Here is a 55,838-nt window from a genome sequence, read left to right as displayed (position 1 = left end):
TGTGGGGTTCAGCCCTTCATGCTTGATTAGAGGTGGGAAACTACTCTGCGGCGGTGACGTAGGCGATGATGTCGTCGCCTTCGATTGCCGCAGCGTATCGTGGCAAGGCGGCGATAGCTGGACCATCGGTTACGGTTCCATCAGCGGGTGCAAATCGTGAGCCGTGGCAGGCGCAGTAGAAATCTTCTTTGCTGGATTTAGGGGTTACCGCGCAACCCTGATGCGTGCAAACGTTCGAGTACGCCAATACGGTCTTCTCATCCTTGCGGAAAAGCAGAATGCCGACATCCTTTCCGGACGGATCCTTGGCAGGTGCCAAGGCGCGTGATCCAACGGGCAGATCCTTCGTCTTCATGAGCGACTGTCCTTCGCCGGTTGGTTCCGGGATCGGCAATGCCTCGGGGGTGTCTGCTTCAGAACGTCCATCACCGCAGGCGGTCAGAAGAGCGGCGGAACCAAGTGCTGCCGAAGCGCACATGAATGTGCGGCGGGCTGGTCGGGCAATGTCAGTCATGATCCCATTCTGGCAGAGATCTCTGTGCAGGCGCTAAGTGCCAAACGCCCGTGCTTGGTGATCGCCGCGTTTGTGGAATGCAACCGGCAGAGGCGTTGTTCATTTACCATTCAGCTATCCGGCTATCGAACCTTATGCATATTCATGCATCAGCATCGAATTTACAGCGTGGGCCCTTGGGGGTCGGTCTCGTTGAATGTGGCTTGAGCCCTGGGTTCTGCCCATGGTTAGTAATCTAGGTGGGGTTTTTCCTGCGCGTGGAGCTTCGTCGCAATGCCGCCTTGCGGTTGGGTTGGAAGTGGCCGAATCTAGATCTTTTTCCTGCTGAGGCTTTCCTGTTTTTGTGCGCGCCGTTACGCGCGAATGAATACCGGCTGGTAATTGATGCAGGAGATGGATTAATTTGAATGGCTCGGTTCGAGCTTGGCGGGCTGTTCGGTTGACTCACTGCCTGGCGGCTGATAGTTCGGATATCTTTGCATTCATGCTAATATTTGGATAGCTAGTTGAAGCTAACATTTTCGGAGAATTCTTTAACTGTTCACCTGTCAGGCTTATTGACGCCGACCGAGATACTCCGCGCCGTGATCGCGTGTTGAGTTACAGGTAGCAGTTCTCCGATGGAAAACAGGCGGTATTCGCCAACGCGAATGTCACGCCTGTACTGACCCGAAGCGCCGTTAGGCGCACGTCTGGATAGCCGCAAGTGAGATGCAGGCGAGCCAGAGGTCTGGATTCACGTTGTGAAGCCAAATCACCAGTTTCTGGAATGAATCCAGAAGGTGGTGCTCCCAGTTACCAGGGATGAACGATACGAATGAGAAACGAACGAAACTTGAGTGTAGGGAAGTGATTCATGGGCCCAGGGGCTTGTGCGCGTCAGCTGAAATTTACCCCTAGCGATGACATCTCGCGGGAAGACGTGCAGGACAAGTCGTCGGTTGAGCTAATAGCTCCCGGCGCGGATCTCATCACTGTCTAAAAGAGGGAGGTGGCGCGTGGATAACGAAATCGTGCAATTCAGCGCCCTAACTGTTGTCTTGCTTTTGGTGCTCTTCTACGGAGGAACCTTTTTAATTTCTACCCGGATCGGGAAAAAGAAGGAAAACGCCGACGATTACATGACGGCGGGAAATAAAATCGGATTCGGCATTTCTGCTGCGAGTATGACCGCGACGTGGATTTGGGCTTCGTCGATGTATGCCTCGGCCACGTCAGGTTACACCTACGGAATCTCCGGCCCCATCCACTACGGTCTCTGGGGTGCGTTGATGATTCTGTTCATCTACCCATTCGGCAAGCGGATCCGCAAGGTCGCACCACGCGCGCACACCCTCGCCGAGGTCATGCACGCACGCCACGGCCGCTCCAGCCAGCTGATGCTGGCCGGATCCAATATTGTCGGTTCGGTCATCTCCCTGATGTCCAACTTCATTGCCGGCGGCGTATTGATCTCGATGCTCTCGCCCTTCAACTTCATCCAGGGCGTGCTGGCCGTCGCCGGTGGCGTTCTGCTCTACACCCTGTGGTCCGGGTTCCGTGCTTCGGTGCTGACCGACTTTGTCCAGGTCGTTGCGATGCTCGGCGCTGTGGCAATTATCGTTCCAGCCATCTTCTTTGCCGCAGGCTTCCCGGCCGCGTTCGAAACCGGCGCAAGCAACCTGACCCCGCAGCAGTCCAACTTCTTCTCCTCTGAAGCATTCCTGGGCCAAGGCGCACCATATATTGCCGCGGTACTGGCCTACGCAATCGGCAACCAGACCATTGCCCAGCGTCTGTTCGCAGTGCGCGAGGACCTGATCAAGCCGACGTTCATCACCGCAACCATCGGATACGGCGCCATGGTCATCGGCGTGGGCATGCTCGGTGTGCTGGCCCTGTACCTCGGATTCGAGCCATCCGGTGGCGACATGAACAACCTCATTCCTGAGATGGCAGCCAGCTACCTGCCCGGTGTTCTGCTGGCGCTGTTCTTCATCATGATTATTGGTGCGCTGTCGTCCACAGCCGACTCTGACTTGGCGGCACTGTCTTCGATCATGATGGCGGATGTCTACGGGCAGAACGTCGCCGGCAAGGACAAGGCCGATCCGAAGAAGATGCTGCTCTTTGGCCGTGCGACCATGGTTGTTGCCACGGCCTTGGCAGTCGCTTTCGCGAGCATGCAGCTGAATATCCTGGACCTGCTGGTCTTCGTTGGTGCCCTTTGGGGCGCACTGGTATTCCCGGTTTTGGCCAGCTTCTACTGGAATAAGGTCACGAACAAGGCCTTCACCGTCTCGGTACTGGTTGCCCTTGCGATCTTCATCCCGGTTCGCTTCGAACTGATCCCGATCAACGGCGTCACCGGATTCCTGATCGAGTTGCTCGCGGTGATTGGCATCGGCGTGGTCCTGGCATTGATGAGCTTCGGCTTCTTCGGCCTGCGCGTCGCCAAGATTGTCGGAGTCGTCGCGATGCTGGTCAGTGCTCCGTTCGCCTTCGGTTTCCTCCGCGATTACACCACCTTGAGCGCTTCGCTGGTAGCCTACTCGGTCAGTACCATCGTCTGCTACCTCATGTCCTTCAGATCCAAGATGGAATTCGACTTCGATGTGATCGCGATACGCACCGGTGACTTCGATGTAGTTGAGGCACAGACTGATACTGCAGAAGCCGGACGTGACGCACAGAGCCTGGGAGGCAAATAATGACGACGTTTTTCTTGAGCCTGTATGTGCTGGTATGGCCAGCGATCGTGGCAGGAGTGCTGTTCTTCATCAGCAGGGGTTTCATCCAGGAATGGCTGGAAGCCCGCCGCAACGGCGAGGACATCATCTAACTGCTAGCAGGCGCAGCTCCTCAGAACGCGCGAACCCCGTACAGCGGATCCAGCTGTACGGGGTTCGCGCATCTTCAAGACAGCAAGGAGCCGAGACCAGCTTCCCGATGGGGAAGAGTCTCGGCTCCTTGCCTGGTTCCAGCGCCCAGGGAAAAGCGATGCAACCAAAAACGGCCGGTTGGGTACTAGCCGTTGAACTTCTTGCCGTTGACGCGTGCGGAGGCGCCAACCTGGTCAAGATACGGGGTAATGCCGCCCAAGTGCATCGGCCAGCCGGCACCGGTGATCATGCACAGGTCAACGTCGGCGGCTTCGGCAACTACGCCTTCAGCCAGCAGCAGTCCGATTTCTTCAGCCAGCGCGTCCTGGACACGGGCCAGGATCTGTTCTCCGGTCGAGGGCTGATCGCCGAAGGACATCAGCTTTTCAGCTTCAGGGTTGAGCACCTGGTTGCCTGCCTCGTCCTTGACCCAGAGGGTTGTGATCTTTGCATCGATCAGCTTCTGCAGATTCTCCGAGATGGTGAAGCGATCGCCGAAAGCGGCGTTCAGCGACTCGTTGACGTGCTGCGCGACCGGCAGGCCCACCATGGCCAACAGGGTCAGCGGGGTCATCGGCAGGCCCATTGGGGCCAGTGCCGAGTCAGCTGTCTTCGCGTCGGTGCCCTCATCGAAAGCTGCCTGGACTTCGCTCATCAGGCGAAGCAATACGCGGTTGACCACGAACGCGGCGGAATCCTTGGTTTTCACCGCGGTCTTCTTCAGCTTCTTGCCCAGCACGAACGCGATGGACAGCGCGGAATCGCTGGTCCATTCGGTAGCGGCGATTTCCAGCAGCGGCATCACTGCGACCGGGTTGAAGAAGTGGAAGCCGACCAGGCGTTCTGGGTGCTCAAGGTCGCGCCCCATCTCGGTGACCGAGAGCGAGGACGTGTTGGTGGCCAGGATGCACTCGGGGGAGACCACTGCCTCTACCTCTGCGAAAACCTGCTTCTTCACGTTCAGCTCTTCGAAGACTGCCTCGATGACGAAATCGGCATCGGCGAATGCCTCCTTGGTGACCGAGCCGGTAACCAGGGCCTTGGTGCGGTTCACCGCATCCTGGCTCATCCGGCCCTTGGCGTGCAGCTTGTCGATCTCGCCGTGGATGTAGGCCAGTCCCTTGTCCACCCGTGATTGATCCAGATCGGTGATCACCACCGGCACGTTCAGCCGGCGGACAAACAGCAGGGCCAGCTGGCTGGCCATCAGGCCGGCGCCGACGACGCCCACCTTGGTGACCGGGCGGGCGAGCTTGGGATCCGGTGCGCCGGCAGGACGCTTGCCGCGCTTCTGGACCAGGTCCAGGAAGGCATACACGGTGTTCTGGAACTGCGGGGTGCGCATCAGCCCGGTCAATGCATCGACCTCAAGGGCGGCCGACTCCTGCTGCGAGATGGCCAGGCCCCGGCGGAAGACCTCAAGCACCTTGTACGGCGCGGGGGCCGCACCGGAGAGCTTTGCGTCGACGAACTTCTCGGCGGCATCGGCCGCCTCAAGCCAGCGGCGGGCAACTTCCGGATCGCTGGGGTCAACGGCGTTGGGGCGCTTGACCTCGGTGGTTCCGGAGATGACGCCGTCAGCGAAGGCAATTGAATGCTCGATGAAGTCGGCCGATTCGAATAGGGCATCGGCAACGCCCATCTTCGCGGCGGCCGGACCGGAGAGCGTACGGTTGTTGTTCAACGGGTTCTCGATCATGACCTTCAGCGCGTTCTCCGGGCCGATCAGGCGTGGCAGGCGGTAGACGCCGGCCCAACCCGGGATCAGGCCGAGGAAGCTTTCCGGCAAGCCCAGTGCGCCGGCGGTGGTGCTGACCGTGCGGTAGTTGCAGGCCAGTGCGATTTCCAGGCCGCCGCCGAGCGCCAGGCCGTTGATGAAGGCGAAGGTCGGGACGCCCAAATCGGCAAGCAGCTCATAGGTGTAATGGCCCAGCGAAGCCATGGCCGTGGCCTGGCTCGGTTCGCTCAGGCGGGTGACGGCCGACAGGTCGGCGCCGGCGATCAGGAAGAATGGCTTGCCGGTGATCGCCAGTGCGTGGATCTCGCCGTTCTTCGCGCGTTCTGCCTGGACTTCAAGCGCAGCGCGCAATTCCAGCAGCCCGTTGGGCCCGAGCGTAGTCGGCTTCTTGTGGTCCAACCCGTTGTCCAGGGTCAGCAGCGCCATGGTCTTGCCGCTGGGCAGTGCCACATCCTTCACGTAGGAGTGGGTGACGGTCTCGTCGTGCATCAGCTGCGCGACAGTCTGGAAATCTTTGCTCAATGCAGTCATTGTCTCTTCCTTATGCCTTGCTGCCGAAGTCCGCGTGGTTTGGATTTTCCCAGATTACTGTGCCGCCCATGCCCAGGCCGATGCACATCGTGGTGATGCCGTAGCGCACCGTGTGGTCCTCGGAGAACTGGCGGGCCAGCTGGGACATCAGGCGCACGCCGGAGGAGGCCAGCGGGTGGCCCACCGCGATGGCCCCGCCGTAGCGGTTCACCCGCTCATCGTCCTGGTCGATTCCGTAGTAGTCGAGGAAGGAGAGCACCTGGACGGCGAAGGCCTCGTTGATTTCGAACAGGCCGATGTCGTTGATGCCCAGGCCGGCCTTGGCCAGGGCTTTTTCGGTGGACGGAACCGGTCCGTAGCCCATCACATCCGGTTCCACACCGGAGAAGGCGAAGGAGACCATGCGCATCTTCGGTTCCAGGCCCAGTTCGCGCACTGCGGCGCCACTGGCCAGCAGGGCGGCGGTGGCGCCGTCGTTCAGGCCGGCTGCGTTGCCTGCCGTCACGCGTCCGTGGGCGCGGAACGGGGTGCGCAATTCGGCCAGCGATTCCATGGTGGTTCCCGGCCGCGGAGGCTCGTCAACCGTGTTCACGGCCCAGCCTTCGCCCGGGCGCTTGGCGGCCACGGGGATCAGGTCCGCCTGGATCTGCTGGTTCTCGTAGGCCTTGGCCAGCTTGGCCTGGGATGCGACGGCGTACCGGTCGGCGCGTTCCTTGGTGATCGCAGGGAAGCGGTCGTGCAGGTTCTCCGCGGTATTGCCCATGTTCAATGCCTGCGGGTCGACGATGCGCTCGGAGAGGAAACGCGGGTTCGGGTCGGCTCCGGCGCCCATGGGGTGGTTGCCCATGTGCTCCACGCCGCCGGCGACGACGACGTCGTAGGCGCCGAAGGCGATGCCGCCTGCGGTCGCGGTCACCGCTGTCATGGCGCCGGCGCACATGCGGTCGATGGCGAAGCCGGGCACGGACTGGGGGATACCGGAGAGTAGGCCGACGGTGCGGCCCAAGGTCAGGCCCTGGTCGCCGGTCTGCGTGGTTGCGGCGATGGAGATTTCGTCGATCTTCTCGGCGGGCACTTCAGGGTTGCGTTCCAGCAGGCCGCGTACGGCCTTGACGGCAAGGTCATCGGCGCGGGTACCGTGGTAGATTCCCTTGTCGCCGGCTTTGCCGAACGGGGTGCGTACCCCGTCGATGAAGACGACATCGCGGTCGTCGAGCGATGGGTGCGCGCTGTTGCGCACGGTCGAAGCGTTGGCAGTCACCGTCGGGCTCCTTGGGTTGGTTCATGCTGCCCGTGTAGTACAGGGCAGTGGCCAGCATCACTGTGACCTGAACCATACGTTACTCAGGAGTAACTTGAAGTGCAAGTTGCCGGTCCCCGCGAATCGGTGAACCTTCGGCGAATTACTCTGCGGATCCGCTCAGGCCTGCTTCAGTGCCGTGGCCAGCTTGTCCGAAAGCAGCGCACGCTGCCATGGGCGGGCGCCGAGGCCTTCCAGCTTGTCCGCCACGCTTGCCTCGCTGATCCGCACCGGTGCATTCCAGCACACTTCGCGCAGGTACTTGGGAGTCAGCAGATTCTCGCCGGGAATGTTCCACTGCTCGCTCACCTCATTGACTACCTGCTTGGCAGCTTCCAAGCGATTCGCGGCTTCAGGGTTCTTCTCTGCCCACGAGCGGGGGTGCGGCAGGCCCGTCTTGGGCGCCCGCAGATCGGGCAGGTCCCTGGTGCTGTTACCGCGCTGGATTGCGTCGACCCAGCGCGCCGCATCGCGCTTGGCATTGCGTGTGTGGAACCCCGGGATCTTCAGTAGCGCGGGAACGCTGGTGGCGCGCTGCTCCACGGCTGCCATGATGGCGCGGTCGGGAATCAACCGCCCCGGGGCCACGTCGCGGCTCTGGGCCAGGGATTCGCGCGAAAGCCACAGCTCGCGGGCTACAGCTAGGTTGCGCCGGCTCTTGAGCTTGTGGATGCCGGATAATTTCCGCCACGGCGTTTCTGCCGGGACGGGATCGGGCAACGTGCGTTCGTGCTCGAATTCCTGGCGGGCGAACTCCAGCTTGCCCTGCTCTTCGAGCACCTTGGTGATGGCGTGGCGCAGCTCTTCGAGGACTTCCACATCCAGTGCGGCGTAATTCAGCCACGATTCGGGTAGCGGGCGGGTGGACCAGTCCACGGCCGAATGCTCCTTGGCCAATTGCAGCCGCAGCAATTCGCCGACCATGGTGCCCAGGGAGACGCGGGGGAATCCTGCGAGGCGGCCAGCCATCTCGGTGTCGAACAGCGAGGTGGGCGACATGCCCAATTCATGCAGGCAGGGCAGATCCTGGGTGGCCGCATGCAGGATCCAGGGCTGCTGGTTGACGAACTCGCGCAGCGGGGTCAGGTCATCCAAGGTCTCCGGATCGATCAGCCACGTGCCCGAGCCTTCTCGGCGGATTTGCAGCAGGAAGGCGCGCTGGCCGTAGCGGAATCCGCTGGCCCTTTCGGTATCCACCGCCAAGTCGCCGGTGCCCGCTTCCAGGGCACGTACTGCACGGCGCAACGCCGGTGCAGTGTCGATGACTTCGGGGATCCCGTCGCGCGGTGCGGTCAGCGGTGTCAGAACCGGCGCGGCAGCCTCCGTGGCGGGAGCGGGTGATGCGGGAGCGGAAGATTCAGAATTCGGCATGGTGCTTCCATTCTAGGACTAATCAGCTCCACCGCATGGATAATTGCTAGCTCAGGCGGCGGTGGGGCAGCTGCTGCACGCCTTCGGGCAAGGGTGGCAGTCCGGCAAAAGTGCAGACCATATCGGCCCATGCGCTCAGGTGCGCGCCGAGATGATCCGAGTCAGGCGACCATGAAGCGCGCAGCTCGATATCGATGTGGTCTTGTTCCCCGGCAAGATTGCCGAAGGACTCGGAAATCACCCGGGTCGCGGTGCCCCCAGCTGAATGGTAGGCGGCATCACGCTCGCGCAGGGCTTCTTCGAGCCACGACCACGCGACTGAAGCCAGCATGGAATCCTGGCCCATTTCATGATCCAGCCGGGCGCGGATATAGGTGACGATGCGGAACTGGCCATTCCACAGTTCTTGGCCCGCCGGGTCGAAAAGGAGAATGAAGCGACCGGTGGCCAGCTGCTCGGCCGGTTGAAGGAACGGGGTGCGTCCGATTTCCCGCCCTTGGGGCCCGTGTCCGGGGGCAACGACATCCATCACATCGCCGCTGAGCGCCAGCGCGAAGGGGGCCAGCCTGCCGGGAGCCGGGATTTCAGTGAATTTCAGTTCCTTGCGCACCTTGGCATGCGACAACTCGTCAAGGGCCTTGGCAAAGGCCTTCGGAATGGCGGAAGCAGGGCGATCATTGGTCACAATTTGAGTCTAAGCGCGCCGTACCCGAGCATGGGTACGGCGCGCCGACCGGGGCTGCATGCTATGCCGCGGCGTAGGCTCCCATCAGCTCGCGCAGCTTGGCGATGAACTCGGCAACATCGTCCTCGGTGGTGTCGAAAGAGCACATCCAGCGCACCTGCCCGGCCGCGCGGTCCCAGTCGTAGAAGCGGAAGTGCTCGCGCAGCTGATCGCTGACTTCGGTTGGCAGCTGGGCGAAAACGCCGTTGGCCTGGGTGGGGTAGACCAGCTGGACACCATCGATTTCCTCGACCGCCTGCGAGAGCTTGGCGGCCATGGCATTGGAGTGGCTTGCCAGTTCGCGCCACAGGCCGGTGCCGTAGAGCTCGATCAGCTGGGCGGAGATGAAACGCATTTTTGAACCCAGCTGCATGTTCATCTTGCGCAGGTACTTCAGGTCCTGGGCCAGCTCGCTGCGCAGGGTCAAGATTCCCTCGCCGAGCAGGATGCCGTTCTTGGTGCCGCCGAGGGAGACGATGTCCACGCCGGCATTGGTGGTCAGCGCGCGCAGCTCGACGCCCAGGGATGCCGCGGCGTTGGAGAGGCGCGAGCCGTCCAGATGCACCTTCATGCCCAGCTTGTGCGCATGGTCGGTGATGGCCTTGATCTCCTCAGGCGTGTACAGCGTGCCCAGCTCGGTGGCCTGGGTGATCGATACGGCCAGCGGCTGCGCGCGGTGCTCGTCGCCCCAGCCCCATGCTTCTTGGTCGATCAGTTCCGGGGTGAGCTTGCCGTCCGGGGTGTCCACCTGCAGCAGCTTGAAGCCGCCGATGCGCTCGGGCGCACCGTTCTCGTCCACATTGATATGCGCCGACGACGCGCAAATGACCGCGCCCCAGCGCGGCAGCAGCGATTGCAGTGCGATGACGTTGGCACCGGTGCCGTTGAACACCGGGAAGATCTGGGCTTCGGGGCCAAAAGCATTGCGGGCGACGTTGCCCAGTTCCTCGGTGTACTGGTCTTCGCCGTAGGAAATCTGGTGGCCGCCATTGGCGCGGGCAATGGCGTCCATGATCCGCGGGTGCACGCCCGAGTAGTTATCCGAAGCGAATCCGCGAACCGACGCGTCGTGGGTAAAAGTCATGCTGTGGTGGTCCTTAGTGGTTCAAGGGGTGAAGTGGTGTGCGAGGCTCAGGACAGCGCCCGGGTGCGTGCCTTGGCTAGTCATCAGGCCTTGGGCAAGGCGATGCGGGCGCCGTTGAGCTCGCCGGCATCCTGCTCCAGCAGGTCCACGGCGGCTCGGGCGAGGAATTGCACCGGAGTATGCCCGGAAGGAGCTTCCTCCGGGGACTTGTCGCTCAATGCCTTGACGACCCAACTGACTGCGGCGGCATTTTCGGCCTGCTTGGCGAATAGGCGGGCGATCGCATTGACCCAATGCTCCGCGGCGGCCTTGACGGCTCCGTAGTTGGCATTGGACGGGGTCGGGTTCAGCACCGCTTCGGCGCTCACGATGGCCAAGCGTCCTGCGGGGGAAGAGACCAGATCATCGACGAACGCGCGGGAAGTGTTGCGCAGGGTGGTCAGCACGCTGTGGTGCAGGAACTCCCAGTCCTCGTCGCTTTGCCCGGTGATGGATTTGCCGCCGCGCCAGCCGCCGACCAGATGGATCAGCGCATCGATGCTGCCGTGCTCTTGATGGATCTGCAGCGCCAATTGCTTGACCGCGGCGAAGTCACCCAGATCGCATTCATAACGGGCATGGGCGAACGGCAGGCGCTCGTCGAGCCGATCTTGGTTGCTTCCTACCGCAAGCACCCGCGCTCCGGCATCAACCAGCGCGGTGGCGCTGGCAATGCCGGAGGCGGAAGTAGCGCCGGCAAGGAGCACTAGTTTGGATGTCTCGTTCAAGGAGATGCTTTCTCTGCTCACATTTTCCAGCCTAGAGGAAAGGCTAGATTTTCGTTGCCCCGGTCATTCCCTTGGTCGATTCGATGACGGTGGCCATCTTCTTGTTCAGTGCTTCGTAGAACATCGACAGCGGGAATTCGTCGTCCATGACCTGGTCGGTGATTTCGCGCAACGGTGCGGTCAGCGGCAGGGCGTCCGGGCCCTTGGCCCAGACCGAAGCGGGGTTCGGGGTGACGGTGGCCGAAACCAGTTCGTAGGCGGCGAGCCAGTGAGCCAGCTTCGGGCGGTCGATGGACTTCCAGTACAGTTCGTCGATCGCATCCCCCAAGGCTGCAACCACGTCGGGCACCTGATCCCAGTCAATGCTCAGCTTGGTATCGGTCCAGTGCAGCACATGGTGCTGGTGCATCCAGGCGAACAGCAGCTGGCCGCCGAGCCCGTCGTAGTTGCGAACGCGCGAGCCGGTGATGGCGAAGCGGAAGATGCGGTCGAAGATCACCGCGTACTGCACCAGCTTGGCCATTTTGGCGCTTTTCTCATCCGAGTCCGGATTCGCGGCGATCTTCATGCATTCGCGGAACGCGGTCAAATCGCAGCGCAATTCCTCCAGCGAGTACAGGAAGAAGGGCATGCGCTGCTTGATCATGAACGGATCGAACGGCAGGTCGCCACGCATGTGGGTGCGGTCGTGGATCAGGTCCCACATGATGAAAGTTTCTTCGGTCAGGTGCTGGTCTTTGAGCAGTTCTGCTGCGTCCTCAGGCAATTCGAGGTTGGTGATGCGGCTGGCTTCCTGCAGAACCTTGCGGAAGCGCGCTGCTTCACGATCCTGGAAGATTGCGCCCCAGGTGAATGAAGGGGTCTCGCGGATCGCTACGGACTCCGGGAAGAGCACGGCGGAATTGGTGTTGTAGCCCTCGGTGAAGTCGATGAAGCGCAGCGGCACGAACAGGGCGTTGGTGTAGTCCTTGGCTTCCAGGTCGGCGATGAACTCGGGCCACATGACCTGCACCAGTACAGCTTCGAGGTGGCGGTTGGTCGAGCCGTTCTGCGTGTACATCGGGAAGAGCACCAGATGCAGCAGGCCGTCGATACGCTGGGTCTGCGGCTGGAACTGCATCAGCGAATCGAGGAAGTCGGGCACGCCGAAGCCGGCATCGGCCCACTGGCGCAGATCCGCGACCAGCTGCTCAAGGTATTCGGCATCGTGCTCGAAGTGCGGGAGCAGGGACCGCACCGACTCAATGATGGACTCAACCAGTTCGGCGGCCTTCGGCGCGAAAGCGGTATCCGCCAAGGAACCGTCCTGCGCCTGCAGGCCTTGGAACTCGGTGGCGGCAGACTTCAGCTTCAGCCAAGCTTCCGAGTTTGCGATCTGCAGTACTTCTGCGTCGGTGGCCGGTACTGGCTTGGAGGAAATCTGAGTCATTTCATACACCTTCTTTTCATGTTTGGGGCAGCGTTCAAGTGCTTACCTTGAACGCTACGCTCAAACAACAGAAAAGGTGATGCTAAGACCTCAGTGCATAAGTAACTCTTGCCCTAAATGTGATCCACGCCTTGCCACCGTCAAAGGCATTAGCCCTGGGCCGGGCGCAGTGTCAGGCTCAAGGAGTTCATGCAGTAACGCAGATCAGTCGGGGTCTTGAATCCTTCGCCCTCGAAAACGTGGCCCATATGCGAATCGCAATTGGCGCAGCGCACCTCGACACGCTTCATGCCCAGGGATTCATCGCTGATGTAGCGCACCCGGTCTTCGGCCAAGGGGGCGAAGAAGGAGGGCCAGCCGCAGCCGGCATCGAACTTCGTGGTGCTGGCGAACAGTTCCGAACCGCAGGCGCGGCAAGAATACACGCCCTCGGTCGTGGTATCCCAGTACTCGCCGGTGAAGGGGCGCTCTGTCCCGGCTTGGCGCAATACATGGAATTCCTCGGGAGAGAGGATCTGCTGCCACTGCACATCGGTGCGCGTGGCCGCATCATCTGGTGACGTTGCTGATTGGTTTACCGATTCATCGCTCATGCAATGTAAAACGCTTGAGCAGGCTGGATGATTCCCGGGCCAGCTCATGGAAAGATGAAAACATGGCTCGGAACATCGTAGATACCTTGCAACCCCGCAGCGCAGTGCCGGCAACCCTGATTGGGGTTGGACTGGGACTGGGTGCCGGTTCCTTGGTTGCCGCCAGTGTCTCAGCGCTCGCCGGATACTTCGCCCGACGCGTAGTGACCCCGGAAGAACGCCGCACCGGCAACAGCATCATCCGTGAAGTCGTCACCGATGCCGAGGGCAAGCTCTGGCTGCATTTCACCAAGGATTCCGATACCAGCGAACCCGGGCCCTGCAGCTTCCTGACCGAATTCGATTCCTGCGCTCTGCGGCTTTCCGTGCCGGAACCGGTCCCGGGCAAACCCCGGCTGGTGGCGCGCAAGATCGAGAAGGTCTACCATGGCACCCTCCAAGGGGTGTGCCGCGGCAACCTGTCCGGTGCCATCTACGAGCATCCCTCCGACCTGGGCTTCGATGCCGAAGATGTCGTGGTGCCGTTGGAAGGGGGAGACGGGCCGGCCTGGCTGGTGCGCGGCTCCGCCAACGAGGACATCTGGGTAATTGGCGTGCACGGCCGCGGTGCCCGGCGCAATGAGACCATCCGTGCGCTGCCTGCCTTGGGCGAACTCGGGGTCACCACGTTGCTGATGAGCTACCGCAATGACGGCTTGGCTCCCGGCGCGCCAGATGGACGCTATGGCCTGGGTGATACCGAATGGCATGACGTGGAAGCGGGCATCCAATTCGCTCTGGACAACGGAGCGAAGCGGATCATCCTGATGGGCTGGTCCATGGGCGGCGCCATCAGCCTGCAAACCGCCGACCGAAGCAAACTCGCCCGCCATATCGATTCGCTCATTCTGGTTGGCCCGGTCATCAATTGGGTCGATGTGCTATCGCATCAGGCTCGGGCCAACAAGATCCCGCAATCCGTGGGCCTGTTCGGCCAGTGGCTGCTGTCCAACAAGGCGGGACGCTGGGTGACCGGACAAGCGGCGCCAGTCAATTTGCGCCGGCTGAATTGGGTGGAGCGTGCGGATGAATTGAAGCTGCCAACGCTGATCATGCACAGCCGCGATGACGAATTCGTGCCCAACGGCCCGAGCCTGAAGCTGGCGGCGCTGCGACCGGACCTGGTCACGCTCAAGACATTTTCCAACGCCGGGCACACCCGCGAACCGAATGTGGATCCGCAGGGCTTCGCGCAGGCGATTACTGGCTTCCTGGGCAAGCGCATGGCATTGCTGGAAACCCTATAGCCGCAGATAGCAAAGGGCCCTGCCCGCGAGATACGGACGATCAACTGATCGCCGGCTCGCAGGCAGGGCCCTTGGCTTGGCTAGCGCAACATCAGCTGGTGGCGATCGGCGCCCAAATGGCACCGGTCGCCTTCGCGGCATCCTGCGGAGCGATCTCCAGGCTGAAGCCGCGACGACCCCCGGAAATGAAGATCGTCTCGAACTGCTGGGCACTGGAATCAATGACGGTATCGGATTTCTGGCGCTGCCCGAACGGGGAAATCCCGCCTAGGACATAGCCGCTGCGCCGCTGCGCGGCAGCCTTGTCGGCCATCTGGGCTTTCTTCTTGCCCAACGCGATGCCGATCGCCTTCAGATCCAGCTTCGAATCCACGGGAACCACCGCCACGGCCAGGTCCTGGGTGGCGTTGGCTCCGGTGGAGACCATCAGGGTCTTGAAGACCCGGTCGCCGCTGGCGCCCAATTGCTCGGCCGCCTCGGCGCCGTAGCTTTCGGCTGAGTCGCTATGCGTGTAGCTGTGCGCCACATAGCCGATACCTGCTGCATCCAGCGCGGCGGTCGCCGGGGTGGACGCGGCCTGCTTCTTCTTGCCCACGTGCCTGGGGATCCTTCTCTGCTGCTAATTCGTTCTGCGCTGCGCTTGGGATTCGGCCCTAGGCGGCCAGCTGCTCTGAAATCTGGCGCTTGATGCGGCCGAGCATGGCCGTCATGCCGCGCATGCGCAACGGCGACAGCGCACGGGTCAGACCCAGCTGCTGGGGCATGTCATCGGGGACCGCGAGAATCTCCGCTGCTTTGGCGCCATCCAGGCCCGCGGCCAGCACCGAGGCGAAACCGCGGGTGGTGGGAGCTTCCGGTGGAGCGGAGAAGAACAGGCCTACCGGGTTATGGGCGTCGGCCGAGACCTCCACGACGAGGAACAGCGGGGACTGGCACTCGACGACCTGCTCGAAAAGCTCGGGATGGTCGGCCAGGCGTGCCGGCAGCTCGGGCAGCTCGCGTGAATACTCCAGCAGCAGCTCCAAGCGGTCAGCCTCGGGAACCTCGGAGAATTCCTCGACGATTTCGTTCAATGCCTCGGGCAGCTGGCTCATGCGCGGGCTCCACGCTGTGCAGGCACCTCGCCGGCAGCTTCGCCGCGGACGATCGGAACGCCTACCGCGTTGCCCCACTCGGTCCAGGAGCCGTCGTAGTTGCGCACGGTTTCGAAGCCCAGCAGGTGCTTGAGCACGAACCAGGTGTGGCTGGAGCGTTCGCCGATGCGGCAGTAGGCCACGACGTCGTCGCCCGGCTTCAGGCCAGCGCCATCAAGATAGATGGCCTCCAATTCCTCGCGCGAGCGGAAGGTGCCGTCCTCGGCCGCCGCCTTGGCCCAGGGCACCGATGCGGCGGTGGGGATATGCCCGCCGCGCAGGGCGCCCTCTTCCGGGTAATTCGGCATGTGGGTGCGTTCGCCGGTGTATTCCTCAGGCGAACGCACGTCGATCAGCGGGTTGCCCAGGTGGTTCAGGACCTCCGGGAGGAAGGCACGGATTTCCGAGTCGACGCGCTCGATCACCGGGTATTCGGTCGCGGTGACGGCAGGCTTCTCGGTGCTCAGCTCGCGGCCTTCGGCGATCCACTTGTCGCGGCCGCCATCCATCAGGCGCACGTCTTCGTGGCCGAACAGGGTGAATACCCACAGCGCGTAGGCTGCCCACCAGTTCGACTTGTCGCCGTAGATGACCACGGTCGAATCGCGGGCGATGCCCTTGGCGGCCATCAGCTTCGCGAATCCCTCGCCGTCGACGTAGTCGCGGGTGACCTCGTCGTTCAGCTCGGTGTGCCAGTCGATCTTCAGCGCACCTGGCACGTGGCCGGTGGAATACAGCAAGATGTCTTCATCCGATTCCAGTACTACGAGATTCTCGGCTCCGAGGTTGTCAGCCACCCATTGGGTGGAAACCAGGCGCTCAGGGTGAGCGTAGGCTGCATACTTCTCGTTGGACTCGACGGGCAACGGCATTCCTAATCACGATCCTTGCGGTGTCAGTTTTTGCCGCGCTGGACACAGCGGGCAACGGGCATTGCTTCTAGCCTAGTCCCCATCTGTGGCGAACACAGTGTGGGCTACGACATTTTCGGCAATGAATCGCCGCGTTCAAGGTAAACTGGCCGATGGGCAAGCCACGGCTTCCTAACCATTTCCTGAGCAATCAACTGAAGGACTCCCACAGCCAATGGCGACGATCACCCACCTGAGCGAGACCAAGCCGAATCTTTCAATCGAAGAACTGCTGGCCGGTTTCCACCCGTCCTACCGCTTTGGTGAAGTATCCTTCAATACCTATCGCCCGGATCCCAACCAGCCGTCGCAGGCCGAAGCGGTCACCAAGCTGAAGGCCTTCGCCGAATCGGTGGGCAAGAGCAACTCCGGCTCGTTCCTTTCGAAGCTGTTCGGCAAGAAGAAGGAAACCAAGAACGGCATCTACCTCGATGGCGGCTTCGGCGTGGGCAAGACCCACCTGCTCGCTTCGCTGTGGCATGCGGCTCCAGGCCGCAAGGCCTTCGGCACCTTCGTCGAGTACACCAACCTCGTCGGCGCGCTGTCCTTCCGCCAGACCGTTGAAGTGCTCAGCCAGTACTCGCTGGTATGCATCGATGAGTTCGAGCTGGACGATCCCGGCGACACCGTGCTGATGTCCCGCCTGATGCGCGAGCTGTCCGATGCCGGCGTGAAGCTGGCCGCCACCTCCAACACCCTGCCTGGCGCACTGGGCGAGGGGCGCTTTGCGGCAGTGGACTTCCAGCGCGAGATCAAGACCCTGTCCGAGCAGTTCGACGTGCACCGCGTCGAAGGCGAGGACTTCCGCCACCGCGGCCTGCCCGATGCCCCCGAGCCTCTGGAAGATGCGGACATCGAGGCCTTCGCCCAGGACCGCTACCCGGAAAAGACCCTGGCCGTTGACAACTTCGATGATCTGGTGGCCCACCTCTCGAAGGTGCACCCGTCGCGCTACCGCCAGCTGGTGGCCGAAACCGATGTGCTGGTCCTGCACAACGTGGACACCATCACCGACCAGGCCATTGCCCTGCGCTTCGTGGTTCTTGCCGACCGCCTGTATGACAAGGACGTGCCGATCGTGGCCTCGGGCAAGCCGTTCAGCGAGCTGTTCACCCCGGAAATGATGTCCGGAGGCTACCAGAAGAAATACTTCCGTGCCGTGTCCCGCCTGACTGCTTTGGCCCGCGAGGGCCAGGTCGGCGAACCAGCCATCTAGGCTGGAAAACCTGTTTCTGCCACTTCGTCGTCGAGCGTTGCGCTCGACGATGAAGTGCGTTAAAAGCCCTGCCACCAAGGCCCAGAAGGCACCGCCGATCCCGAAAAGCGTGAGATTTCCGGCAGCGACCAGCACCGTGGCCAGGGCACTCAGCCGCCACGCGCTATCAGCCATCGCCCCGAGCAGGGCATTGGCGAGCGTGGCCAGCAAAGCCAAGCCGGCCGCCGCCTGGAACAGCCCCTCGGGCGAGGCACTGGCCACCGAGACGATCAGCGCGCTCAAGGCCCCGAAGACCAGGTAGAACACGCCTGAACTCGCCGCGGCCCGCCAACGCAGCCGGGGATCAGCGCCGGCTTGCTCCCCGGCAGCCAAGGCCGCGGTGATGGCCGCCAGGTTAATTGCATGTCCGCCGAAGAACGCACCGCCTGCAGAGCCCACGCCGGTCACCAGCATGGTGGATCGCCATGGTGCGGTATATCAGAAGGAACTGAGTACAGCCACTCCCGGGATGTTCTGCGACGCCATGGTCACCACGAACAGCGGAACGCTGATGCTGGCAATCGCTTGCCAAGAGAATTCGGGGCTGACCCACTGCAGCTGCGGCAGCACCTCGATCGCATCCCACGCCGCGGTGCGGCTAATGTGCCAGAGGCCGAAACCCACTGCGGCCAACATGCTCAGGGCAACGGCAAATTTTGGAAGAATCCGAAGCCCGATGAAGAACACCAGCAGAATTCCCAGCGCGGGCAACGGGATGCTGGCCACTGCATTAAAAGGCTTAAGGCACAGCGGGATCAAGACACCCGCGAGCATGCCTTGGGCAATCGGCACCGGAATCCGGGTGAGCAGCCGGTGCAATGACGGCACCAACCCGGCCGACATGATCAGTATTCCTCCGACGATGAATGCCCCCACCGCCTGGTTGAACCCGAACTCCCCAGGCGCCAGCGCGGCGAGCATGGCTGCTCCGGGAGTGGATCAGGCGATGCTGATCGGCAGGCGATGGCGCAGGGACAGCCCAATGGTGCTCAATCCTACGGTGAGGGATAGGACGAGCAAGGCCGACGCAGCCTGTTCGCGCGAGGCGCCGACCGGGAACAATCCGGCCAGGACGACTGCGAAGGATGCAACGAACCCCACCATCGTGGTGATCAATCCTGCAAGGACGGATTGGGAAACGGCATCTCCGGGCGCGGGAGTTTGACGAATCATACGCTTTTTCTACAGGGTGGCACCGGCCGGTCGTAAACCAGAGTGTATTAATTCCACGATGTGACACTAGAGCGAAGGTTAATGCAAAGAAGGTACCGACCTCAGTCGGTACCTTCCATGGATGCTCGGGCAAGCCGAGGGGAGTACTGCGAGGGGATTAGCCCTCGTTGTTCTCGCCTTCGCCTCCACCAAGGCCGTTCAGGTAGTCGTTAGCGCCGTCCTGGACGCCATCTACCTGCTCTGCGAACTTGCCGCCGGTCTTATCATCGATAAAATCGCCAGCCTGCTCGATACCTTGGGATACCTGCTCTGGGTTCTCTTTAGCGAATTCCTCTGCCTTGCCACGCAGATCATCAAATCCTGCCATGCTGCACCTCCATTCGTCTGTGGGAACCCCTTTAGCTCCACAACTATTAACCACCTTAGATGCTCATGTCATCGCTTGGAAGCATAAAATGAAAATTTTCCAAACTATCTAGATATCTTGCTGGTGTCTGTCAAACAGTCCACAGGTTTATTGTTCAAGAGCCGGGCTGCTGGTGGAGGCCGGAAAGAGGATGGTTAAAGCAAAGATGGGAACCACGAAGAGTGATTCCCATCTTTATCATGAGCGGTCAACGAGGTTCGAACTCGCGACCTCAACCTTGGCAAGGTTGCGCTCTACCAGCTGAGCTATGACCGCATGTATTCAATTATTTGGAGCGGTCAACGAGGTTCGAACTCGCGACCTCAACCTTGGCAAGGTTGCGCTCTACCAGCTGAGCTATGACCGCATATATTCAATTATTAGATCCATGGTCTGGTGAACCATGAGTCCGTGCGCGATACTGGGATCGAACCAGTGACCTCTTCCGTGTCAGGGAAGCGCGCTACCGCTGCGCCAATCGCGCCGAAGATCCACAAGGAATCTCGACAGAATCCAAATTCAGAATTTGGATTCACAGAGCGGTCAACGAGGTTCGAACTCGCGACCTCAACCTTGGCAAGGTTGCGCTCTACCAGCTGAGCTATGACCGCATATATTCAATTATTAGATCCATGGTCAGGTGAACCATGAGTCCGTGCGCGATACTGGGATCGAACCAGTGACCTCTTCCGTGTCAGGGAAGCGCGCTACCGCTGCGCCAATCGCGCTAAAAAGATCAAGCAATCTTCATTGCGAGGTGGGGACGGGATTCGAACCCGCGTATACGGCTTTGCAGGCCGCTGCCTCGCCTCTCGGCCACCCCACCATACTGACCGAAGTCAGAATGACTAGTTTTACCTAGTCGGTGAATCTTTTTGCGAGCGGACAACGAGGTTCGAACTCGCGACCTCAACCTTGGCAAGGTTGCGCTCTACCAGCTGAGCTATGTCCGCAAAATTTGTTGTTTACTGAACGTTTCCGTTCGCTCCAACGAGTAAAAACTCTATACGAGTTTTCGAATCCCCACAAATCGAAACGATGAGATCTGGTTCACACGCCCGAAAATCCGCGGAACTACGCGGAAAATTCATTTTTCCGGTACGACTAGGAGCGAAGCATGCCGAACGCGTGCCATGATCGTGTGCATGACGTCACCAAAACTGGCTATTCAAACAGATCTCGGCCGCATGTACTGCCGACAGGTCGGCGGCGAAGCGATTGTCCCATCCATCACCACAGTCATCTCCATGGACAAGCTGGACCTTTCCGGTTGGGCCGGGTACATGGCGGCCAAGGCACTCTCGGACGATCACCGCCTGGTGCACGCAGTGGGGGACCCTCGCCAATTGCGTGCCCTGGTGCGAGATGCAGCCAGTGCTGCCGAGGCCTATCGGGACTCCGCGGCGGCCCGTGGCGATCGGGTGCATAACTACGCTGAGCAGCGAGCACTGCGGGCGCTGGATCTGGAACATGATTTGGAAGCAGCCCAAGCCGCGCTCGAAGCGAACAACGAGTTGGGGTTCGCGCGCCACTTTGACCAATGGTGGGATGACTACAATGTCCAACCCATTGCCGCAGAGGTGACGGTATGGAATCACAGCGTCGGCTACGCGGGCACCATTGACCTGGTCGCAAAGATCGGCGGCCGAACCTGCCTCGTGGACTACAAGACCAAAAACACCGATCGGGACGGCTTCGTCAAGCGCCCCGATGACAAGGTCATCATGCAGCTGGCGGCCGCTTGCAAGGCGGAGGAGCAAGTGGTGGATGCCGAGCGGGGCGCATGGAAAGAGTGGGGATACGGAACCGGCACGATGCTGCTCGCGGTGGCCCTGGGCGAGACCGGCTCGCGGACTTTCATGGCACCGCCGCCGGCGTTGCCCGACTACTGGTCAAAGTTCTATGCCTTGCGGAGGAACTGGGAAGCTGCATTCAAGATTGCCCAGTCGCGTGCCTCACTGGTCGAAATCACGCCGCCAGCTCAGTAAAGCCCTCCCTTCACCGCGTAGACTGGAACGGTTAGCTTTCGGCATTGCGAAACCTAATACCAATATCCACGGCAGGGAAGGTACCAGCGGATTATGGCGATTTTGGGAATTCGGATCATCGGAGACCCCGTTCTACGCACCCCAGCGCAGGAGGTGACCGACTTTGGCCCGGAGCTCCAGAAGCTCGTCGAAGACATGGACCAGACGATGGAAAACGTCACAGGTGCAGGACTCGCCGCACCTCAGGTTGGCGTGTCCCTGCGCGTCTTCACCTACCAAATTGGCGAAGAACGCGGACATATCGTGAATCCGGTGCTGGAGCTCAGCGACGATTACCAGGACGACCAGATAGAAGGCTGCCTGTCCATCCCGGGCATTGCAGCGCCGGTGCGCCGGCGGCGCCACGTCAAGGCGACTGGCTTCGACAAGTTCGGCAATCCGATGGAAATCGAAGGTTCCGACATGCTAGCCCGCTGCTTCCAGCACGAAACAGACCACCTGGACGGCATCCTGTTCCTGGATCGCCTGGAACCAGGAGAAAAGAAAGCGGCGTGGCGCACCTTGCGGGCCAACAACTACTCGCAGACCGCCAGCGCCACAGTGAAAAAACGTTCAGGGGCCCTCGGCTCCAGCTTTGGCGCAGGATTGGGGTTCTAGCTCATGCGTATTTTGTTCGCCGGCACGCCCCAGGTCGCTGTCACTTCCCTGGACTACCTGCACGAAGCCGGCTTTGAAATTGCCGCAGTGCTCACCCGTCCTGATGCTCCGTTGGGTCGCAAACGCGTATTGACTCCCTCGCCGGTAGCTGCCCGAGCCGAGGAACTTGGCCTGCCGATCATCAAGGCCGCCAAGATCACCGAAGAAACTACGGCTGAACTTGCGGCGTTGGACCTTGAAGCCGCGGCCATCGTCGCCTACGGGGGACTAGTGCCAGAAGCGGCCTTGGCCGTCCCAACCCATGGTTGGATCAACCTGCACTTCTCGCTGTTGCCGGACTGGCGGGGCGCAGCTCCGGTGCAGCATTCCATTATCAACGGCGACGACATCACCGGCGCAGTCACCTTCCAGCTGGAAACCGGCCTTGATACCGGACCAGTCTTCGGGCAAGTCACCGAGAGCATCGGTGAGCTGGACACCGCAGGCATCATGCTCGAACGGCTCAGCCGCTCCGGGTCGACGCTGCTGGTGCAGACCCTGCAGGCATTGGCTTCAGGCCAGGCGATCGCCGTTCCGCAGTCCGGATCGCACACCTACGCACCGAAGATTACCGACGTGGATGCGGAACTGGATTTCACCCGGACCGCCACTGAAATCCGCCGGCGCGCCCACGGAACCACTCCTGCCCCTGGTGCCTGGGTCAAGGTCGAGGACAAGCGTTTCAAGTTCGGCCCGCTGCGTGAGCACCGTGAGATCACCGACCTTGCACCGGGCGAAGTGCGCATCGAACCGGGCAAGCAACCACAGGTGTACATTGGCACCGCCACCTGGGCCCTGCAACCCACCGAAATCCAGCCTCCGGGCAAGAAAATGATGAACGCCAGCGACTGGGCACGAGGAGTGCTCACCCAGGGAACGGAAGTGAGCTTCGCATGAGCGGGCAGGAACCTCGCGGTGGACACCGCGATAACGTACGCCGCAACGAGCAGGGACGTACCCGCAACCGCGGCCAGTCCGGCCCGCGCAAGTATTCAGCCGCCGCACCCGGGCAGCGCAAGCGCGCGGCCGATCCGGCGCGCCTGGTAGCTTTCAAGACCCTGCGCGAAGTATCCAGTGCGGATGCCTACGCCAACCTGGTGCTGCCGAAGATGATCCGCGAATACCAGCTCGACCGCCGCGACGCGGGCTTCGCCACCGAACTGGCCTACGGGGCCCTGCGTGGCCAGGGCTTCTACGACGCGATCCTGGCCACCTTGGTCGACCGCCCGCTGGCCGAGCTGGATCCGGCGATCCTCGATGCGCTGCGTCTGGGCGCCCACCAGCTGCTGGCCATGCGCGTGCCCAAGCACGCAGCGTTGGATGAAACCGTGTCGCTGGCCCGTGCGCAAATTGGTGCCGGCCCATCTGGCCTGATCAACGCGGTGCTGCGCCGCGTGTCCGTCCAGGAAGCCGCTGCATGGACCGAACAGCTGGGCAACGCCGCCGCATCGGATTCCGAGCGCCTGGCCATTGAGCACTCGCACCCGGACTGGATTGTCCGCGCCCTGCGTGGCGCACTGATTGCCCATGGCCGCGACGCGAGTGAACTTGAAGCCCTGCTGGACGCGGACAACCTGGCCCCGGTGGTGAACCTCGTAGCCTTGCCCGGCCTGGGCGATCTGTCCGGAGCGCTGGAATCCGGCGCAGAGCCAGGCACCCTGCTCGCGGATTCTGCCACCTACAAGCATGGCGACGTCTCGCGTGTGCCTGGTGTCAAGGAAGGCACCGTGCGCGTCCAGGACGCCGGCAGCCAGGTCATGGCCCGCGCCCTGGCTGCTATCGAATTGCCCGAAGCAGGCGAAGACCGCTACTGGCTGGATATGTGCGCAGGTCCAGGCGGCAAGGCGGCACTGCTCGCGGCGATCGCCGTGCAGCGCGACGCCCGCCTGACCGCCAATGAGCCGACCCCGCACCGTGCCCGGCTGGTCGAGAACTCCTTGGATGCTGTGCCGCATGACTACTGGATGGTCACCGGCGAAGACGGACGCATCTTTGGCGACGAGGATTATGCGGGGGACTACGACCGCATCATGGTCGACGCGCCATGCTCCGGCCTGGGTGCACTGCGCCGCCGCCCGGAATCACGCTGGCGCAAGGCGCCGCGGGAGATACCCGAGCTGACCAAATTGCAAGGCGAGCTGCTCGACGCGGCCTTCAACGCCGTGCGGGTCGGAGGAGTCATCGGTTTCGTCACCTGTTCGCCGCATCAGGCGGAAACCCGCCTCGTGGTGGAAGACTTCCTGAAGCGCCACGAAAATGCTGCTCTGCTGGATACCAGCGCTGCCGTTTCCGCGGTGATGCATCAGGACGCCCCACCGGCAGGACACGCGCTGGCCGAGGGCAGCACCGTGCAATTGTGGCCCCATGTGCACGGCACCGATGCCATGTTCATGGCAATCCTGACCAAAAAAGCCTAGCCAAGCCCGAGTATTCCAAGGAGCATCCATGCCTAACGCGCGGATCAACCCGTCGATCCTGTCCGCAGATTTCGCGAACCTTGCCAGCGAGCTGGAACGCATCCACACCGCCGACGCGGTTCACGTGGATGTAATGGACAACCATTTCGTGCCCAACCTGACCCTCGGATTGCCGGTGGTTGATGCGCTGCACAAGGTCAGCAAGCTGCCCATTGACGTGCACCTGATGATCGAGAACGCGGATCGCTGGGCGCCGGAATACGCGCAGCTCGGCGTGGACTCGGTAACTTTCCATGCCGAGGCCTCGGCAGCCCCGATCCGCTTGGCCCGCGAACTGAGGTCGGCCGGCGCCAAAGCCTCCATGGCCCTGCGCCCGGCAACGCCGATCGAACCCTATCTGGATATGCTCGGCGAGCTGGACATGGTTCTGCTGATGACCGTGGAACCAGGTTTCGGCGGACAGAAGTTCCTGGATCTGGTCCTTCCGAAGATCAAGCGCGCCCGCGCAGCCATTGACGGCAGCGGCAAGCCCATTGCCCTGCAGGTCGACGGCGGCATTTCGCGCGACACGATCTTGCGTGCCGCCGAAGCCGGAGCGGATGTCTTCGTTGCCGGTTCCGCGGTGTACTCGGCAGAAGAGCCATCGGTGGAAATCGACGTATTACGCAATCTTGCGCTGGGTGGTCACTAAGACCCCGCGAAGTGTGCCAGAATGTTTTCAGTAAACACGAATACGTGCTCCGGGGTCGGTGAAAGTCCGAACCGGCGGTCATAGTCCGCGACCCGCAACCAAAGCCACAAGCTGAGGGAACGGTTGAACTGGTGGAATTCCAGTACCGACAGTTAAAGTCTGGATGGGAGAAGCACGAATTTGATATGCCTTTTGGTACTGACGGTAGCCCGCACAGGGGCTATCTTCTAAAGCAGAGCCACAGGCCCATCAAATGCACACCCCCGGAGCCGCCGCTTCGAGAAGGGTGGAATGATGGATTTCCTGCGGTGGCTCATTGAAGCTTTCAACTCACAAATTGCGATCGGCTCGTCGGCACTGCTGGTGCGCGAAGTCGTAGGCAATATCTTCGGCCTGGCCAGCGCCGTGGGCGGCATGCGCCGCAAAGTCTGGGCCTGGCCCATTGGCATAGTCGGCAACCTCCTGCTGCTGACAGTCTTCCTGGGCAGCATTTTCGATACCGGCTACACAGCCAATCTCTGGGGCCAAGCAGGCCGCCAAATCATGTTCATTGCCGTGTCAGTCTTCGGCTGGTACCGCTGGAAGCAGGCTAAGGACGGCACCGGCAGCGCGGTGACCCCGCAATGGGCGTCTGGCAAGACCCGACTGGGCCTGATTGCCGTGCTGATCCTCGGCACCGTCGCACTGACCCCTATCTTCCGCATGCTCGGATCCTATGAGCCGGTCTGGGCGGATGCCTGGACCTTCGTAGGCTCGTTGCTCGCGACCTACGGCATGGCCAAGGGCTGGGTGGAATTCTGGCTGATCTGGGTTGCCGTGGACGCAGTGGGCGTGCCCCTGCTGTTCTCCGCCGGATACTACGCCAGCGCCTTCATGTACCTGTTCTACGGCGCATTCACCCTGGTCGGCTTCTTCGTCTGGGCCAATTCCAAGCGCGGTGCCAAACCCCAGATCGAAACCGAAATGCTCGATCCGACTATTTCGCGCAAACGCTGAAAGGGGATAGCACCATGATCACGACCCAGCAGCTCGACGCGGCATTGCGCACTGCGCTGGAAACCGCCGGTCGCGGCCACCGCGGAGCCAACCCGCTGGTTGGCGCCTGCGTTTTGGATGCAGAAGGAAATATCATTGCCACCGGTTTCCATATCGGTGCCGGGCACCCGCACGCCGAGATCGACGCACTGCGCCGACTGGGCAAGATGCCTGCGGCCAAGGCCCGCGAGCTGACGATGGTAGTAACCCTCGAACCATGCAACCACACCGGCCGAACCGGTCCCTGCGCCCAGGGCATCGTGGAAGCCGGCATTGGCCACGTGTACTACGCTGTCCCCGACAACACCGCCGCCAGCGGAGGCGCCGACTACCTGCGCAGCCACGGAACCCAAGCCACCCAGCTGGCTGATTCCTCCGCCGCGAAGCAGCTGAACCACCGCTGGTTCATCGCCAAGGAGGAGGGCCGGCCGTTCATCACTGTCAAGATCGCGCAGTCGCTCGACGGTCGGATCAACGCACCGGACGGCACGAGCCAGTGGATCACGTCCACGGCGTCGCGCAATCACGCGCACGCCCTGCGCTCGCGAGTCGATGGCATCCTGGTCGGCACCAGCACCGCGATCATCGACAACCCGCGGTTGACCGCCCGAACCCCCGATGGCCAGTTGCATGAGCGCCAGCCCTTCCGGCTGGTCATGGGCGAGCGGGATCTGCCGGCTGATCTGGCGCTCACCCAGGGTGATGACTGGGCGCAGGTCCGCAGCCACGACGTGCACGAGGTTATCGCCCGGGCCAATGAGCTAGGCCTGGCCCATCTGCTTGTTGAAGGCGGCGCCACAGTCGCCTCGGCCTTCATCGCGGCCGATCTGGCCGACGAGATCTACTGCTACCAGGCGCCGCTGCTGATCGGCGCAGGCAGCTCATCGGTCAACATGCCGAACACGACCACCCTTGCCGATGCGCGGCGCTTCCGGCTGGATTCGGCCAGCAACGAGTCTTTGACCAGGCTGAGCGACGACATTGCCCTGCATCTGGAACCGCTGCCCCGCGACTGATCGCCGGCAATCCCAAAATTTTCAAGGAGTAAACATGTTCACCGGAATTGTCACCGGCCAAGGCATCATCGAAGGCATCGAGACCTTCACCGGCAAGGACCTGGCAGTATTGACACTGCGCGCCCCGGGCCACACCGACAACCTGGGCCTGGGCGGCTCACTGGCCGTCAACGGGGTCTGCCTGACCGCCACCGAGATGGAAGGGGAAAAGCTCAGCGTCGACGTCATGGGCGAAACCCTGCGCCGCACCACGATCGGCGCCTTGAAGACCGGCGACAAGGTCAACCTGGAACGCTGCACCCCGGCCGGCGGCAGGCTCGACGGACACGTGGTGCAGGGCCATGTGGATACCGTCGGCACGGTGCTGGCCCGCGAGGACCACGGCCAGTGGACCACCTTCCGCATCGGCATCGACGACGCGTACGCGCCGCTGACCGCTGAAAAGGGCTCCATTGCGCTGGACGGCATCTCGCTGACCATCACCGCGGTCTCCCCGGCGGCCGATGCAGGCAACCACTGGGTCGAGGTCGGCATCATCCCGATCACCCTTGCCGAAACCACCATGGGCACCCGACAAGTCGGCGACAAGATCAATATCGAGGTCGACGTGCTCGCCAAGTACGTGGCACGCCTGAACGAATTCGGAGGCCAGCAGTAATGGCTACGTCAACGCTTGATTCCATCCCAACCGCGCTGGCGGCCCTTGCCGCGGGTCGTGCAGTTGTCGTTGTCGACGACGAGGACCGCGAGAACGAAGGCGACATCATCTTCGCCGCCCAGCACGCCACGGCCGAGCTGATGGCCTTCACCATCCGCTACACTTCGGGCGTGATCTGCGTGCCGCTCAGCGCCCAACGTGCCGACGCGCTGCGCCTGGCACCCATGGTCGGCATCAACCAGGACGCCAAGGGAACCGCTTTCACCGTCACCTGCGATGCCGCCGAAGGCATCACCACAGGCATTTCAGCTGCCGATCGTGCATTGACCAGCCGCCTGCTGGCCGACCCGGCTACCCAGCCGGCCCAGCTCTCCCGCCCGGGCCACATCTTCCCGCTGCGCGCCGCCGCTGGGGGAGTGCTTGAACGCCGGGGCCACACCGAAGCGGCAGTTGACCTGTGCCAGGCCGCCGGGCTGGAACCGGTGGGCGTGATCGGCGAGATCACCAAGGACGACGGCGAAATGATGCGCCTTGATGACCTGCGGGTCTTCGCCGCTGAACACGGCCTGCCGTTGATCTCCATCGACGACCTGGCCCGCTGGCGCCGGGTCAACGACGAGATCGAGCTGACCGACCCGATCAAGCTGCCTACTGCGTTCGGGGAATTCACCGCCAGAGCAGCCACCGCAGAGAACCACGAGCACATCGTGCTCAGCCATGAAGGTCCCAACGGCGGCGAGCCGGGCAACCTGGTGCGCATCCATTCGGAGTGCCTCACCGGGGACATCTTCGGCTCCTACCGTTGCGACTGCGGCGAACAGTTGCATGCCTCGTTGGAAGCCATCGCCCGCGAAGGCGGCCACGTCATCTACATCCGCGGGCATGAAGGCCGTGGCATCGGGCTGGCCAACAAGCTGCGCGCCTACGCGTTGCAGGAAGGGGGCATGGACACCCTGGACGCCAACCTGCATTTGGGCTTCCCGGCCGACGCACGCGAGTACTTCGCCGTCGCCGCGATCCTCAAGGCCATGGGCCTGGACGAGATCCGCTTGCTGAGCAACAACCCTGACAAGCAGCAACAACTGAACGGCGCGGGAATCAAGGTGGCCGAGCTGGTCGGCCTGCAGATCGCGCCGCGCGAGCAGAACTCCGCCTACCTGCGCACCAAGCAGACCCGCTTCGGCCACCATCTGGACCTGCCCGATACCGACGATGGCCAGCAGCCCGACGCCTACCACGGCGCCTGAAAACGACGAATCCAGAAGAACCAAGGAGCATCAAGATGAGCAAGCATGGCGCACCAACGGATGTCAGCGAACAGCTGAAGACCCTGGCCAGTGACGAGAAGTTCTCCCAGCTGAAGGTGGCCATCGTGGCAGCCAGCTGGCATGAGGTGATCATGAACGGACTGATCGACGGAGCCCAGCGTGCCGCCAAGGACGCCGGTCTGGAATCCAGCACCACCCTGATTCGGGTACCGGGCACTTTCGAGTTGCCGGTCGCGGCTTCCACCCTCGCAGGGGACTACGACGCGGTCATCGCGCTGGGTGTGGTCATCCGCGGCGGAACCCCGCACTTCGACTACGTCTGCATGGCAGCCACCAATGGCTTAACCAATGTGAGTGTGGACACCAAAACTCCTATTGGTTTCGGCGTGCTCACCTGCGATAACGAAGAGCAGGCCCTGGACCGCGCTGGCTTGGAGAACTCCAGCGAGGACAAGGGCTACGAAGCATACTCGGCTGCCGTGATGACGGTCGCCGCACTGCCGTAGCAGCGGGGCGGCCCTGTCACAAAGGGCCACCAGAATACGGCACCGGAAAAGAAAACAGCTAGGATTGGTTCTGTGAAAACTTTTGACGAGCTCTTCAGCGAACTATCGCTCAAGGCACAATCCCGCCCGGAAGGCTCACGTACCGTCACCGAACTCGACTCTGGTGTCCACGGCATCGGCAAGAAGATTGTCGAGGAAGCCGCCGAAGTTTGGATGGCTGCGGAGTACGAAACCGATGAGGCCGCGGCGGAGGAAATCTCCCAATTGCTGTACCACCTGCAGGTTCTCATGATCGCCAAGGGAATGACCTTGGCCGACGTTTACAAGCATCTATAGCCGTCGCGCGACTGCGGCCTGATCCATTGCCGATCAGGCCCGCAGTCAACGCACGGCGGCAGAAACAACGGCCAACGAATTAATCCTTGGCGCTTGTTTATGGCTAATCGCCGCAGCGCCATTCATGACGAAACGAGTCAAAAATGCTCCGCGTAGCCCTACCCAACAAGGGTGCCTTGTCCGAAATCGCTTCCACCATGTTCAAGGAAGCCGGCTACCTCCAGCGCCGCGATTCCCGCGAACTGGTCCTGGTCGACGAGGACAACCAAGTTGAATTCTTCTATCTGCGTCCCCGCGACATTGCCGTCTATGTCGGCCGAGGAATCCTGGACGTAGGCATCACCGGCCGCGACCTGTACCTCGATGCAGACGTCGACGACGCTGTCGAAGAGCAGCTTTCGCTGGGCATCGGAAAGTCGACCTTCCGCTTCGCTGCCCCGGTTGGCGCGTTCAACGATGCCCAGCAGCTCAACGGCAAGCGCATTGCCACCAGCTACGACGTGCTGCTGCGCCACTACCTCGAGAAGTCCGGCATCGAAGCTTCGATCGTTCGCCTTGATGGCGCCATCGAGTCCTCTGTCCGCCTGGGCGTAGCAGATGCCATTGCCGACGTCGTAGAAACCGGCAACACCATCAAGGCCGCCGGCATGGAGATCTTCGGCGATCCGCTGCTGAACTCCGAAGCGGTCATGATCGGCCGGGTCGGGCACAAGCCATCCGGCCTGGATGTGCTGATCCGCCGCCTCAATGGCGTGCTCGTCGCACGCCAGTACGTCATGCTCGACTATGACGTACGCCGCGAGCTGGCTGACAAGGCCTGTGCACTGACCCCAGGCCTGGAATCGCCAACCGTGTCGGACCTTGCCAACTCCGAGTGGGTCGCAGTGCGCGCCATGGTCAAGAAATCGCAGACCAACAACATCATGGACGAGCTGTACGACGTTGGCGCGCGCGCCATCCTGGTCAGCCAGATCCACGCCTGCCGCATCTAACGAGACAAGGAAAATCCGCTGATGAGCGTTGCAATTCGTGTTATTCCTTGCCTTGATGTCGATGCCGGACGCGTCGTCAAGGGTGTCAACTTCGCGGGCCTTCGCGATGCTGGCGATCCAGTCGAGCTTGCCCGCCGCTACAACGACGCAGGCGCCGACGAGCTGACCTTCCTCGATGTCACCGCATCCAGTTCGGACCGTGAAACCACCTACGAAGTGGTCCGTCACACCGCAGAAGAAGTCTTCATCCCGCTGACCGTGGGCGGTGGCGTCCGCACTGCTGAAGACGTCGATCGGCTGCTACGCAATGGTGCCGACAAAGCCTCGATCAATACCGCGGCGGTGAACCGTCCCGAGGTCATCAACGAGATCACCCAGCGCTTCGGCTCCCAGGTGCTCGTGCTGTCCCTGGACGCGCGCCGCACCGATGATCCGTCGATCGCATCGGGCTACGAGGTCACTACCCATGGCGGTCGTACGGGCACCGGCATGTGCGCCGTAGCCTGGGCGAAGGAAGCTGCCGAACGAGGCGTGGGGGAGATCTTGCTGAACTCGATCGATGCTGACGGCACCAAGGATGGTTTCGATCTGGAAATGATCCGTGCGGTTCGCGCCGAGGTCTCGGTTCCGCTGATCGCTTCTGGCGGCGCGGGAAAGCCTGAGGACTTCCCTCCAGCGATTGAAGCCGGTGCTGACGCTGTCTTGGCAGCCTCGATTTTCCACTTCGGTCCAAAGGACATGATCGCCAAGGTTAAGCAAGCCATCCGCGAAGCTGGTTACCCAGTTCGCTAGGATCCAAGCATGAAGCCCAGCACCACATGGCGCTGGGCCTCATGCTGTACTTGGCTAATCGTTGGCAATGAGCTCCTTTTCAGTGCGCCAAACGTCGATTTCAATCGGTGTGCTTGCGACGGCGGCTTGACCGGGTATGGCCTGCCATGGGCCTCCATCGACGCTGAATTCTCCCCGGTAGAGAGTCGTTACTCCTACCTTGAACGTGCCAGTCTCGCTATAAGAATGACTCGTTGGGGTTTCATCTCTCAAAGTATGGTTCGGTGCAGGTTCGCCGGGAAAACTTAGATTTCGAGTGGTCCCGTCACCATAGTTCCAATTCCATTGAATCGGAATCGCCTTGATCTTTATGTTGGATCCCGACAAGTTCGAGTTAAATACTTGAGTCTCACGAGATGCCCAGAAATGAGAATGACCATTTCTTAGAGAGAAAGTGATTGGAGAGCTTTCTACCTTCGACCCCTTAATTGGGAATGATCGGAAAGCTTCGAGAGTGACTCGCGGTTCTTCTATAAAAGACCCATCTGGTAGGTCTTCAGGAATTGGATCTTCAGGGCATAGCGAGAATTGCCTAACGAGTTCGCCGTCAAGTGAAATTATCTGCCGTGTGATTGGACGCGAACCATCAGGGCAGGCGGGCCGATCGGGGTTTGAGTTGCATCCGGTTGTGTCACGATTCCCGGTGTGGCACTCGTAGAAATCCCTAATTTTAAAACGTGGTTTCGGTTTGCTGACGACTTCGTCCCTTTTAGGTGACGTTGGTGGGGTGTTCCACTCCTTAAAATCATCCGATTTTGGGGACTGGCATTCCGAATAGTTGTGCTCGGCATTTGTCTCAGTGAGCTCTGTTTGATCAAGTTGTTGGCATGTGCGCGTAAATACTGTCTCTGGCTGCAAGCTGAGGCCAGGCGAAGCGAGAAATGCATAGATTAGTATTTCGCATGCCAAGGTTCGAATAATCATTTGGAGGACTTTTCAATGTCAATTATGTAGACTTTCCAGCCGGAATCGTATGCCATTCCTAACCCAGCTACTTTCGAAGGGCGCTTATCTTTGCTCGATTCAAGCTCGTTGGGCTTGATATAGAAATCTGCTGATTCAACTTCAAAACGGACAGTAACGATGGCCTTGTCACTGGACGATTTATAGCTGTCAACGACTTCGTAAATGTGTTCCCCGCCAACCTGCCATTTGCCACTAATCTGAGCACGGCCCGCGGGGTCAATGAGTGATTTACCGCAGATTTCACATTCACGAGTCGTGGATTTTTTCAACGGCTCAGCATCATTGGTTTGTATGACGTAATTAATTAGTTCGAAGTAGTACTCCGCGAAGGCAGCGGCACCCTCTTCAGAATTCTTTTTGGCTGCAGCTGGCAGATTGGGGACAGGGACATTTTTAGCTGGGCCATTCGCCGATGCCGGTTCATATTTATCAGTTTCACTCGCCGAGGGGGAAACTGACTTAGGCGATGTCGCCGAGGGAGCTGCTTCGACAGTCGACGCTGAGCTGGTTGGTTCCTCAGCGTTCCCTGTGCTGCAGCCTGACAGTGCGAGTGCAACTGCAGCAACCGACGCGATAACTGCAACTTTCCGAGATTCCATCCGAACTCTCCATGATCATCGGGAATGGGAGGTTGTGCGCAATCCTATGCCGGTGTTTCAAGAAAGTGGAGAGTTTTCGATGAATCTGTGGAAAACTTGCCACAGCCTATTTCAGATTCTCTGTGAACTTCCGCCACTATTGATACTGCTCATACGTGCAGAGAGCAACCTCCTGGCCATCGGCTGCCGGCATGGCTTCAGCGCAGAACTGAGCAGTGTGACTGGTTTGAATGTATCCAAGCTCAAGTGTCGCGCGGCGTCGCTGAAGGTGGATCATCAAGCGAGACATCAGAGACCTTCCACCCGGTGTCGGTATACTCAAGTCCTATGGTGATCTCACCCAGATTCTTTTCTTCGAACGAATTGACTTCCTGATCTGGACGCAGCAGGTAGCCTTCGGACAAGGTGAGTTCTCCCATCAGGTAGGCCTTGTCGCTGTCGACCCGGACAATGTAGTTCACGTGCAGGAAATGGTAGCCCCCGATCTGGATGTCTTCTGGCCCCGTTCTCAAGTCATCTTGCTCTTGGAACCTCTTCCAGCATCGCTCTGCTTCGCATGTGCCGGTAACAATTGGCACGAAGTCGGCGGGGGTGCGATAAATGATTTCTTCATCGAGCAATTGGAAGAAGCGCCTTGCGGCTTCTCGCGCCCCATAATCCGTTTTTTCATGCAAGATGCTTGCCGAATCTGAAGGGCCCGGTTCGCTGGGTGGCGTCGTCTCCACTGTATTGGGATTAGCCGGCGATGCAGCCGAAGATGCGGGTTCGTCCGGTGCAATGGACATGAACAACGCCGATATCAAGGCGATCAGGACGAAAGCGGGGACTGCGGCAATGGCTGCACTAGAGCCGTGGCGAATAACCTTGTGCGCGTTCATGTTCAAGCTCCGAAGCCGTTGGATATCGATTGCTCGAAATCCTAGGCCTGTGCGAAACGAACATGGACGGCCCACTCACGAATGTGGATAACCGGGGGAGTGCTACAGCCCCGGCTTGAATCCCTTGACGATTTCCAATGCGGTTTCGCCGCCCTCGAACAAGACGAGGCTCTGGTCGATGCGGCCGAACGAATACATCATCAGCTCGGTAACCGGTCCGGTAATGGACACGGCGTTCGGCGCCTTCTTGGCAACATGGCGCTGTCCATCGGGACGCGTGAGAATAATGCCGATGGGCGCGTGGCGGAACAGCAGCCGGGACATGCGGGTCAGCGACTGCCAGAGCAGTTCTGTGTACTCCTTGTCCAGCACCCGCGGAGCCCATTGGCCGCGGGCCCGGCGAACATCCTCGGTATGGATGAAGAACTCCGAGAGGTTCGCCGACTGGTTGACCTTGTCGATGGCGAACGGCGAGAACGCGGGCGGACCCGAGCGGAAGCTGCGGACCAATTTCGCGTAGCCTTCCGGGGTCTGCGCCACGACCACCATCTGGTTCAGTTTCGCTTCAAGCTTCTTGGAAAGCGGCTTGAAGAACGTGCCGGCGGAAAGCAGCGAGCTTTCGCGCAACACAAGGTGCGCGGCGAGATGGCGGGTTTGCCAACCGTCGCAAAGGGTGTCGGCGGTAGGTCCTGCCGCAAGCAGGGTCTCGGCCAACGCAAGTCTGGAAGCCTGAACTAAGTGCATCACTTCTGAAACTAGCACGCTGCAACTGACTAATTGTGCAAGGCGAGAGTGGTGTCGCCCAGTCGGCATGGCGCGTCGACGAGCGGTACGTCACAGGTCTCAGGATTCCGCGGAAAACCAGTATGCTAATGGGGATGCCTACTTCTAACGACGGCTCGATTCCGAGCCCTGAATCCCACAGCCTCGACCCGGAGATCGCTTCTCGCCTCAAGCGCGATGCCAATGGCCTGTTTGCCGCCATCGCGCAGCAGTACGATTCCGGGAAGGTCTTGATGCTCGGCTGGATGGACGATGAAGCGCTGCACCGCACGCTGACCACCGGCCGGGTCACCTTCTATTCGCGTTCCCGCCAGGAGTACTGGCGCAAGGGCGACACCTCCGGCCACTACCAGTTCGTGAAGGCCGTGGCCCTCGACTGCGACGGCGACGCGCTGCTCGTCCAGGTCGACCAGGTGGGTGCCGCTTGCCACACCGGCACCGAATCCTGCTTCACCGATCGCGAATTGCCGGCCGTGGTGGGCCACCGTCCCGAGTAGGACTGACGACGCACCGGCACCCGCAGCAGGCGAGGGCCGAGAATTGAGCACTCAGCTGCGCGTTGCAGCACGGCTCGAAGAACACGTAGAAGAAGAACACTGATGAAAACCCTTGGCAAGATTTCCCCGTCCCGCGAGTCCTTCCGCGCCATGGCCGCGAACCGACGCGTCATCCCGGTAACCATCACCGTGCTGGCCGACTCGCTCACGCCGATCGGCCTGTACCGCACGCTGGCACAGGGGCGGCCCGGAACCTTCCTGATGGAGTCGGCGGCCCCGGGTGGCGTCTGGAGCCGTTATTCGTTCATTGGAGTGAACTCGCCGGCCACGCTGAGCACCCGCGGGGGAGAAGCCTACTGGCAGGGGCACGCTCCCGACGGCCTGCCCACCGGCGGGGCGGGCGTGGAGGTGCTGCGCGATACCGTGCGCGCGCTGAAGACCGAACCGGTTCCCGGCATGCCTCCCTTGACCGGCGGCATGGTCGGATTCATCGGCTGGGAATGCGTGCGCCACTGGGAGAAGCTGCCCAACCCTCCGGCGGACGACCTGAACCTGCCCGAACTGAGCATGAACCTGGTCGCCGACATGGCGGCCCATGATGCGGCCGAAGGCACGGTCACGCTGATCGCCAACGCCATCAACTTCAATGGCAGCGACGAGAACGTCGATGCGGCCTACGACAGCGCAGTCGCCCGCCTGCAGGCGATGCTCGACCAGCTCGCGGTGCCGGTGGATTCGGCCGCGGCGGTGCTCACCGGCACCGATGTGCCGCGCGAAACCCTGATGGACGCCGTCACCCATTCCTGGGATGAGAACGAATACCTGGCAGCGCTGGCCAAGTCCAAGACCGCGATCGTGGACGGAGAGGTCTTCCAGATCGTCGTTTCGCGCCGCTTCGAGCTGGAAACCCAGGCCGACGCGCTGGATGTCTACCGGGTGCTGCGCGCAACCAATCCCAGCCCCTACATGTACCTGTTCAACTTCGTCAACGAGGACGGCGAACGCTTCGAAATCGTCGGCTCCTCGCCAGAAGCGCTGGTCACGGTGAACGACTCGCACGTGGTCACGCACCCGATCGCCGGCTCCCGGCCGCGCGGGGCCAACTATGAGGACGACCAGCTGCATGAGAAGTCGCTGGTCAACGACGAGAAGGAACGCGCCGAGCACCTGATGCTCGTGGACCTCTCGCGCAACGACCTCTCGCGGGTCTGCAAGGCCGGCACCGTGGAAGTCACCCAGTTCATGGAGGTGGAGCGCTTCAGCCACATCATGCACCTGGTCTCCAACGTGGTCGGCAAGACCCGCGACGACGTGGACGCCTACGACGTGCTTGCCGCGACCTTCCCGGCCGGTACGCTCTCCGGAGCGCCGAAGCCCCGTGCCCTGCAGTTGCTCGACGAGTACGAGCCGTACCGCCGCGGCATCTACGGCGGCGTGGTCGGATACCTGGACTTCGCCGGCGACATGGACATGGCCATCGCCATCCGCTCCGCCCTGCTCAAGGGGGACCGCGCATACGTGCAGGCCGGCGGCGGCATCGTGAACGATTCGAAGTTCGCCGACGAGGCACTGGAAACTGTGAACAAGGCGGCCGCCCCGCTGCGCGCCGTCTGGGCCGCGCAGTCCATGCGTGCCGCCCACACCATCAACACCGAATCAGGTGAAGCGAAGTGAAGAAATTAACTAGCGCCCGCACCCTTGCCCTCTTCGGCCTGGCCGGCGCACTGATCGGCCTCTGGTCGGCCACCCGGACCTGGATCACCGTTGATGTGGCCTCCAGCTCCGTGCAGATCCCGCAGATTGTCGTTGACGGGGCGACCGCGGCCGCCTCGGTCACCGCGGTCTCCGTGGTGGTGCTGGCCGGTTCGCTGGCGCTGCTGATCGCCGGGAAGATCGCCCGCTACATCATCGCGGCGATCTGCCTGCTCGCCGGCGCCACGGTGATCACCGCCGGCATTGGCGCGCTGCGCGACCCGCAGGCCGTGGCCTCCACCGCCGTGGCCGAAGCCACCGGCTTGGCCCAGAACGCCGGCGAGTACACGCTCACCGCGTGGCCGGCGGTAGCGGTGATTGCCGGCGTGCTGATCGTGCTGCAGGCGGTGCTGGTGCTGGTCTTCGCCGGCCGCTGGCCCGCGAAGGCCAGCAAGTACGACCGGCAAGCGGCCAAGGCCAGCATGGAGCCTAAGGACCAGTCCTCCCGCAGCATCGCCAGCTGGGAGCAGCTTTCGCAGGGCGAAGACCCGACCGCTGGCGGGAAATAGCCCGGGCCGAGCGTGATTCGCACCACCGGCGCGCAACGAAGGCCCCTGGAATAGGAGGTTCTCGCGCGCAGGTGGCAGAATGGAACCTGAAGACCAACGTCCTTCGGCAGCAACGCCCTGCCGGGGCGCAGCATCACAACATGAGGAGACATCGAACATGTCGCAGAACACCGAGATCGATCCGGTTTACACCGAAGAGATTGGCCACGGCAACTCCATCGCAGCGTGGGCCTGCGTGCTGACCATGATTGTCGGTGCAATCGTGGCAGGCATCGCCTTCGCCTTCCTCGCCTGGTCCATCGTCTGGGTCGGTTGCGGCATCGTCGTAGTCGGCCTGTTGCTGGGCTGGATCCTGAAGGCAGCCGGTTTCGGCGTCGGTGGCGCTCGCAGTGGAGCATCGCACTAAATTGACTGTTCTTGATGACATCATCGCGGGCGTCCGGGAAGACCTGGGCGCCCGTCGCGCAATCACCAGCCTGGAAGCGATCAAGCAGGCAGCGGCGGCAGCCGCCCCTGCACGTGATGCGTTCGCCGCGCTGGGCGGCCACACCGATAAGGCCGCCCGCGACACCACGCTGCGTGTAATCTCCGAGGTAAAGCGCAAGTCCCCGTCCAAGGGTGCGCTGGCCGACATCCCGGAGCCCGCAGTTCTGGCCGCCGAGTACGAAGCCGGTGGCGCCTCGGTGATTTCCGTGCTGACCGAAGCGCGCCGCTTCGGCGGTTCGCTCCAGGATCTCGATGCGGTGCGCGCCGCCGTGCAGATCCCGGTTCTGCGCAAGGATTTCACCGTCGACGAGTACCAGATCTACGAAGCCCGCGCGCACGGCGCTGACCTCGTGTTGCTCATTGTTGCGGCGCTGAATGATGAATTGCTGGCATCTTTCCTAGAATTGACTCACCAGCTGGGAATGAACGCCCTGGTGGAAACCCACACCGAGGAAGAGATCGCCCGCGCCATCAAGGCCGGGGCGAAGATCATCGGCGTGAACGTGCGCAACCTGAAGACGCTGGACGTCGATCCGGCCACCTTCGGCAAGCTCGCACCGCTGCTGCCGTCCGAGGCGGTGATCGTCGCCGAATCCGGTGTGGAATCCACCGAGCAGGTTGCCCAGTACGGTGCTGCAGGCGCCGACGCGATCCTCGTGGGCGAGGCGCTGGTGAAGCACGCCGATCCGCGCGCTTCGGTCGCCGCGTTCATCCAGGCCGGCACCGACGCCAAGCCGCAGCGCTAGCCGCGCACGGCAGCGCGTCGGACCCAGAATTGCATTTCGTGCCCCGCAGGAGCTTCCGGCGGGGCACGAGACTTACCACGAATCAAGCTTCGTACGAGAAGAGAGGGAATCGATGAGCACTCCGGAGAACTCCGAGCCCAGCCAGTCGATCGATGCACAGTCGCTGAGGCACGCAAGCGGCCCGTACTTTGGTGCGTATGGCGGACGATGGATGCCCGAGTCCCTCATGGCCGCCATGGACGAGCTGAACGAGACCTTCGAGGCGGCCAAGAACGACCCCGAGTTCATCGCGCAGGTCAAGGACCTGAACAAGAACTACTCCGGACGCCCCTCGCTGCTTACCGAAGCCAAGCGCTTCTCCGAGCAGTACTGCGGAGGGGTGCGGATCTTCCTCAAGCGCGAGGACCTGAACCACACCGGCAGCCACAAGATCAACAACGTGCTCGGTCAGGCGCTGCTGGCCAAGCGCATGGGCAAGACCCGCATCATCGCGGAGACCGGCGCCGGCCAGCACGGCGTCGCCTCGGCCACCGCCGCGGCCCTGATGGGCCTGGAGTGCGTGGTCTACATGGGCGCCGAGGACACCCGCCGCCAGGCGCTGAACGTGGCGCGCATGCGCCTGCTCGGCGCCACCGTGATCCCGGTGACCGTCGGCTCCCAGACGCTGAAGGACGCGATCAACGAGGCGCTGCGCGACTGGGTCGCCAACGTCGAGACCACCCACTACCTGCTGGGCACCGCCGCCGGAGGCGCGCCGTTCCCGGCGATAGTCCGCTACTTCCACGAGGTCATCGGCGACGAGGCGCGCGAGCAGATCCTGGCCCAGGCCGGTCGCCTGCCTGACGCCGTCACCGCATGCATCGGCGGCGGCTCCAATGCGATCGGCATCTTCCACGGGTTCCTCGACGACCCGTCGGTCGAGATCTACGGCTTCGAGGCTGGCGGCGACGGCGTGGACACCGACCGCCACGCCGCGACCATCACCCTGGGCCGCCCGGGCGTGCTGCACGGCGCGAAGAGCTACCTGATGCAGGACGAGGACGGGCAGACCGTCGAGTCGCACTCGATCTCCGCCGGCCTGGACTACCCGGGCGTCGGCCCGGAGCACGCCTACCTGGCCGACATCGGCCGCGTCGCCTACGAGCCGGTCACCGACACCGAGGCGATGGACGCGTTCAAGGCGCTGTGCCGCACCGAGGGCATCCTGCCGGCGATCGAATCCGCGCACGCGCTGGCCGGCACCATCCGGCTGGCCGCCCGCAAGATCGCCGAGGGCGCTGTGCCGCAGGAGACGATCATCATCGCGAACCTCTCCGGCCGCGGGGACAAGGACGTGGGCACCGCCGCCGCCTGGTTCAACATGATCGACGAAAAGGACGCCGAGGCCGAAATCAGCGCGGCCAACGCGCAGAACTCCGAGGAGAAGTAAATGACCCGCGTGACCAGCGCCCAGAAGATCGCCGCAGCCCGCGCCGAGGGCCGTCCGGCCCTCATCGGCTACCTGCCTGCCGGCTACCCGGACGTCGCCACCAGCATCGAGGCCGCCGTGGCGCTGGCCGAGAACGGCGTGGATGTCATCGAGATCGGCATCCCGTACTCCGACCCGGTCATGGACGGCCAGGTCATCCAGGAAGCCACCGTGCAGGCGCTGGCGAACGGCTTCAAGGTCCCGCAGATCTTCGAGATCGTGCGCGGGATCACTGAACGCACCGACGCGGCCGTGATGGTCATGACCTACTGGAACCCGGTGCTGCGACTGGGCGTGGACGAATTCGCCCGGCGCTTCGCCGAGTCCGGCGGAGCCGGGCTGATCACCCCCGATCTGGTGCCCGATGAGGCCGCCGAGTGGATGGAAGCCAGCGAGAAGCACGGCCTGGAGCGCGTGTTCCTCATCGCCCCGTCCTCGACCGAAGCCCGCGTGCAGCGCACGGTCGACGCCTCTTCCGGGTTCGTCTACTGCGTGTCGCTGATGGGCGTCACCGGCGCCCGTTCCGAGGTGTCCTCCGCCGCGCAGGCAGTGGTCGACGCCGCCCACAAGGCCGGCGCCGAAAACGCCTGCGTGGGCCTGGGCGTCTCGCGCCGCGAGCATGTGGAAGAAATCGGCGCCTACGCGGACGGCGTGATCGTCGGCACCGCGCTGGTCGCCGCTTTGCGCGACGGGGGAGTGCCGGCAGTCGGCGCCCTGGCCGCCGAACTGAGAGGACGCGCCTGATGGCTTTCGCAGCGCAGCTGGCCCTGCCAGCCTCTATCCCGTCTCCGCCGCAGGAGTTCTCGCAGATCTCGCTGGGCCCGCTGACCATCCACGCCTACGCGCTGTGTATCCTTGCGGGCATCCTGATCGCGCTGTGGTTGACCAACAAGCGGCTTTCCGCCCGTGGCGGCAACTCCGACATGCTCTGGGACATCGCCATCTGGACGATCCCCTTCGGCATCGTCGGCGGCCGCCTCTACCATGTGCTGATCACCGACCCGATGTACTACTTCGGGCTCGGCGGGCAGAGTGCGCATCTGGCTGAGATCCCGCAGATCTGGCTCGGCGGGCTGGGCATCATGGGCGCGGTGTCGCTCGGCGCGCTCGGTGCCTGGATCGGCTGCCGGAGGGCCGGCATCCGGCTTTCTGCATTCGCCGACGCCGCCGTGCCCGGCCTGCTGCTGGCGCAGGCCGCCGGACGCTGGGGCAACTGGTTCAACCAGGAGCTCTTCGGTGCGCCGACCGACCTGCCGTGGGGCCTGGAGATCGACCCGGACAGCTACAACTTCCCGGCCGGGCTGCCCGCGGACACGCTTTTCCACCCGACCTTCCTGTACGAGTCGCTGTGGAACGTGCTCGGCGCCTTCGTGCTGATCGCGCTGGATCGGAAGTTCAAGCTGCGCCGTGGTGCGCTGTTCTGCTGCTACATGATCTGGTACGGGATCGGCCGCACCTTCACCGAATCGCTGCGCCTGGATGCGGCCGAGGTCATCGCCATCGGGCCGCTGGCCCTGCGCGTGCACCAGTGGCTGGCGATCGGCATGGTCATCGCCGGCATCCTCGCGCTGATCCTGGTCCTCGGCAAGCTGCGCGGCCAGCAGGCCGATCCATTCTACCTGCCAGGAAAGGCGCCTGCGCCGGCCCCAGCAGAAGGCGGCAAGCCAGCTGAAGGCACCGGTGCCCAGGACACGTCCGAATCGGGAACCACCTCCGAATCGGAAACCGCGTCCGAAAAGGGGACCGGCGCTGATCCGCAGAACGAGAAGTAGCGGCAGCGAATCCATAGCCCCATTGCGGTGGCCGGCAAGCATTCATGCTTGCCGGCCACCGCTGGTTTAACCCGTCCCGCGGCCTCCGGGATCTGCTTCCATGACGAGCCAGGGACCCAATATGGCGAAGAAGCGCGAAAAATTTGGCGGGATGCCGACGCGTGTTCGCAACATGCTTGAAACATTGGGCGGCTTTCAAAATCGGCTGGCGAAAACGGTTTTCGGGCGTTTTCCACCAAAAAACCTGCTTTTTCCGCGCGAACTGGGACAAAAGTTTTTAACATTGCGGAAACAGAAGCACGCGCATGGGAGAAACAAAACCTGCGTAACGTGAGATCCACGCACCGAACTGGTTGATCGACCCCTGGAACGGCCTGCCGGTGCAGCACCACAACGAGGTGGGAAATGTTCGTCCCCGAAACCTCGATGCGCAAGCAGACCCCGCTTAGCACTGTCGAAAAGTTTCAGCTAGATGAAACATCCAGGCGGCCGGAAGCCCTTGCGAAGAATTAGCTCTTTACCGGGGGCTGCCGCGCGCCTATCCTGCATGAACCACAGAAAGGCACGCTCATGAGCATGACCGGCGTCCAGATGAACGCCTCGCCAGGTTTTGGCGAGGAAGTCCCCTCGCCCTATACCCGTTTCTCCGCGCTGCCCGGCGCGCAGGGGCTGTACGATCCGGCGGCCGAGAAGGACGCCTGCGGCCTGGCGATGATTGCGTCCCTGAAGAACGAAGCCAGCCACGGCATTGTCGCCCATGCGCTGACCGCCCTGCGCCGTCTGGAGCACCGAGGCGCCATCGGCGCCGACGAGGGCACCGGCGACGGCGCCGGCATCCTGCTGCACCTGCCTGATGCATTCCTGCGCAGCGTCACCGCATTCGATCTTCCCGCCGCCGGCTCCTACGCCGTGGGCATGGGCTTCCTCCCGGCCGACTCCGGCGAACGTGCCTTCGCCCAAGAAGAGCTGGAAACCATGGCCGCCGAGGAAAACCTCGCGGTGCTCGGCTGGCGCGAGGTACCGGTCAACGCCGACGTGCTCGGCGCCTCTGCCCGCAAGGTGATGCCCTGCATCACCCAATTCTTCATCGCCGCCCCTGCCGGTGCCCCGGCCGCCACCAGCCGCGAGCTGGACGCCGCCGCCTGGCGCATCCGCCGCCGCGCGCACAACAAGATGGGCGTGTACTTCGCCTCGTTCTCCTCGCAGTCCATCGTCTACAAGGGCATGGTCTCCACCGCGCAGCTTGAGCCCTTCTACCCGGACCTGTCCGATAGCCGCTTCGCCAGCCGCTGCGCGATCGTACACTCGCGTTTCTCCACCAACACCTTCCCGTCCTGGCCGCTGGCCCAGCCGTTCCGCACCATCGCGCACAACGGCGAGATCAACACGGTCAAGGGCAACCGCAACTGGATGCGGGCCCGCCAGTCCACCCTCGCCTCGCCGCTGCTCGGCGAGGTGCCCGAGGAACTGTTCCCGATCTGCACCGCCGGCGCCTCCGACTCGGCCTCCTTCGACGAGGTCGCCGAAATGCTCATGCTCTCGGGGCGCAACGTCGCCGAGACGATCATGATGATGATCCCGCAGCCGTGGGAAAACGACGACCAGATGGACGCGGATTTGCGCGCCTTCTACCAGTACCAGTCCATGCTCATCGAGCCGTGGGACGGCCCGGCAGCTGTCTGCTTCACCGACGGCCAGATGGCCGGCGCCGTGCTTGACCGCAACGGCCTGCGCCCGGCCCGCTGGTGGGTCACCGACGACGGCCTGGTGGTGCTTGCCAGCGAGGTCGGCGTGATCGACACCGATGAAGAGCACATCGTGGCCAAGGGCCGTGTCGCCCCGGGCAAGATGTTCGCGGTGGACCTGGCCGGCCAGCGCATCGTCGAAGATGCCGAGATCAAGGCTGAAGTGGCCGCCTCCAAGCCATGGTGCGACTGGGTGGCGCAGAACCTGAAGACCCTGGACGACTTCCCGGACCTGGAGCATGTGCGCCACAATTCGGCTTCCGTGGCCCTGCGCCAGCTGACCTTCGGCTACACCACCGAGGAGCTGCGCGTGCTGCTGGCCCCGATGGCCGCCGCCGGCGCCGAGCCGCTGGCCGCCATGGGCACCGACACCCCGATCGCCGCCCTCTCGCAGCGCCCGCGGCTGCTGTTCGACTACTTCACCCAGTCCTTCGCCCAGGTCACCAACCCGCCGCTGGATGCGATCCGCGAAGAGCTGGTCACCTCCATGGGCACCGCGATCGGCCCGGACGGTAACCTGCTGTCCTTGGACCGCGTAGAGCAGACCCAGATCGCGCTGGACTACCCGGTGCTGACCAACGACCAGCTGGCCAAGATCGCTAACCTGCGCGACGAATCCGGCGCTAAGTACACGCTGAAGGTGCGCGGGCTGTACCGCCCGGTCGGCGGCGAATCCGAGCTGCGCGCCCGGCTGCAGGAAATCTGCGAGAAGGTCTCCGCCGCGGTGAACCGCGGGGTGCGCTACATCGTGCTCTCGGACCGCGACTCCTCGGCCGCCTGGGCGCCGATCCCGTCCCTGCTGCTGACTTCCGCGGTGCACCACCATCTGCTCAAGAGCTCGAACCGCACCCGCGTCTCGCTGATCATCGAGTCCGGCGACGCCCGCGAAGTGCACCACATCGCGCTGCTCATCGGCTACGGCGCCAGCGCGATCAACCCCTACCTCGCACTGGAATCGGTCGAGCAGATGGCCGAGAACGGCGAGCTGCCCGGCATCGACGGAAGCCAGGCCAGCGCCAACCTGATCAAGGCGCTGGGCAAGGGCGTGCTGAAGATCATGTCCAAGATGGGCATCTCCACGGTCTCCAGCTACTGCGGCGCGCAGACCTTCGAAGCCGTCGGCCTGTCCCAGCGCGTGGTCGACCAGTACTTCACCGGCACCGCCACGAAGCTCTCGGGCATCGAGCTGGACGTGGTGGCCGCCGAAACCGCCGCCCGCCATGCGCGCGCCTACCCGGAGATCGACGGCGGCGCCCAGCCGCTGGAATTGGAGACCGGGGGAGAGTACCAGTGGCGCCGCGAAGGCCCGCCGCACCTGTTCAACCCGGAAACCGTCTTCCGCCTGCAACATTCCACCCGCACCCGCCGCTACGACGTGTTCAAGGAGTACACGAAGGCGGTGGACGACCAGGCCGCGCAGCTGAAGACCCTGCGCGGGCTGCTGAAGTTCAAGACCGAGGGCATCACCCCGATCAGCATCGACGAGGTGGAACCGGTCTCCTCGATCGTCAAGCGGTTCTCCACCGGCGCGATGAGCTACGGCTCGATCTCCGCCGAGGCGCATGAGACCCTGGCCATCGCGATGAACCGGCTGGGCGCCAAGTCCAACACCGGCGAGGGCGGCGAGGACCCCGAGCGCCTGCTCGACCCCGAGCGGCGCAGCGCCATCAAGCAGATCGCTTCGGGGCGCTTCGGCGTGACCAGCCTCTACCTGACCAACGCGGATGACATCCAGATCAAGATGGCGCAGGGCGCCAAGCCCGGCGAGGGCGGCCAGCTGATGAGCCAGAAGCTCTACCCGTGGATCGCCAAGACCCGGCACTCCACCCCGGGCGTCGGGCTGATCTCCCCGCCGCCGCACCATGACATCTACTCGATCGAGGACCTGGCCCAGCTGATCCACGACGCGAAGTGCGCCAACCCGTCGGCGCGCGTGCACGTGAAGCTGGTTTCCGAGTCCGGCATCGGCACCGTCGCGGCCGGCGTGGCCAAGGCCAAGGCGGACGTGGTGCTGGTCTCCGGGCACGATGGCGGCACCGGCGCCTCGCCGATGAACTCGCTGAAGCATGCCGGCACCCCGTGGGAGATCGGCCTGGCCGAAGCGCAGCAGACGCTGATCCTCAACGGGCTGCGCGACCGCGTCACCGTGCAGGTGGACGGCCAGCTGAAGACCGGCCGCGACGTGCTGATCGGTGCGCTGCTCGGGGCCGAGGAGTTCGGTTTCGCCACCGCCCCGCTGGTGGTTTCCGGCTGCATCATGATGCGCGTTTGCCATCTGGACACCTGCCCGGTGGGGGTGGCCACGCAGAACCCCACGCTGCGCGAACGCTTCACCGGAAAGGCCGAATTCGTGGTGAACTTCTTCGAGTTCATCGCCCAGGAGGTGCGCGAACTGCTCGCCGCGCTGGGTGCACGCACCCTGGACGAGGTGATCGGCAAGGTCGAGCTGCTGGACACCGATGCCGACCAGGTCGCCGCGCACGACAAGGTGGCAGGGCTGGCCCTGGACGCGATCATCCATGTCCCCGACGTCGAGCTGGCCGCGCGCCGCCGGCGCATCGGCCAGGACCACGGGCTGGACACGCACCTGGACCAGCAGCTGCTCGCCGCCGCCGCACCGGCGCTGGCCGACCGCCTGCCGGTGAGCATCGACGCGAAGATCGTGAATACCGACCGCTCCACCGGCACGCTGCTGGGACACCACGTGACCAAGACCTTCGGGGTGCAGACCCTGGAGCAGGACACCATCAAGGTGAACCTGTCCGGCCGCGCCGGCCAGTCCCTGGGCGCCTTCCTGCCCGAAGGCATCACGCTGAAGCTCTCCGGCGACGCGAACGACTACGTCGGCAAGGGCCTGTCCGGCGGCCGGATCGCGATCCACCCGCCGCGCACCACCCTGTCCAAGCCCGAAGAGCAGGTCATCGCCGGCAACGTGGTCGGCTACGGCGCCACCAGCGGCCAGCTGTTCATCAACGGCATGGTCGGCGAACGCTTCGCGGTGCGCAACTCCGGGGCGAGCATCGTCACCGAGGGCATCGGCGAGCACGGCTGCGAGTACATGACCGGGGGACAGGTGCTGATCTTGGGCGCCACCGGCCGGAACTTCGGCGCCGGGTTCTCCGGCGGCACCGCCTGGGTGCTGGACTTCGATCCGGCCAAGCTGAACCCGCTGGCCGCCGAGCACGGCGACTTGCTGGTCGCCCCGGTCAGCGACTCGGAAGCCGAGCGCATCCGCGAGCTGCTCACCGAGCACATCGCGTTGACCGCATCCCCGCTGGCCTCCCGCCTGCTGCTGGACTGGGAGAACACCCGCGGCCGGCTGACCAGCATCACCCCGCGCGACTTCGCCGCCGTGCAGCAGCTACGCAACGATGCGGCGGCCAACGGGCAGAACCCGGACTCGCCGCAGGTATGGAACAAGATTCTGGAGGTGACCCGTGGCTGATCCACGCGGATTCCTGAGGGTGACCGAACGCGTCACCCAGCCCAAGCGCCCGGTGCCGGTGCGCCTGATGGACTACAAGGAGGTTGTCGAACGCCAAAAGGCCGGCACCTTGAAGGAGCAGGCTGGCCGCTGCATGGACTGCGGCGTGCCGTTCTGCCACAACGGCTGCCCGCTGGGCAACCTGATCCCGGAGTTCAACGACCTGGCCTACAAGGGCCGGATGGACGACGCGGCCGCCCGGCTGCTGAGCACCAACAACTTCCCGGAGCTGACCGGCAAGCTGTGTCCGGCCCCCTGCGAGGCCTCCTGCGTGCTGGGGATCAACCAGCCCGCGGTGACCATCAAGCAGGTCGAGGCGGAGCTCGCCGGGCACCTGATGGATGCCGGCGGCTTCGAGCCGCAGCCGCCAGCCAGGCACACCGAGCACCGCGTGGCGATCGTCGGCTCGGGGCCGGCCGGCCTGGCCGCCGCCCAGCAGCTGACCCGCGCAGGGCACACCGTCGCGGTGTACGAGCGCGACGAGGCCATCGGCGGCCTGCTGCGCTTCGGCATCCCGGACTTCAAGCTGGAGAAGCAGGTCATCGACCTCCGCCTGGAGCAGATGGAAGTGGAAGGCACGATCTTCCGCACCGGCATCGAGATCGGCAAGGACATCAGTTGGAAGCAGCTGCGCCGCGACTACGATGCGGTCATCGTGGCCACCGGCGCGACCGTGCCGCGCGAGCTGCCAGTGCCGGGTAACCACCTCGACGGCGTGCACCACGCCATGGAGTTCCTCACCGATAACAACCGCGTGGTGGCGGGGCTGAAGTCCGAGCGCTCGATCGACGCCAAGGGCAAGCACGTGATCGTCCTCGGTGGCGGCGACACCGGTTCGGACTGCATCGGCACCGCGCTGCGCCAAGGCGCCGCCAGCGTCACCACGCTGGCCATCGGCAAGCAGCCGGGCACCGAACGCCGCGAGGACCAGCCGTGGCCGATGATGCCGGTGCTGTTCGAGGTGCAGACCTCCCATGAGGAAGGAGGCGAGCGGACCTACCTGGCCTCGACCGTCAACTTCATCTCCGGCGAGGGAAGTGAGCAAAACAAGGTGATCGGTGTTACAGTTGCAGAGACAGAATTTGTTGCTGGCAAGCGCCTCCCGAAGCCTGGAACCGAACGCGTAATTAAAGCGGATCTGGTCCTGCTTGCCCTCGGGTTCACCGGTCCGGAAGTTTCCGGGTTGGACGAACAGGTCAGTATCGAATTCGACAACCGGGGCAACGTCGCCCGAGATGGCTACTACATGACGAACACCGAGTCGGTATTCGTCGCCGGAGACGCCGGTCGGGGACAGTCGCTGATCGTGTGGGCTATCGCCGAAGGACGCGCTTGCGCGGCCGCGGTCGACAAGTTCCTCACGGGTTCGACTACTCTCCCTGCACCGGTTGCTCCAACCGATAGGGCCATCAGCATCATTTGAGTGACATAGGCTTGAATGCGGCGCACCCGGAAACCGGGTGGGCCGCATTTTGCCTATGTGAACATGAAAGGCATTTGGCTGACGGAATGAGACGCGCAAAGATTGTGGCAACCTGGGGCCCGGCCCTGGCAAGTTATGAAAATACTGTAGCGGTACTGAAGGCGGGCGTGGACGTCGCCCGCTTGAACATGAGCCATGGAGACCACTCCATGCACGCGCAATCCCTTGCGAATGTGCGCAATGCGGCCGCAGAGGTAGGCCGTGCTGTCGGCATCTTCGCCGACCTGCAGGGTCCGAAGATCCGCCTCGGCCGCTTCAAGGACAACGCCAAGTACATCCTCGAGGCCGGTGAGGAATTCACCATCACCATCGAGGACATCGAAGGCACCCGGAACCTGTGCTCGACCACCTTCAAGGGACTTCCTACCGACGTGCAGCCAGGGGACTTCCTGCTGATCAACGACGGCAAGGTCAAGCTCAAGGCCATTGCGGTCGACGAGAAGACCGTGCGCTCCGAGGTCGTCGTGGGCGGCGAAGTGTCCAACAACAAGGGCATCAACCTGCCTGGCGTGGCCGTGAACGTGCCTGCGCTGAGCGAAAAGGATGAGGACGACCTGCGCTGGGCCATCCGTGCCGGCATCGACATGGTCGCCCTGTCCTTCGTGCGCAACGCCGAAGACATCCAGCGTGTCCACGAGATCATGGATGAAGAAGGCCGCCGTGTGCCGGTCATCGCCAAGATCGAGAAGCCGCAGGCCGTGGCGGCACTGGAAGAAATCGTCAACGCCTTCGACGCGATCATGGTCGCCCGAGGCGACTTGGGCGTCGAGTTGCCATTGGAAGAAGTTCCACTGGTGCAGAAGCGTGCGGTCGAGCTGGCTCGCCGCTGGGCGAAGCCGGTCATCGTCGCCACCCAGGTGCTTGAATCGATGATCGAATCGCCAACCCCGACCCGTGCCGAGGCTTCGGACTGCGCCAACGCGGTGCTCGACGGTGCCGACGCGGTCATGCTCTCGGGAGAGACCTCCGTAGGCGAGTACGCGGTGGAAACGGTGGAGACCATGTCGCGGATCATCTCTTCGACCGAAGAGCACGGACTGGATCGCATTCCACGCCTGGGCTCCAAGCCGAAGACCCGCGGCGGTGCGATCACCCGCGCCGCAGTGGAAATCGCCGATCAGCTCGATGCGAAGTACATCGTCGCCTTCACCCAGTCCGGTGACTCGGCACGGCGCCTCTCGCGTCTGCGCCCGAAGAAGCCGGTTCTGGCCTTCACCCCGCTGCAGCAGACCTACAACATCATGACCCTGATGTGGGGTGTGCAGGCACGCTTGGTGGCCTACGCCGATCACACCGACAAGATGACTGCCCAGGTGGACGAAGCTTTGCTCTCCGAGGGGCTGGCTGACCTCAACGACCTGGTCTGCATCGCAGCCGGTTCCCCTCCAGGGCAGGCCGGCTCGACCAACTCGCTGCGCGTGCACAAGATCGGCGACCTGGCAGATGCCGGCCAGCTGGTCGATGGCAAGCCGATGCCTGCACGCGAGAAGGTTGGTCCGTGGGATCCGGAGAACGTCTCGGCTCCGAAGAACCTGTAGTCGCCGCTACCCTCTAGCCCAAGCGTATCGATCCGTCCTGTCCCAGAAGCTGGGGCAGGGCGGATTCTGCTTGGGCCGGCAAATGCGGGTTGTGAACTCGAGCACAGGCCATCGGGCGGAGACGTGAAAAAGGCCGTCGAGCCGGAAGTATTTCCGGCCCAACAGCCTTGAAGCTGGTGCCCAAGGTGGGACTCGAACCCACACATCTTTCGATACCGCATTTTGAGTGCGGCGCGTCTACCGATTCCGCCACTTGGGCTGGCACTTTGACTACTTTACTAGAGGTTTTCCAGATTTCCTAATCAGGATCCTCGCGTCTTCGCATGAACAAGAGTACATGCCAGTAGGCTTAGAAGTGAAACCGAGGCAACGTGGCTTCGCTGAACCTAAACCACCTAGATGCCGCCCGCGCAGCGGGCAGGAATTCTGACCATGGAGGAAGGCGCCAATGAGCGATCTACCTGAAATCAACCGCATCCCATCCGAGGTGCAAACCACTCCGCGTCGCGTGGTTGTTGCCGAGGACGAAACCCTGATCCGCTTGGACATCGTAGAAATCCTCCGCTCCGAGGGCTACGACGTCGTCGCCGAAGCCGACAACGGCCAGGCAGCTCTGGAAAAGGCGCGCGAGCTGAAGCCCGACCTGGTGCTCATGGACGTGAAGATGCCGGTCATGGACGGCATCACCGCCGCCGAAGCCATCGTCAAGGAACGCATCGCCCCGGTGGTCCTGCTGACCGCCTTCAGCCAGAGGGAGCTGGTCGAGCGCGCCCGCGAGGCCGGGGCCATGGCCTACGTGGTCAAGCCGTTCACCCCTGCCGACCTCACCCCGGCGATCGAAATCGCGATTTCCCGCAATGACGAACTGCGTGCGCTGGAAGAAGAAGTCAGCAACCTGGCCGAGCAGTTCGAAACCCGCAAGCTGGTGGACCGCGCCAAGTCGCTGCTCATCACCAAGATGGGCCTGACCGAGCCGGAAGCGTTCCGCTGGATCCAGAAAACCTCCATGGATCGCCGCTTGAGCATGCGCCAGGTCGCTGAGACGGTCGTCGACCAGGTCAAGTAGGCACCGCCAGCCACAAGAGTGTGCGCCAAACCATGTATGGTTTGGCGCACATTTTTTATGCCCTCGACCGGCTGGAACGGCGTTCGACTGGGCGTTCACCGTTCTGTAACCTTTTGTTCACCCTTTTTTCCGCTGAATGGGGTTGCAATCCTGGATTGACGTACTCCGTGGTAGGCCTAAGATGGAAATTGCGCCGAGAACGAAGACCCGCACGCCATTACCCTCCGCAGGACCCTTCTTCATGGCCCGTTCACTTTTCCTTGCCGTTCGACCCCTCAGGCTGGTATTCAATGGATTTGACGCTTATCGTCGTCCTGGTCATTGCCTTGGCGTTGTTTTTCGACTTCACCAATGGTTTCCATGACACGGCCAATGCGATGGCCACTCCAATCGCAACCGGAGCAATTTCCCCTAAGAAGGCTGTTGCCCTCGCCGCAATTCTGAACCTCGTCGGTGCTTTCCTCTCCACCGAGGTAGCGAAGACCATTTCAGGCGGCATCATCAACGAAGACCCGACCACGGGCGTAGCGATCGGCCCGGCGATGATCTTCGCGGGCCTGATGGGTGCCGTGATCTGGAACCTGTTCACCTGGCTGCTGGGCCTGCCATCGAGCTCCTCCCACGCACTGTTCGGCGGCCTCGTTGGCGCCGCGATCGTCGGTGCGGGGTTCGCATCGGTGAACTACAGCGTGCTGCTATCCAAAGTGCTGCTCCCGGCCATCTGCGCGCCACTGATCGCGGGCATCTCCGCGTACCTGTGCACCAAGCTGGCGTACGCCATCACCAAGCGTGAAAACGGCGCCTCGCCGAAGCGTGGCGGTTTCCGCTACGGCCAGATCTTCTCCTCCTCGCTCGTTGCACTCTCGCACGGCACCAACGATGCGCAGAAGACCATGGGCATCATCACCCTGACCCTGGTGGCTTCGGGCCTGCAGGACTCCGACTCCGGAGTGCAGTTCTGGGTGGTCGCCACTTGCGCCTTCGCCATCGCACTGGGTACCTACACTGGCGGCTGGCGCATCATCGCCACCATGGGATCGGGCCTGACCGACGTGAAGCCTGCGCAGGGCTTCGCCGCCGAGATGTCCACCGCTTCTGCGATCCTGACCTCGTCGCACCTGGGCTTCGCGCTGTCGACCACCCAGGTAGCTTCCGGCTCCGTGATCGGTTCGGGCATGGGCCGCAAGGGTGGCGAAGTCCGCTGGGGTACTGCCGGCCGAATCGCCCTGGGCTGGCTGTTCACCCTGCCGGCTGCCGGCATCGTCGGCGGCATCGCCGCCGCCATCACCCACCTGGGCAACATCGGCATCGTGATCGTCGCTGTCGCTGGTACCGGTGCGATGCTGGCCATCTGGTTCATCTCGCGCAAGCAGCCGCATGACCACGAGTCGAACATCTCCGACATCGACAACTCCGGTGCAGCCGTGAACATCCTGTCCAAGAAGGAACGCCGCGCCAAGGCCAAGGCGGAAGCCAAGCAGGCCAAGGCCGCCGCCGCGCAGAAGGAAGCTGATAATTCATGATCGACTGGACAGCATTCCTCGTCGTTGCCGTCATCACGTGGGTTGCCGCGTTGGCGATTGTGGCCGCCTACTCCTTCGGAGTCCGCCTGCTTGCCGTTGCCAAGGATGGAGGCCGCAGCCAGGGCGTGAGCAAGGGTGGCGCCTACGCCTGCTTCGTGGTGTGCGGACTGATCGTCGCCTTGGGCGTCGTGCTGATCGTGCCGCAGCTGAGCGAGGCCATCCTGGGCATCTCCTCAGGCCACTAGAGCCGCGCTCGGCATCCGGCGGATCCGACACGAATCCGGGCTCCCCGGCCAACTTGATATCGCCTTCGATGGAGGCACCCCTAGACTGGAGCCATGACTAGCTTCAAGTACTACGTGGGTGCCTCCATCGATGGTTTTATCGCCGATCGCAACGGCAGCGTGCAATGGTTCACGCCCTATGCCTCGCAGCCGGGAGTGAAAAACCATTTCGACGAGTTCTTCGAGACCGTCGGCGCCGTAGTGATTGGCGGCAAGACCTACGAGAACATCGTCCGCGACGCCTCAGAGGGATCTGTCCCATGGGTGTTCGGCGACAAGCCGGTATGGGTCTTCACCCACCATGAACTGCCGACACTGCCCGGGGCGGATCTGACCTTCATCCGCGGCGAGGTGGGCTTCTGGAGCAGGGACATCGCGCAGAGCGCAGGGGCCGGCGACGTGTGGGTGGTAGGCGGGGCCGACCTGGCCGGTGCCTTCGTCGAGGCCGATGCGCTCGATGAGCTGCTGCTGGTCACCGTTCCGGAGGTGCTCGGCGGCGGGGCGAATCTGTTCGGCCGCGCGATCAGCACGCAGCTCTCCTCCCTGGAGGTTACCGACCTGGGTACAGATATTCTCCTTTCGCGCTACGCGATCGGCTAGGCGGCGCCGGAGCCCGGCCGAAAACGCGGCGGCGCTCCAGAAGGGCAGGGCTTGCCCGGAGCGCCGCTTGCGCGGATTGCTATTCGACGGGCAGCAGCATGTTGGTGATGCGGGCGGTGGCTACCCGCTGGCCCTGCTCATCGCTGATCACGATTTCATGGCAGGTGCTGCTGCGGCCCAGATGCACCGGGGTGCATACCCCGGTGACAACCCCGGACCGGCCGGCCTTGTGGTGGGTGATGTTCAAATCCACGCCGACCGGGTTGGCGCGGCCGGCGCCATGCAGCGCGGCAGCCATCGAACCGAGGGTTTCGGCCAGCGCTGCGGACGCCCCGCCATGCAGGATCCCATAGACCTGGGTATTGCCCGCCACCGGCATCGTGGCCGCCACGCGCTGGCTTTCGAACTCGGTGAAGACGATGTCCAATTTCTCCACCAGCTCGCCCACGCCATTTTGCCGCAGGCGGGGCCATATGGTTTCGGGGATGCCATGGCGCGATAGCTGCGCGGCAAACGGATGTGCCGAAGATTGCGTGGTTTGAGAAGTGAAATTGTCGCTCATGGCAACTAGGCTTTCAGGTGTGAGCGAAACAACCAAACCGACTGCTTCGTCGGACAAGAGACTGCTGATCATCGACGGACACTCCATGGCCTTCCGCGCGTTCTATGCGCTGCCTGCAGAGAACTTCGCAACAAGCACCGGCCAGCACACCAATGCAGTGCACGGGTTCGTGTCGATGCTGCTGACGATGATCCGCCAGCAAAAGCCCAGCCACGTTGCGGTGGCCTTCGACTTGGACACCCCGACCTTCCGCTCGCTGGAGTACACCGAGTACAAGGGTGGACGCAATAAGACCCCCGAAGAGTTCTACGGGCAGATTGACCTGATCAAAGAGGTCATGAAGGCGATGAACATCCCTTCGATCACCCTGGAAAGCTTCGAGGCCGACGACATCCTGGCCACGCTGGCCACCCAGGGCGAAGAAGCCGGGTTCAACGTGCTGGTGGTTTCCGGGGACCGTGACGCCTTCCAGCTGATCACCGACAAGACCCTGGTGCTGTATCCGAAAAAGGGCATCAGCGATATCCCGCCGATGGATGCCGCCGCGGTGGAAGCCAAGTACTTCGTGCGCCCTGAGCGCTACTCGGATTTGGCCGCGCTGGTGGGCGAAACCGCCGACAACCTGCCCGGCGTGCCGGGCGTGGGTCCGAAGACCGCCGCGAAATGGATCAACCTCTACGGGGATCTGGCCGGGATCCTGGAGAACATCGATAACATCAAGGGCAAGGTCGGCGACGCCTTGCGCGAGCACGTGGACAACGTGACCCGCAACCGCCGGTTGAACCAGCTCAAGCACGACCTGGAACTGCCGGTCACGCTCGATGAGATGGAACTCGAAGCCCCGAACCGCGAAGAGATCGAGAACCTGTTCGATGCGCTGGAATTCAACACCCTGCGCAAGCGCCTGTTCGAGCTGTTCGCAGCCCAGGAAGAGGAAGCGGCACCGGAAGTTGCCGAATTCTCCCGGGTGCTCGACGCCGATGCCGCTGCGCTGCGGGGATTCATCGAGGCCGGGAGGGGCGCGGCCATCGCGATCCAGCCCGCCGTGGCTGGCGGCGAAGCCGTGGGCCTGGCCCTGTTCCGCGGCGCCGAAGCCCTCTGGCTGGAACTGGCACACCTCGATCAGGACACCGAGGCCGTGCTGGCGCAGTTCCTCGCCGATGAGAACGCCCCGAAGCTCTTCCACGACGCCAAGGCCGCCATGCACCTGCTCATCGAGCGCGGGCTGGAGATCGCCGGCATCAGGGACGACACCCTGATCAGCGCCTACCTGATCCAGCCCGATCGCCGCAGCCACGACCTGGTCGACGTGGTGCAGTACCACCTGAAGTACGCGGTGCCGGTGCACCAGGCTAAGAAGGGCGAACTGGATCTGGGGCTGGCCTCCGAGCTGGCCGAACCGGCCCTGGCCCAGGCGCAGGCCATCCACGACCTCTCCGCCTACCTGGCTTCCAAGCTGGCGGAGAAGCACGCGGACAAGCTGGCCGCCGAGATGGAGCTGCCGCTGATTCCGGTGCTCTTCGAGATGGAACGCGCCGGCGTCGCGGTGGACGTGGACAGGCTCAACGAGCTGCGCGCCCACTTCAC

At 62.8% G+C, this 55,838-nt stretch carries 52 protein-coding genes, 8 tRNA genes, 1 pseudogene and 1 riboswitch (1 of these 62 running past the window's edge); of the genes and pseudogenes, 34 read left to right on the top strand and 27 right to left on the bottom strand.

Features of this window, described 5'->3' with window-relative positions; all coding sequences use genetic code 11:
- Nucleotides 1-40: 40 nt before the first annotated feature.
- Nucleotides 41-514 carry a Rieske (2Fe-2S) protein gene (locus tag ACLQ8T_RS10160; protein ID WP_204722399.1) on the bottom strand — a complete coding sequence of 158 codons (474 nt, stop codon included), beginning with the start codon at nt 512-514 and terminating at the stop codon, nt 41-43.
- A 998-nt stretch (nt 515-1,512) separates the two neighbouring features.
- On the opposite strand from ACLQ8T_RS10160, the gene ACLQ8T_RS10155 reads away from it, so the two are divergent.
- Entirely contained in the window at nt 1,513-3,204 is a 1,692-nt protein-coding gene (locus ACLQ8T_RS10155) for a sodium:solute symporter family protein (protein WP_413454569.1), read from the top strand.
- Nucleotides 3,204-3,335, top strand: a complete 132-nt coding sequence (locus ACLQ8T_RS10150) for a putative transporter small subunit (protein ID WP_239543344.1) — start codon at nt 3,204-3,206, stop codon at nt 3,333-3,335. The genes ACLQ8T_RS10155 and ACLQ8T_RS10150 overlap by 1 nt, the downstream gene beginning before the upstream one ends.
- A gap of 185 nt (nt 3,336-3,520) precedes the next feature.
- Here ACLQ8T_RS10150 and ACLQ8T_RS10145 read toward each other — a convergent pair whose 3' ends face one another.
- From ACLQ8T_RS10145 to msrB, 8 genes are all read right to left on the bottom strand, one after another.
- Entirely contained in the window at nt 3,521-5,644 is a 2,124-nt protein-coding gene (locus ACLQ8T_RS10145) for a 3-hydroxyacyl-CoA dehydrogenase NAD-binding domain-containing protein (protein WP_413454568.1), read from the bottom strand.
- Between the two features lie 10 nt (nt 5,645-5,654).
- A complete protein-coding gene (locus ACLQ8T_RS10140; protein WP_413454567.1) occupies nt 5,655-6,905 on the bottom strand; it encodes a thiolase family protein in 1,251 nt (416 codons plus the stop codon).
- Between the two features lie 159 nt (nt 6,906-7,064).
- Complete coding sequence (locus tag ACLQ8T_RS10135; protein WP_204722395.1) at nt 7,065-8,315, bottom strand: HRDC domain-containing protein; 1,251 nt, start codon at nt 8,313-8,315, stop codon at nt 7,065-7,067.
- 46 nt (nt 8,316-8,361) lie between these two features.
- Nucleotides 8,362-9,000, bottom strand: coding sequence for a DUF3000 domain-containing protein (locus tag ACLQ8T_RS10130; protein ID WP_204722394.1), 639 nt, complete (start codon nt 8,998-9,000; stop codon nt 8,362-8,364).
- Nucleotides 9,001-9,061: 61 nt separating this feature from the next.
- Nucleotides 9,062-10,123 carry a threonine aldolase family protein gene (locus ACLQ8T_RS10125; RefSeq protein ID WP_413454566.1) on the bottom strand — a complete coding sequence of 354 codons (1,062 nt, stop codon included), beginning with the start codon at nt 10,121-10,123 and terminating at the stop codon, nt 9,062-9,064.
- A gap of 83 nt (nt 10,124-10,206) precedes the next feature.
- Complete coding sequence (locus ACLQ8T_RS10120) at nt 10,207-10,911, bottom strand: SDR family oxidoreductase (RefSeq protein ID WP_338085781.1); 705 nt, start codon at nt 10,909-10,911, stop codon at nt 10,207-10,209.
- 22 nt (nt 10,912-10,933) lie between these two features.
- Nucleotides 10,934-12,319 (bottom strand): DUF6421 family protein, encoded by a 1,386-nt coding sequence (locus ACLQ8T_RS10115; protein ID WP_413454565.1) that lies wholly within the window; start codon nt 12,317-12,319, stop codon nt 10,934-10,936.
- 149 nt (nt 12,320-12,468) lie between these two features.
- Nucleotides 12,469-12,912 (bottom strand): peptide-methionine (R)-S-oxide reductase MsrB, encoded by a 444-nt coding sequence (msrB, locus tag ACLQ8T_RS10110; RefSeq protein ID WP_204722391.1) that lies wholly within the window; start codon nt 12,910-12,912, stop codon nt 12,469-12,471.
- 62 nt (nt 12,913-12,974) lie between these two features.
- On the opposite strand from msrB, the gene ACLQ8T_RS10105 reads away from it, so the two are divergent.
- Entirely contained in the window at nt 12,975-14,198 is a 1,224-nt protein-coding gene (locus tag ACLQ8T_RS10105) for an alpha/beta hydrolase family protein (protein ID WP_413454564.1), read from the top strand.
- A 91-nt stretch (nt 14,199-14,289) separates the two neighbouring features.
- On the opposite strand, the gene ybaK is transcribed toward ACLQ8T_RS10105, so the two are convergent.
- Genes ybaK through ACLQ8T_RS10090 form a run of 3 tightly spaced genes read right to left on the bottom strand, consistent with a single transcriptional unit; the run spans nt 14,290 to nt 16,203 of the window.
- Nucleotides 14,290-14,793, bottom strand: a complete 504-nt coding sequence (gene ybaK, locus ACLQ8T_RS10100) for a Cys-tRNA(Pro) deacylase (RefSeq protein WP_204722389.1) — start codon at nt 14,791-14,793, stop codon at nt 14,290-14,292.
- A 58-nt stretch (nt 14,794-14,851) separates the two neighbouring features.
- On the bottom strand, nt 14,852-15,292 hold the full coding sequence (locus ACLQ8T_RS10095; protein WP_413454563.1) for a SufE family protein: 441 nt from the start codon (nt 15,290-15,292) through the stop codon (nt 14,852-14,854).
- A complete protein-coding gene (locus tag ACLQ8T_RS10090) occupies nt 15,289-16,203 on the bottom strand; it encodes a sulfurtransferase (protein WP_413454562.1) in 915 nt (304 codons plus the stop codon). Before ACLQ8T_RS10090 ends, ACLQ8T_RS10095 begins: the two co-directional genes overlap by 4 nt.
- A 214-nt stretch (nt 16,204-16,417) precedes the next feature.
- On the opposite strand from ACLQ8T_RS10090, the gene zapE reads away from it, so the two are divergent.
- Nucleotides 16,418-17,458 (top strand): cell division protein ZapE, encoded by a 1,041-nt coding sequence (gene zapE, locus ACLQ8T_RS10085; RefSeq protein ID WP_204722386.1) that lies wholly within the window; start codon nt 16,418-16,420, stop codon nt 17,456-17,458.
- A gap of 108 nt (nt 17,459-17,566) precedes the next feature.
- On the opposite strand, the pseudogene ACLQ8T_RS10080 reads toward zapE, so the two are convergent.
- The 9 genes and pseudogenes from ACLQ8T_RS10080 to ACLQ8T_RS10040 form a co-directional block, all read right to left on the bottom strand.
- Nucleotides 17,567-18,601 (bottom strand): annotated as a pseudogene (locus ACLQ8T_RS10080) (benzoate/H(+) symporter BenE family transporter); the annotation flags it as partial.
- 226 nt (nt 18,602-18,827) lie between these two features.
- Entirely contained in the window at nt 18,828-19,037 is a 210-nt protein-coding gene (locus ACLQ8T_RS10075) for an antitoxin (protein ID WP_038991825.1), read from the bottom strand.
- A 242-nt stretch (nt 19,038-19,279) separates the two neighbouring features.
- Nucleotides 19,280-19,352, bottom strand: a tRNA-Gly gene (locus tag ACLQ8T_RS10070).
- Between the two features lie 15 nt (nt 19,353-19,367).
- Nucleotides 19,368-19,443: transfer RNA gene (locus ACLQ8T_RS10065), tRNA-Gly, on the bottom strand.
- A 45-nt stretch (nt 19,444-19,488) separates the two neighbouring features.
- Nucleotides 19,489-19,560: transfer RNA gene (locus ACLQ8T_RS10060), tRNA-Val, on the bottom strand.
- Between the two features lie 54 nt (nt 19,561-19,614).
- Nucleotides 19,615-19,687 (bottom strand) — tRNA-Gly (locus ACLQ8T_RS10055).
- 45 nt (nt 19,688-19,732) lie between these two features.
- Nucleotides 19,733-19,804 (bottom strand) — tRNA-Val (locus tag ACLQ8T_RS10050).
- Nucleotides 19,805-19,831: 27 nt separating this feature from the next.
- Nucleotides 19,832-19,902 (bottom strand) — tRNA-Cys (locus ACLQ8T_RS10045).
- 54 nt (nt 19,903-19,956) lie between these two features.
- Nucleotides 19,957-20,029, bottom strand: a tRNA-Gly gene (locus tag ACLQ8T_RS10040).
- 192 nt (nt 20,030-20,221) lie between these two features.
- Here ACLQ8T_RS10040 and ACLQ8T_RS10035 point away from each other — a divergent pair.
- The 13 genes from ACLQ8T_RS10035 (at nt 20,222) to hisF (ending at nt 31,471) form a co-directional block, all read left to right on the top strand.
- A complete protein-coding gene (locus ACLQ8T_RS10035; RefSeq protein ID WP_239543342.1) occupies nt 20,222-21,064 on the top strand; it encodes a PD-(D/E)XK nuclease family protein in 843 nt (280 codons plus the stop codon).
- A gap of 93 nt (nt 21,065-21,157) precedes the next feature.
- Nucleotides 21,158-21,721 (top strand): peptide deformylase, encoded by a 564-nt coding sequence (gene def, locus ACLQ8T_RS10030; protein WP_413454561.1) that lies wholly within the window; start codon nt 21,158-21,160, stop codon nt 21,719-21,721.
- Between the two features lie 3 nt (nt 21,722-21,724).
- Entirely contained in the window at nt 21,725-22,657 is a 933-nt protein-coding gene (gene fmt / locus ACLQ8T_RS10025) for a methionyl-tRNA formyltransferase (RefSeq protein ID WP_204722384.1), read from the top strand.
- Nucleotides 22,654-24,177, top strand: a complete 1,524-nt coding sequence (locus ACLQ8T_RS10020; RefSeq protein ID WP_204722383.1) for an RsmB/NOP family class I SAM-dependent RNA methyltransferase — start codon at nt 22,654-22,656, stop codon at nt 24,175-24,177. Before fmt ends, ACLQ8T_RS10020 begins: the two co-directional genes overlap by 4 nt.
- Nucleotides 24,178-24,205: 28 nt before the next feature.
- Nucleotides 24,206-24,868, top strand: a complete 663-nt coding sequence (rpe, locus tag ACLQ8T_RS10015; RefSeq protein WP_121866976.1) for a ribulose-phosphate 3-epimerase — start codon at nt 24,206-24,208, stop codon at nt 24,866-24,868.
- A gap of 41 nt (nt 24,869-24,909) precedes the next feature.
- Nucleotides 24,910-25,047, top strand: a riboswitch (FMN riboswitch).
- A gap of 115 nt (nt 25,048-25,162) precedes the next feature.
- Nucleotides 25,163-25,864 carry a nicotinamide riboside transporter PnuC gene (gene pnuC / locus ACLQ8T_RS10010; protein ID WP_038991902.1) on the top strand — a complete coding sequence of 234 codons (702 nt, stop codon included), beginning with the start codon at nt 25,163-25,165 and terminating at the stop codon, nt 25,862-25,864.
- A gap of 14 nt (nt 25,865-25,878) precedes the next feature.
- Nucleotides 25,879-26,919, top strand: coding sequence for a bifunctional diaminohydroxyphosphoribosylaminopyrimidine deaminase/5-amino-6-(5-phosphoribosylamino)uracil reductase RibD (gene ribD / locus ACLQ8T_RS10005; protein WP_413454560.1), 1,041 nt, complete (start codon nt 25,879-25,881; stop codon nt 26,917-26,919).
- A 34-nt stretch (nt 26,920-26,953) separates the two neighbouring features.
- A complete protein-coding gene (locus ACLQ8T_RS10000; protein WP_413454559.1) occupies nt 26,954-27,577 on the top strand; it encodes a riboflavin synthase in 624 nt (207 codons plus the stop codon).
- Entirely contained in the window at nt 27,577-28,824 is a 1,248-nt protein-coding gene (gene ribB / locus ACLQ8T_RS09995; RefSeq protein WP_413454558.1) for a 3,4-dihydroxy-2-butanone-4-phosphate synthase, read from the top strand. Before ACLQ8T_RS10000 ends, ribB begins: the two co-directional genes overlap by 1 nt.
- 35 nt (nt 28,825-28,859) lie before the next feature.
- Nucleotides 28,860-29,351 carry a 6,7-dimethyl-8-ribityllumazine synthase gene (gene ribH, locus ACLQ8T_RS09990; RefSeq protein ID WP_204722379.1) on the top strand — a complete coding sequence of 164 codons (492 nt, stop codon included), beginning with the start codon at nt 28,860-28,862 and terminating at the stop codon, nt 29,349-29,351.
- Nucleotides 29,352-29,423: 72 nt separating this feature from the next.
- Nucleotides 29,424-29,687 (top strand): phosphoribosyl-ATP diphosphatase, encoded by a 264-nt coding sequence (locus ACLQ8T_RS09985; protein ID WP_038991810.1) that lies wholly within the window; start codon nt 29,424-29,426, stop codon nt 29,685-29,687.
- Between the two features lie 143 nt (nt 29,688-29,830).
- Entirely contained in the window at nt 29,831-30,679 is an 849-nt protein-coding gene (gene hisG / locus ACLQ8T_RS09980) for an ATP phosphoribosyltransferase (protein ID WP_038991809.1), read from the top strand.
- Between the two features lie 21 nt (nt 30,680-30,700).
- The gene (gene hisF / locus ACLQ8T_RS09975; RefSeq protein WP_121866973.1) at nt 30,701-31,471 is read left to right on the top strand and encodes an imidazole glycerol phosphate synthase subunit HisF; all 771 of its coding nucleotides are present in this window, start codon (nt 30,701-30,703) and stop codon (nt 31,469-31,471) included.
- Between the two features lie 54 nt (nt 31,472-31,525).
- Here the strand turns inward: hisF and ACLQ8T_RS09970 are convergent, their stop codons facing one another.
- The 4 genes from ACLQ8T_RS09970 to ACLQ8T_RS09955 form a co-directional block, all read right to left on the bottom strand.
- Nucleotides 31,526-32,434, bottom strand: coding sequence for a PKD domain-containing protein (locus ACLQ8T_RS09970; RefSeq protein ID WP_204722378.1), 909 nt, complete (start codon nt 32,432-32,434; stop codon nt 31,526-31,528).
- The gene (locus ACLQ8T_RS09965; protein WP_204722377.1) at nt 32,431-33,075 is read right to left on the bottom strand and encodes a DUF6318 family protein; all 645 of its coding nucleotides are present in this window, start codon (nt 33,073-33,075) and stop codon (nt 32,431-32,433) included. The genes ACLQ8T_RS09970 and ACLQ8T_RS09965 overlap by 4 nt, the downstream gene beginning before the upstream one ends.
- Before the next feature lie 242 nt (nt 33,076-33,317).
- The gene (locus ACLQ8T_RS09960; protein WP_413454557.1) at nt 33,318-33,953 is read right to left on the bottom strand and encodes a hypothetical protein; all 636 of its coding nucleotides are present in this window, start codon (nt 33,951-33,953) and stop codon (nt 33,318-33,320) included.
- Nucleotides 33,954-34,055: 102 nt separating this feature from the next.
- Complete coding sequence (locus tag ACLQ8T_RS09955) at nt 34,056-34,697, bottom strand: TIGR03085 family metal-binding protein (protein ID WP_236641064.1); 642 nt, start codon at nt 34,695-34,697, stop codon at nt 34,056-34,058.
- Between the two features lie 134 nt (nt 34,698-34,831).
- On the opposite strand from ACLQ8T_RS09955, the gene hisI reads away from it, so the two are divergent.
- The 12 genes from hisI to pyk all read left to right on the top strand — a co-directional run bounded on the left by hisI (nt 34,832) and on the right by pyk (nt 50,216).
- Nucleotides 34,832-35,233, top strand: coding sequence for a phosphoribosyl-AMP cyclohydrolase (hisI, locus tag ACLQ8T_RS09950; RefSeq protein ID WP_204722375.1), 402 nt, complete (start codon nt 34,832-34,834; stop codon nt 35,231-35,233).
- A 102-nt stretch (nt 35,234-35,335) separates the two neighbouring features.
- Complete coding sequence (locus tag ACLQ8T_RS09945; RefSeq protein ID WP_254589945.1) at nt 35,336-36,907, top strand: anthranilate synthase component I; 1,572 nt, start codon at nt 35,336-35,338, stop codon at nt 36,905-36,907.
- Nucleotides 36,904-37,494: a Trp biosynthesis-associated membrane protein gene (locus ACLQ8T_RS09940; protein ID WP_413454556.1), complete on the top strand. Its 591-nt coding sequence runs from the start codon at nt 36,904-36,906 to the stop codon at nt 37,492-37,494. The genes ACLQ8T_RS09945 and ACLQ8T_RS09940 overlap by 4 nt, the downstream gene beginning before the upstream one ends.
- Before the next feature lie 157 nt (nt 37,495-37,651).
- Complete coding sequence (locus ACLQ8T_RS09935; RefSeq protein WP_038991801.1) at nt 37,652-37,900, top strand: HGxxPAAW family protein; 249 nt, start codon at nt 37,652-37,654, stop codon at nt 37,898-37,900.
- 1 nt (nt 37,901) lies between these two features.
- A complete protein-coding gene (gene trpC / locus ACLQ8T_RS09930; RefSeq protein ID WP_204722372.1) occupies nt 37,902-38,726 on the top strand; it encodes an indole-3-glycerol phosphate synthase TrpC in 825 nt (274 codons plus the stop codon).
- A gap of 112 nt (nt 38,727-38,838) precedes the next feature.
- Nucleotides 38,839-40,155, top strand: coding sequence for a tryptophan synthase subunit beta (trpB, locus tag ACLQ8T_RS09925; RefSeq protein WP_413454555.1), 1,317 nt, complete (start codon nt 38,839-38,841; stop codon nt 40,153-40,155).
- Nucleotides 40,156-40,938, top strand: a complete 783-nt coding sequence (gene trpA / locus ACLQ8T_RS09920; protein ID WP_204722370.1) for a tryptophan synthase subunit alpha — start codon at nt 40,156-40,158, stop codon at nt 40,936-40,938.
- A complete protein-coding gene (lgt, locus tag ACLQ8T_RS09915; protein ID WP_413454554.1) occupies nt 40,938-41,966 on the top strand; it encodes a prolipoprotein diacylglyceryl transferase in 1,029 nt (342 codons plus the stop codon). The genes trpA and lgt overlap by 1 nt, the downstream gene beginning before the upstream one ends.
- A gap of 121 nt (nt 41,967-42,087) precedes the next feature.
- Nucleotides 42,088-42,300 carry a hypothetical protein gene (locus tag ACLQ8T_RS09910; protein WP_149597043.1) on the top strand — a complete coding sequence of 71 codons (213 nt, stop codon included), beginning with the start codon at nt 42,088-42,090 and terminating at the stop codon, nt 42,298-42,300.
- A 236-nt stretch (nt 42,301-42,536) separates the two neighbouring features.
- Nucleotides 42,537-47,156 carry a glutamate synthase large subunit gene (gene gltB, locus ACLQ8T_RS09905; protein ID WP_413454553.1) on the top strand — a complete coding sequence of 1,540 codons (4,620 nt, stop codon included), beginning with the start codon at nt 42,537-42,539 and terminating at the stop codon, nt 47,154-47,156.
- Nucleotides 47,149-48,618, top strand: a complete 1,470-nt coding sequence (locus ACLQ8T_RS09900; protein WP_204722369.1) for a glutamate synthase small subunit — start codon at nt 47,149-47,151, stop codon at nt 48,616-48,618. The genes gltB and ACLQ8T_RS09900 overlap by 8 nt, the downstream gene beginning before the upstream one ends.
- An 86-nt stretch (nt 48,619-48,704) precedes the next feature.
- The gene (pyk, locus tag ACLQ8T_RS09895) at nt 48,705-50,216 is read left to right on the top strand and encodes a pyruvate kinase (RefSeq protein ID WP_121866967.1); all 1,512 of its coding nucleotides are present in this window, start codon (nt 48,705-48,707) and stop codon (nt 50,214-50,216) included.
- Between the two features lie 174 nt (nt 50,217-50,390).
- Here the strand turns inward: pyk and ACLQ8T_RS09890 are convergent.
- Nucleotides 50,391-50,475 (bottom strand) — tRNA-Leu (locus ACLQ8T_RS09890).
- A gap of 189 nt (nt 50,476-50,664) precedes the next feature.
- On the opposite strand from ACLQ8T_RS09890, the gene ACLQ8T_RS09885 reads away from it, so the two are divergent.
- The 4 genes from ACLQ8T_RS09885 (at nt 50,665) to ACLQ8T_RS09870 (ending at nt 53,689) form a co-directional block, all read left to right on the top strand.
- Entirely contained in the window at nt 50,665-51,282 is a 618-nt protein-coding gene (locus ACLQ8T_RS09885; RefSeq protein ID WP_413454552.1) for an ANTAR domain-containing response regulator, read from the top strand.
- A gap of 290 nt (nt 51,283-51,572) precedes the next feature.
- Nucleotides 51,573-52,805 carry an inorganic phosphate transporter gene (locus ACLQ8T_RS09880; protein WP_038991795.1) on the top strand — a complete coding sequence of 411 codons (1,233 nt, stop codon included), beginning with the start codon at nt 51,573-51,575 and terminating at the stop codon, nt 52,803-52,805.
- A complete protein-coding gene (locus ACLQ8T_RS09875) occupies nt 52,802-53,050 on the top strand; it encodes a hypothetical protein (RefSeq protein WP_204722367.1) in 249 nt (82 codons plus the stop codon). The genes ACLQ8T_RS09880 and ACLQ8T_RS09875 overlap by 4 nt, the downstream gene beginning before the upstream one ends.
- Nucleotides 53,051-53,143: 93 nt before the next feature.
- Complete coding sequence (locus ACLQ8T_RS09870; RefSeq protein ID WP_413454551.1) at nt 53,144-53,689, top strand: dihydrofolate reductase family protein; 546 nt, start codon at nt 53,144-53,146, stop codon at nt 53,687-53,689.
- 79 nt (nt 53,690-53,768) lie between these two features.
- Here the strand turns inward: ACLQ8T_RS09870 and ACLQ8T_RS09865 are convergent, their stop codons facing one another.
- Nucleotides 53,769-54,251, bottom strand: a complete 483-nt coding sequence (locus tag ACLQ8T_RS09865; protein ID WP_413454550.1) for a hotdog fold thioesterase — start codon at nt 54,249-54,251, stop codon at nt 53,769-53,771.
- Between the two features lie 85 nt (nt 54,252-54,336).
- Between ACLQ8T_RS09865 and polA the strand changes: the two genes are divergently transcribed.
- Nucleotides 54,337-55,838 carry the 5' portion of a DNA polymerase I gene (polA, locus tag ACLQ8T_RS09860; RefSeq protein ID WP_413456401.1) on the top strand. Its footprint extends 1,111 nt past the window's final position, so the window shows 1,502 of its 2,613 coding nt (coding positions 1-1,502); its start codon is at nt 54,337-54,339; its stop codon lies beyond the right edge, outside the window.

Origin of the sequence: Glutamicibacter sp. FR1, from assembly GCF_047300825.1 — a bacterium.
GTDB lineage: Bacteria > Actinomycetota > Actinomycetes > Actinomycetales > Micrococcaceae > Glutamicibacter > Glutamicibacter nicotianae.
The sequence above is the reverse complement of the archived record's forward strand: the minus strand, read 5'-3'. Positions and strand labels throughout refer to the sequence as shown.

What these genes read in the sequence shown, in the direction of transcription:
- ribH (WP_204722379.1), top strand. Translation starts at nt 28,860, where the DNA reads ATGAGCAAGCATGGCGCACCAACGGATGTCAGCGAACAGCTGAAGACC.
- hisG (WP_038991809.1), top strand. Translation starts at nt 29,831, where the DNA reads ATGCTCCGCGTAGCCCTACCCAACAAGGGTGCCTTGTCCGAAATCGCT.
- lgt (WP_413454554.1), top strand. Translation starts at nt 40,938, where the DNA reads ATGGCTTTCGCAGCGCAGCTGGCCCTGCCAGCCTCTATCCCGTCTCCG.
- pnuC (WP_038991902.1), top strand. Translation starts at nt 25,163, where the DNA reads ATGGATTTCCTGCGGTGGCTCATTGAAGCTTTCAACTCACAAATTGCG.
- ACLQ8T_RS09870 (WP_413454551.1), top strand. Translation starts at nt 53,144, where the DNA reads ATGACTAGCTTCAAGTACTACGTGGGTGCCTCCATCGATGGTTTTATC.
- ACLQ8T_RS09945 (WP_254589945.1), top strand. Translation starts at nt 35,336, where the DNA reads ATGAAAACCCTTGGCAAGATTTCCCCGTCCCGCGAGTCCTTCCGCGCC.
- def (WP_413454561.1), top strand. Translation starts at nt 21,158, where the DNA reads ATGGCGATTTTGGGAATTCGGATCATCGGAGACCCCGTTCTACGCACC.
- ACLQ8T_RS09865 (WP_413454550.1), bottom strand. Translation starts at nt 54,251, where the DNA reads ATGAGCGACAATTTCACTTCTCAAACCACGCAATCTTCGGCACATCCG.
- rpe (WP_121866976.1), top strand. Translation starts at nt 24,206, where the DNA reads ATGCCTAACGCGCGGATCAACCCGTCGATCCTGTCCGCAGATTTCGCG.
- zapE (WP_204722386.1), top strand. Translation starts at nt 16,418, where the DNA reads ATGGCGACGATCACCCACCTGAGCGAGACCAAGCCGAATCTTTCAATC.
- ACLQ8T_RS10105 (WP_413454564.1), top strand. Translation starts at nt 12,975, where the DNA reads ATGGCTCGGAACATCGTAGATACCTTGCAACCCCGCAGCGCAGTGCCG.
- pyk (WP_121866967.1), top strand. Translation starts at nt 48,705, where the DNA reads ATGAGACGCGCAAAGATTGTGGCAACCTGGGGCCCGGCCCTGGCAAGT.
- ACLQ8T_RS10035 (WP_239543342.1), top strand. Translation starts at nt 20,222, where the DNA reads ATGACGTCACCAAAACTGGCTATTCAAACAGATCTCGGCCGCATGTAC.
- ACLQ8T_RS10145 (WP_413454568.1), bottom strand. Translation starts at nt 5,644, where the DNA reads ATGACTGCATTGAGCAAAGATTTCCAGACTGTCGCGCAGCTGATGCAC.
- hisI (WP_204722375.1), top strand. Translation starts at nt 34,832, where the DNA reads ATGCCTACTTCTAACGACGGCTCGATTCCGAGCCCTGAATCCCACAGC.
- ACLQ8T_RS10075 (WP_038991825.1), bottom strand. Translation starts at nt 19,037, where the DNA reads ATGGCAGGATTTGATGATCTGCGTGGCAAGGCAGAGGAATTCGCTAAA.
- ACLQ8T_RS09885 (WP_413454552.1), top strand. Translation starts at nt 50,665, where the DNA reads ATGAGCGATCTACCTGAAATCAACCGCATCCCATCCGAGGTGCAAACC.
- ACLQ8T_RS09880 (WP_038991795.1), top strand. Translation starts at nt 51,573, where the DNA reads ATGGATTTGACGCTTATCGTCGTCCTGGTCATTGCCTTGGCGTTGTTT.
- ACLQ8T_RS10150 (WP_239543344.1), top strand. Translation starts at nt 3,204, where the DNA reads ATGACGACGTTTTTCTTGAGCCTGTATGTGCTGGTATGGCCAGCGATC.
- hisF (WP_121866973.1), top strand. Translation starts at nt 30,701, where the DNA reads ATGAGCGTTGCAATTCGTGTTATTCCTTGCCTTGATGTCGATGCCGGA.
- ACLQ8T_RS09910 (WP_149597043.1), top strand. Translation starts at nt 42,088, where the DNA reads ATGGCGAAGAAGCGCGAAAAATTTGGCGGGATGCCGACGCGTGTTCGC.
- ACLQ8T_RS10160 (WP_204722399.1), bottom strand. Translation starts at nt 514, where the DNA reads ATGACTGACATTGCCCGACCAGCCCGCCGCACATTCATGTGCGCTTCG.
- ACLQ8T_RS10090 (WP_413454562.1), bottom strand. Translation starts at nt 16,203, where the DNA reads ATGCCGTTGCCCGTCGAGTCCAACGAGAAGTATGCAGCCTACGCTCAC.
- ACLQ8T_RS09970 (WP_204722378.1), bottom strand. Translation starts at nt 32,434, where the DNA reads ATGATTATTCGAACCTTGGCATGCGAAATACTAATCTATGCATTTCTC.
- ACLQ8T_RS10135 (WP_204722395.1), bottom strand. Translation starts at nt 8,315, where the DNA reads ATGCCGAATTCTGAATCTTCCGCTCCCGCATCACCCGCTCCCGCCACG.
- ACLQ8T_RS09955 (WP_236641064.1), bottom strand. Translation starts at nt 34,697, where the DNA reads ATGCACTTAGTTCAGGCTTCCAGACTTGCGTTGGCCGAGACCCTGCTT.
- fmt (WP_204722384.1), top strand. Translation starts at nt 21,725, where the DNA reads ATGCGTATTTTGTTCGCCGGCACGCCCCAGGTCGCTGTCACTTCCCTG.
- ribB (WP_413454558.1), top strand. Translation starts at nt 27,577, where the DNA reads ATGGCTACGTCAACGCTTGATTCCATCCCAACCGCGCTGGCGGCCCTT.
- ACLQ8T_RS09935 (WP_038991801.1), top strand. Translation starts at nt 37,652, where the DNA reads ATGTCGCAGAACACCGAGATCGATCCGGTTTACACCGAAGAGATTGGC.
- ACLQ8T_RS10125 (WP_413454566.1), bottom strand. Translation starts at nt 10,123, where the DNA reads ATGACTTTTACCCACGACGCGTCGGTTCGCGGATTCGCTTCGGATAAC.
- ribD (WP_413454560.1), top strand. Translation starts at nt 25,879, where the DNA reads ATGATCACGACCCAGCAGCTCGACGCGGCATTGCGCACTGCGCTGGAA.
- ACLQ8T_RS09875 (WP_204722367.1), top strand. Translation starts at nt 52,802, where the DNA reads ATGATCGACTGGACAGCATTCCTCGTCGTTGCCGTCATCACGTGGGTT.
- ACLQ8T_RS09965 (WP_204722377.1), bottom strand. Translation starts at nt 33,075, where the DNA reads ATGGAATCTCGGAAAGTTGCAGTTATCGCGTCGGTTGCTGCAGTTGCA.
- ACLQ8T_RS10095 (WP_413454563.1), bottom strand. Translation starts at nt 15,292, where the DNA reads ATGAGCCAGCTGCCCGAGGCATTGAACGAAATCGTCGAGGAATTCTCC.
- ACLQ8T_RS09960 (WP_413454557.1), bottom strand. Translation starts at nt 33,953, where the DNA reads ATGAACGCGCACAAGGTTATTCGCCACGGCTCTAGTGCAGCCATTGCC.
- msrB (WP_204722391.1), bottom strand. Translation starts at nt 12,912, where the DNA reads ATGAGCGATGAATCGGTAAACCAATCAGCAACGTCACCAGATGATGCG.
- gltB (WP_413454553.1), top strand. Translation starts at nt 42,537, where the DNA reads ATGAGCATGACCGGCGTCCAGATGAACGCCTCGCCAGGTTTTGGCGAG.
- trpB (WP_413454555.1), top strand. Translation starts at nt 38,839, where the DNA reads ATGAGCACTCCGGAGAACTCCGAGCCCAGCCAGTCGATCGATGCACAG.
- ACLQ8T_RS10000 (WP_413454559.1), top strand. Translation starts at nt 26,954, where the DNA reads ATGTTCACCGGAATTGTCACCGGCCAAGGCATCATCGAAGGCATCGAG.
- ACLQ8T_RS10020 (WP_204722383.1), top strand. Translation starts at nt 22,654, where the DNA reads ATGAGCGGGCAGGAACCTCGCGGTGGACACCGCGATAACGTACGCCGC.
- ACLQ8T_RS10115 (WP_413454565.1), bottom strand. Translation starts at nt 12,319, where the DNA reads ATGACTCAGATTTCCTCCAAGCCAGTACCGGCCACCGACGCAGAAGTA.
- trpA (WP_204722370.1), top strand. Translation starts at nt 40,156, where the DNA reads ATGACCCGCGTGACCAGCGCCCAGAAGATCGCCGCAGCCCGCGCCGAG.